The following is a 44,792-nucleotide window of genomic DNA, read 5'->3' on the forward strand; positions in this document are numbered from 1 at the left end:
GGGGTGGTCGGTGGGGGCCGGGCTACTCGACGAGGGCGTCGTCGTCGGAGCGGTGCATGGTGATCGCGCCCATCGCCTCGAGTTCGCGGATGGCGCGCACGACCGACGCCCGCGCCTCCTCGATCTGCGACTTGCGGACCGGACCCATCGACTGCAGCTCGTCGTCCAGCAACTCGCGGTTGCGCTCGGAGACGTTGCCGCGGATGACCTCGGTCACCGCGGTCGGTGCGCCCTTCATCGCCGTGGCGAGGATGGCCGCGTCGATGCCGCGCAGCACCTGCTGGATGTCGCGCGACTCGAGCTTGACGATGTCCTCGAAGGTCAGCATGCGCGAGCGGACCTCCTCGGCCAGCTCGGGGTCACGTTCGTCGAGACCTTCGAGCAGCGCCTTCTCGGTCGCCACGTCGCTGCGGTTGAGGATCTCGATCAGCGGCTGGATGCCCCCGACGACCTCGACCTGCTCGCGCGGGGCGACGACGGCGCCGGCCCGCACCTTGAGGGTGGCCGCGACGATGCCGACGGACTCGGGGGTGGCCGTGCCCATCGTCGCGATGGCCTGGGCGACGTCGGCGCGCAGCTCGACGTCCAGGCCGGACATCACGGCGGAGGCCTGCTGCGGCCGCAGGTGGGCGAGCACCAGGGCGATGGTCTGCGGCAGCTCGCCGTCGAGCAGCGTCACCACCTGACCGGCCTCGGCCTCGTCGAGGAACTCGAACGACTTGCCGGCCATGTTCGACGCCATGCGCTCCATGACGCCGGCGGCACGTTCCGAGCCGAACGACGCCTCGAGCAGACCGACGGCGACGTCGTGCCCGCCGCGGCGCTGGTAACGGCCGCTGACGCTGAGGTCGTGGAACTCGGCCACGGTGGCCTCGGCGAGCGACGGGTCGACGCGACGCAGCCGCACGATCTCGGCCGCGATCTCCTCGGCCTCGACCTCGCTGAACTCCTTCATGACCGCGGCCGCCCGGGCCTGGTCCATCTGCATCAGGATGACCGCGACCTTCTGCGGGCCGGTCAGCGGCTTGCCGACGCCGGGGGCCGCCGGGGCGCCGAAGGTGGTGGGGACGAGGCTCATGCGGGCTGCCGGTCGTCCATCAGGCCGCGCAGCAACTCGGCGGTCTTGCCCGGGTCGCGCTCGGCCATCGCGTCGATCTCGGCGCGGCGGCGCTCGGCCGAGACGAACTCGGGCGACGGCGTCGGGGCGTCGACGTCGAGCAACTCGGTCTTCGCCTCGCCCATGCCGGGCAGCGTCAGCCGCGAGGTGGCGACGGCGTCGTCGAGCGACAGCGGCATCGTGGCGTCCCAGGTCTGGGCACCGTTCTGCGGGGCGAGCTCGCCGAGGTCGACGTCCTCGCGGTCCTGGCGGCGGCTGCGGCGGGCGAAGACGATCAGTCCCACGATCGCGGCGATCGCGATGGCCGCGACGATGCCGACCGTTCGGATGGTGCCCCACATCGCCTCGCTCGCGCTCGCCGCGTCGGCGGCCTTGAGCGCCTCGGCGGCGGCGTCAGCAGCCGAGGTGTCGAAGTCGACCTGGGCGACCTGGACGGTGTCGCCGCGGGCGGCGTCGATGCCGGCGGCGGCACCGACGAGGTCCCGCACGCTCTGCATGTTGACCCCGTTGGCCGCGGCCGAGTTCAGCGCGACCGACACGGTCTGCCGGCTGACCTCGCCGGCCGGCACGTTGAGGCTCTCGGTCACCTTGTCGACGGCGTTGTTCTTGGTCGTCGACTCGTTCGTGTATCCCCCGTCGGTGCCGGTGCCCGCGGTGGTCGTGCCGTCGGCGGCGGTGCCGTTCGGCACCGCGATGTTGTCCGGGCCGAGCACGCCGGTCGCGCCGGTGCCGTTCGCCCCGTCCGCCCCCGAGCCGTACTGCTCGGTGGTGCCCGACTCGTTGAGGGCGATCGGCCCCGAGGTCGGCTGCGAGAACGACTCGGTCACCTTGGTGCCCGAGCTCTGGTCGAGGTCGGCTGCCACCACGACGGACGAGTTGCCGGGGCCCACCATCTTGTCGAGCATCGCCTGCACCGACGCCTGGACCTTGGACTCGTAGTCGCTCGCGTCGCCGTCCGCGCCTCCGACCGCTCCGCTGCCGACGGCCGACAGCACCGTGCCCGAGGCGTCGGTGACGGCGACGTCGGTCGCCTTCATGCCGTCGACGGAGGCGCTGGTCAGGTTGACGATGGCCTGCACCTGCTTCGAGTCCAGCGTCGCGCCGGCCTGGGTCTCGACGAACACCGAGGCGGTCGGGTCGCGCTGCTCGGCGACGAACACCGACTCCTCGGGGATCGCGAGCTGCACGCTGGCGTTCTTGACGCCGTCCATCGCCTTGATCGTGTTGGCGAGTTCGCCCTCGATGGCGCGCTTGTAGGTGACGTTCTGCTGGAACTCGGACGAGGTGACGCCCATCGTGTCGAGCAGCGAGTAGCCGCCGCCCGAGCTCGCGGCGGGCAGTCCGGCGGCCGCGGCCTTGAGGCGCTCGTCGTAGACGACGTCCTCGGGCACGAGGATCGTGCCGCCGCCGGCGGTCAGCTGGTACGGCACGCCGTCGGTCTGCAGCAGTTCGACGATGGCGCTCGCGTCGGTCGGGTCGATGCCGCTGAACAGCGGCGTGTAGGTGGGCTTGCCCAGCCAGCTGACGAGCGCGACGACGCCGAGCACCAGGGCGGCGAGCAGGATGACGGCGATCGTGCGCTGCGCGACCGTGAAGCTCTGGAGGGCGGCGCCGAGCTTGGCGAGCTGGCCCTTGACGGCGGTGGGCATCAGGCCTGCATCCTCATGATCTCGTTGAAGGCGTCGACGCCCTTGTTGCGGACGGCGCTGACCAGCTCGAGCGTGACCTGGGCACGCGTCGCGGCGATGGTCGCGTCGTGGATGTCGGTCAGGTCACCCGTGACGGCCTTGACCGCGAGGGTCTTCGACTCGGACTGCAGCTGCTGCAGGCCCTCGACGGCACCGGTCATGGTCGCGCCGAAGGTCGCGCCCGAGACCGGGGAGGCGCCGGTCGCGCCGGTCGCGCCCGTCACGTCGGACGCGCCGTCGGCCTTCATGAGCGCGCTCACGTCGGCGTAGCCGCTCTGCTGCACGGCCCCGAGGGCCTGGATTCCTGCGATGGGCATCAGCCACGTCCGATCTGGAGTGCGGCCTCGTAGGCCGTCTTGGCACGGTCGACCACGGCGGCGTTGGCCTGGTAGCCACGCTGCGCCATGATCAGGTCGCCCATCTGGGCGCCGAGGTCGATGTCGGGCATGCGCACGTATCCCTCGGCGTCGGCGAGCGGGTGGTCTGGGAGGTAGGTGACGCGGCCGGCCTCGCTGCCGTAGCGGTCGGCCTTGACGAAGACCCCCGAGGTGCCGGCACCCTCCTGCACCTCGACGTAGCGGGCCTGGAAGGCGGTGTCGTCCATCGACTTCACGGTGTTGACGTTGGCGATGTTGTCCGAGACGGCGTCGAGCCACTTGCGGTGCACGGTCAGGCCGGTGCTCGCGATGCCGATCGCGTCGAAGGCGGTCATCAGTTCGTCCGGAACGCGGCGCGCACGGCCGTCAGCTCGGAGTTCATGGCCTGCGTGGCGAACTGGTACCGCAGCACGGTGTCGACGTTCGACAGGGTCTCGGTGTCGAGGTTGACGTTGTTGCCGTCGAGGCGCGTGGGCTCGAGGCTGCGCGACGTGGACGCCTGGACCGCTCCGCTGCCGGCCGCGACCGACCTGCCCAGTGCCTCCTCGAACTGCACCCGCTTGGCGGTGTAGTTCGGGGTGTTGACGTTGGCGATGTTCGCGGCGATCGTCTTCTGTCGCAGCGAGAGACCGTCGAGGGCGCTCTGCAGCGCCGCTTGCGTCACGGATTCGAGTGGCATGCCTGTCCCGGTGGGGTCGGTGGAGTGCGGTGGCCGATCCGTGGCCGGGTGTGCGAGCGATCCGTGCTCACGGCGCTCTATCGGCGGGGCGCGGGGCGGCGTAAGCGGTGCGCGGGCAGCTGCCCCGTAGTGGGGGCGCACGCCCGCTGCTGCTAGCGTCGCGCCCAGGACCGGGGGACGGAGGCGCGCGCATGGACGAGGACGGCCGACGACTGCTGGGCGTCGGGGACGAGCACGCTCCCGACCCGGACGAGAAGATCGTCGTGGACGACGACGAGGCGGCTGCGGAGGATGCTCTGGGCCGCCGGTCGGTCGGCGCCTTGGTCGGGCTCGTGTTCCTCGCGCTCGTGGTCGCGGCGGTCGCGGTCGGGGTCGTGCTGCCCCTGCTCCTGTGGCCGGTCGGCTTGTGGATCGGCCTCCAGCGGCAGCCCGCCGAGATCGCGTCGCTCTGGTGGTTCGTGAGCCTCCGTGGGTGATCGCCGAGTGCTCTGCCTCGTGGTGCTGGGCCTCGCCCTCCTCACGGCGTGCAGCACGGGAACGACGGGCCCTCACGATGCGGACGACGGATGGACCCTCGAGGAGACCGGCGCGGTCGCCACGGAATTGATCGGCGGCCTCCAAGCCCAGATCGACCCGACGCGCGTGGCGAGCGGCGAGACCCAGGAGGACAGCGCGGCGGCGATCGGCGGCTCGGCGGGCGGCGCCGACGGCAGCATCCAGGAGTGGCGGGTGCTTCGGTACGTGAACCTCGTGCCGGACGCACCCCAGCTCGAGATCGCCGAGTCGGTGATCGACACCCGCGTCGCGGACGGCTGGACGTGGGTCTCGATCGGGAGACATCGAACGCGGGAGGCCGCTGGGTCACGTTGACCTCGGACGAGGACCGCTACGACGGCTTCGAGCTGACCGTGCAGGCCGGGGACGACGGCGCGTCGCCCGGGCAGAACTACGTCCTCCTCGGCGTCGTCGGACCGACGGTCGACGAGCCGCCCACGGTGAGGTCGCCCACCTCCATCGAAGACACCGGCCGACGTGCCGAAGACCTCGTCGACCGGGTGGTCGCGCTCGTCGAGACCGCACCCGCGGACTGAGCCGAGCCGCGCCTCCTCGGCTGCACGCCTGACAAGGGGGCGCATCGCGCCGCCGACTGGACGTCGCACCGCCGAAGTGGGCGGTGCGGCCTTCAGTCGGCGGTGCGATGCGGCGGCAGGGCGACGGGCAGGAGGCGCGGGTCGCGTCAGGGGCGCGAGTAGCGGTGCTCGGGGCGGCCGGTGGTGCCGTAGCTGAGCTTCATCGTGACGAGGCCGTCGGCGGCGAGCGCCGCGAGGTAGCGCTGGGCCGTCGCGCGAGAGACCCCGACCCGGGCGGCGACGTCCGCCGCCGAGAGCTCGAGCGGTGCGACGTCGGCCCCGCCGGCGGCACCGGCACCGGCACCGGCACCGGCCTCCGCGCCGAACTGCTCGAGCACCGCCTGCTCGGTCGCCGACCGCGACGGCGAGGCCGCCTTCGCCGCGTCGCCGGAATGGAGGATGCGCAGGGCCCGTTCGAGCGCCTCCTGGTCCACGGCCGTCCGCTCGTCGAGCACGTTGCGGTACCGCTGGTAGGCACGCAGCCGGTCGACGAGCGCGCCCGACGCGAAGGGCTTGATCAGGTAGCCCAGCGCCCCGCGCCGCAAGGCCTGCCGCACGGTCGTGGCATCCGACGCGGCGCTGAGCACGAACGCGTCGACGTCGACCTCGCGCAGCAGGTCGAGGCCGCTGCCGTCGGGCAGGTGCACGTCGAGCAGCAGCAGGTCGACGGACCGTTCGGCGAGGACGCGGCGCACCTCGGCGACCGTGCCGACGGCCGGCAGCGCCCGCAGGCCGGGCAGCTGCTCGACCTGGCGACGGTGCAGGTCGGCGACGTAGAGGGCGTCGTCGACCACGAGCACGGTGAAAACGGTCGTCACGGGGTGGTCCTCTCGGGGCTGCGGGGACTGCCGGTGCGCGGGTCGGCCCGGTCGTGCGGCGCGTCGGTGGACGAGGGGGCGCGGGCCGCCCCGGACGCGTCCGTCGCCACCGCCTCGCTCGAGACCGCACCCACGAGCTTCGCGCAGAACACCGCACCGTGCCCGGCACCGCCCGGCGAGCCGAGCCAGACGTCGCCGCCCCGGCGCCGGGCGATGTCGCGCGACAGCGGCAGCCCGAAGCCCAGACCGTGCACGCGTGCAGGGTCGGCCTCGACGTCGGCACCGTGCGGCCCGCGGTCGAACAGCTGCCCCGCGTCGGCGACGCCGTCCCCCGAGTCCATCACCGACAGGTGCAGGTCGGTGCCGTCGTCCAGCACCTCGACCTCGATCCAGGCGGGGGTGACGCGGCCGGCCACGGCGGCCCGCACCGCGTTGTCGACCAGGTTGCCGAGCACGGTCGTGACGTCGCCGGGCTCGACGACCGACCCCGTGACGAGCGTCTCGGGTCCGAGCTTCAGCAGCACGCCCCGTTCGGCCGCCTCGACGCCCTTCGCCCCGAGGAACGCCTGCAGGTACGGCTCGGTCAACCGGTCGGCGTGGGCGACGGGGTAGCGCAGCGGCCCGTGGTCGAGCACGTCGGCGAGGTAGGCGCGGGCCTGCTCGGAACGACCGAGCTCGAGCATCCCCGACAGGGCGTGCAACCGGTTGGCGAACTCGTGTCGCTGTGCGCGGAGGGCCGTGGTCATCGCGCCGACGGCGTCGAGCCGACGCGTCAGGGCCTCGACGGCCGTGCGGTCGCGCACCACCGCGACCCGGCCGAGGTCGACCCCGTCGCGCGACACCGGGCGCACGTCGACGAGCAGCACGTGGTGGTCGACCACGAGCGTCGTGCCGGTCGTGGGGCCGACCGGCGTTCCTGCCGGGATCGCCTCGACGTCGTCGAGCCGACCGCTCGAGCCGAGCAGCGCGACGAGCCCCTCCGGAAGGTCGAGCCCGTCGAGCGGCTCCCCCACCACGGCGCCCGCGTCGAGCCCCAGCAGTCGGGCGGCCTGGTCGTTGCACACCGTCACCACGCCCTCGCGCGACACCGCGAGCACGCCCTCGCCGACCCCGCCGAGCACGGCCTGCTGGTTCTGCACGAGGGTCGACAGTTCTTCCGGCTGCAGCCCGAGGGTCGCCCGGTCGAGCCGCCGACGGATCAGGACCGACGCGACGACGCCGAGCGCGAGGGCCAGCACGGCCACCCCGACGACGGGCAGGGCGTCCTGGACGAGCGTGTCGTAGACCCGGGCCGGCGCGTAGCCGACGCTGACCCCGCCCGCGACGCCCGCCGCGGGGCCGGCCCCCGCCGACGCCGCGCCGGCCGGGACGCCCGGCGCGTAGATCGGCACCTTCGCGCGGGCCGAGTCGCCGAGCGTGCCGCGCTCCCAGGCGACGACCTCCTCCCCGCGCAGGGCGGCGTCCGGGCTGGTGCTGACGCGCTCGCCGATGCGGGAGGGGTCCGGGGGCGCCAGCCGCACCCCGCGGTCGTCGGTCACGACGACGAAGAGCGCCCCGGTGCGCTGCTGGGCCGCGACCGCGGTGCGCTGCAGGGCTCCCCCGGCCAGCGCCTCCTGGTCGATCTCGGTGCCGTCGACGCTCAGCAGCGCGACCTGCTCGCGGACGTCGGCGTCGCTCGCGACGCTCTGCGCCACGGCGAGCGCCGTCGACTCGGCCTCGCGCGCCAGGCGCTGGACGGCGATCGTCGCGAAGACGGCGCTGGTCAGCAGCACGATGGCGGTGACGCCGGCGAGCTGCAGCAGCAGCCCCTCGGTGGCGAAACGCCGCTTCCGGAGGCGCGACGTCACCGCCAGCCCCGGCTCGCCTCGCGCCCCCGCCCGACGGCTCGCCTGCGTGCGGCGCCCCCGTGGTGAGCTGTGGGCGGTCACGTCGGCCGGGGTCCCGGGCGGGCCGGCCGCGCCCCGCGCCCCCGCGGGTCCCGGCCCGCCCGCCGGCCGCGCGCCGAGCGGCACGCTCCACCGCCCTCGCACCGCATTTCGTGCCCCGCCCCCCGACTAGTCGGGGTGCGGCGCACGACCTGCGGGGCCGTGGGCGGATCGGCCGGACGCTGCCTAGGCTCGGGCCATGACGACCGAGCCGCAGCCGCAGCCGCACCGGACCCGGGGCGGCCGGGTGAGACGTGTGGTCCCGCTGCGCACGGTGTTCCCGTGGTGGTTCCTGGCCGGGACGCTCGTCACGCTGGGCGTGGCGATCGTGCTCGAGACCGGCAGCGGCGGGGCGATCATGTGGGGGCCCGTCATCGGCCTCGAGATCCGGGACCGGTGGCAGCTCGCTGCCCGACGACAGGACGACGGCCTCCCGGTCGAGCGGCGTGACCTCGTCGGTCAGACCTGGTCGGAGCCGGTCATGGCCGTCGTCTTCACCATCGTCGCGGTCGGGCTCGGTCTGACACTCGCCCGGATCGTCTCGGGAGGCGCCCCGTGGATGCTTGTGGTCGGCCTGACGCTGCTGGCGCTCGGTGCGGCCGCCTTCGGGGCCTGTGCCCTCATGGTGCGGAGGCTGGCCCGCCGGGCCGCAGGGCCGCCCGCCGGGTGACGTCCCGCCACCACTGCACCGCCTCTCGTGCACCGCACCGCGTTTGGTCGCGGTGTCGTGCACGGAACGCGGTGTCGTGCACGGAACGCGGTGTCGTGCCGGGGCCAGGTGCGGGTCGGGTCGGGTCGGGTCGGGTCGGCAGGCGACGGACCAGGAGGCGCGGCCCCCTTGAGCAGAACGCGCAGAACGGTGCCAACGCGCGATAGTCGGCCAATGCGCACAAGCGCGACGCGGGTCGGGAGGCGCGGCTAGCGTGCCCGGACACACGAACCGGACGAAGGAGTCCTGATGCTCGTCATCCTCGGTTATCTGATGATCGCCACCTTCATGGTGCTGATCATGACCAAGCGGCTCTCGCCGATGCTCGCCCTGATCATGGTGCCGACCATCTTCGGCCTGTTCGCGGGGGCCGGCCTCGGCATCGGCGACATGGTGATCGAGGCGATCGGCGACCTGGCCCCGACCGCGGCGTTGCTGATGTTCGCGATCATGTACTTCGGGCTGATGATCGACGTCGGGCTGTTCGACCCGCTCGTGCGCTTCATCCTCCGCGTCACCGGCAACGACCCCGCGAAGATCGTGCTCGGTACGGCACTGCTGGCCGGGGCCGTCTCGCTCGACGGCGACGGGTCGACCACGTTCATCGTGACGACCGCCGCCATGCTGCCGATCTACCTCAAGCTCGGCATGAGCCCGGTCGTGCTGACCTGCGTCGCGGGCCTCGCCAACGGCACGCTCAACATCGTCCCCTGGGGTGGGCCGACCGTGCGCGCCGCCGCCGCACTCAACGTCGCGCCGTCCGACATCTTCGTGCCGCTCGTGCCGTCGCTCATCACGGGCCTCGTCATCGTGTTCGTGTTCGCCTGGCTGATGGGCCTGCGCGAGCGCCGCCGCCTCGGCACGGTCGAACTCGGCGGATCGGTGCTGGCCGCCGCGGCCGAGAAGATGTCCCCCCTGTCACGCGAGCTGGCCACGGCCGCCCGCGGTGGCGGACCGGGCAAGGCGGGCGTCGGCGTGTCGATGTTCACCAGCCCCACGGTCGCCCTGGGCCTGCGCGGCGGTCGCGCCGACGGCAGCCGGGCGGACGCCCCCGGCGAGCGCGCGGTCGACAACCCCGGCGGCACCGGCGGCAGCGAGAACGGCACGCCGATGAGCGGCACCCTGGCCGACACCATGCTCGACCCCACCCGCGAGACCCTGCGCCCCAAGCTGATCTGGTTCAACTTCGCGCTGACCGTCGTGGTGATGGTGCTGCTCGTGCTCGACCTCTTCCCCCTGGCCTACGTGTTCATGGTCGGCGTCGCGGTCGCCCTGCTGATCAACTTCCCGAAGGTGAAGCAGCAGTCGGCCGAGATCGTCGCCCACGCGCCGAGCATCGTCGGCGTCGTCTCGATGGTCTTCGCCGCCGGCGTGCTGATCGGCGTCCTCAACGGCACGGGCATGGTCGACGCCATGGCGCAGTGGCTCGTGCAGGTGATCCCGAACGAGATGGGCCCGTACCTGGCCGTCATCACGGGGTTGCTCAGCCTGCCGCTCACCTTCTTCATGAGCAACGACGCGTTCTACTTCGGCATCCTGCCCGTGCTCGCCCAGAGCGCCGCGGCGTTCGGCATCGAGCCGGTCGAGATGGCCCGGGCCTCGGTGATCGGCCAGCCCGTGCACCTGCAGAGCCCGCTCGTACCGGCGATCCTGCTGCTGGTCAGCCTCGCGAACGTCAACCTCGGCGACCACCACAAGAAGGTCCTCTGGCGGGCGGCCGTCGTCTCGGTCGTGATGCTCGTCGTCGCCGTCGTCGTCGGGGTCATCCCCTTCGGCTGAGGCTCCGGCCGGGCCGGGCCGTGCTCTGCCTCAGCCGGTGGCGTCGAGGTAGACCGGGCGCGAGGGCTCGTGCGAGGCCTCGACGGTGCGGACGGCGCCGAGGTGCTGCAGCACGGCGGCCCGGGCGGCCTCGAGGCGGCCGATGACGCCGCGCTGGCGCTCGGCCAACGAGGAGGCGCGGGTCGCCAGGTCCTGCGGCAACGGGCCCAGCCCCGTGGGGGGCGTCCAGCGTCGAGGCGGGGTCGCCGCCGTCGAGGTCGCCGTGTCGGCGTCCCCTGCGGGAAGCGAGGCGTCCGCCTCGGCGACCAGCGCCTCCAGCTCGTCCAGGGCCGCGCGCCAGGCGGCGTGCGTCCGCTCGGTCCTAGGCGACACCGAAGCCTCCGGCCAGGCCCGGGACGGTCGAGGCGGCACCGGCCTGCAGCGAGGCCGCGGCCTCGTGCCAGGCCTGGCGCAGCGGCTCGAGCAGCCCGGTGACCTCGCGGGTCTGCGCGACGTCCCGGTGCACGTTGGCGTTGACCAGGGCGGTCGACGTGTAGGTGTACAGGGCGAGCAGGCCCTCGCCGCCGTCCCAGACGTCGATCTTGAGCGACGACGACAGCTCGGCGATGATCGCCTGGGCGTGCAGCAACTGCTCGGAGGCGGTGCCCCAGTCGGCGGCGACCTGCGCGGCCTCGGCGCGTGACAGGTCGAGCATGAGGCGGTCGTAGAGCATCGTGACCAGCTGCACGGGCGTCGCGGACAACACGGCGTCGCTCGTGTACTGGGCGCGCTGCTTCTGCACGACGGCCGAGGGGCCGGCCGAGGCCGCGGCGAAGGCGGCGAACGAGGTGGCGTCCATCAGCTGCTGCTCGACGAGAGGCTGGCGAGCTGGCCGGTGATGTAGCTCTGCTGGGCGGTCAGCGCACTGAGCGAGACCTCGAGGGCCGAGTAGGTCTTCTGCAGGTTCGCCCGGCGGGACGCCAGGCGGTCGTCCCACTCGCTGACACGGTCGGTGAGGTCTCTGACGACCGACTGCTGACCGGTGATGACCTTCGTCAGCGAGCCGTCGAACTTGTCCGAGACGGCCGTGGACGTCGAAGCCACCCGCGCGGCGATCGCACTCATCGTCGCCTGCACCTTGTCGGGGTCGGCGGCGAGGGCGGCTGCGAACTTCGTGACGTCGACCGCGAACTGGCCGGTCTTCGCGTCGATCGAGATGCCGATGGTGCTCGGCGACTGACCGTCGACAGGACTGAGCACGGCATCGGTCAGGCGCTGCGTGATGCCGCGAGTGGTCGAGTTGCCGCCGAAGACGCCGGCGGTGACGGTCGTCGTCCCCGTCGCGCTGGTCGAGGTCGTGGCCGCGCTCTTGGTGCTGATCAGGCCCAGGGCGGCGTTGACACCGGCGATCAGGTCGGTCGCGACCTTGGTGGCGGCCGTCGCGTCGCGGGCGATCGAGAGGTGGACGGGTGCGGTGGTCACGGCGGAGACCGTGACCGAGACACCCGGCAGCACGTCGGTGAACGTGTTGCTGCTGCTGGTGACGACCTGCTCGGCCGCCGTTCCCGCCCACAGCGTGATCGAGGCGTCACGAGCCTGCGAGATCACGGCGGCACCGGGCTGGGCGATCAGGTCGGGCGCGGTGCCGGCGTCGACGTCGGCGGCCGTGCCGCGGTAGACGTCGAACCCGCCCTCGGCGCCGCTCTTCTCGCTCGAGAGCTGGAGGCGGTACTGCACGGCGCCCGAGGCGTCCTTGCCCGAGGCGACCTTGACGGCCGTGACGCCGGCGGTGGAGGCGTTGATCGCGGTCACGACGTCGTCGAGGGACGAGGAGGCGGCGGTCACCTCGGTCGTGACCCCGGCGGCCGAGACGAAGGTCAGGGTGGGGGGCGAGTCGGGCCAGGCGGTCATGGCCGCGGTCACGGCGGTCTTCGACGAGGCTGTCGCCCCGACCACGAGGTCGACCGATCCGGAGACGGCCCCGGCCGCGGTGGTCGCCGTCACCGCCGTCGAGCTGCTGGTCGGGGTGAACAGCGAGAGCGACCCGGGCTTGGCGGCCGAGGTCGCGAGCGTCGCCAGGTCGGCGATCTTGGTGTTCAGACCCTGCAGGGCCGTGACGAGCGTCTGGCCGACGGTGGCCTTGTTCTTCAGGATCGTCTGCGGCACGGCCTCGGACTGCATCAACGTGTTGATGAGCGTCGTGGTGTCGAGCCCGCTGACGAGACCGTCGATGCCGAGCGAGGCCATCTGGTGCTCCTGTCGAGGGTGTGGATGCGGCGGTGATGTCGGGACGGGTCGGGTGGGGGCAGATCGAGTGCGTGGGGGCGACGCGACCAGGGCGGTCGTGGCGAGACCGGGTGGAGCGAGGGCGCAGGATCAGCTGCGACCTCGGCACCACCCGGTCTCGGACCGCGGTGAAGCGACGGGTCAGGCCCGAGCTGGGAGCACGGGACCCTCCTCGGCTAGGACTAGCGGAGGAGCGACAGCACGCCCTGGCTGCTCTGGTTCGCCTGGGCCAGCATCGCGGTGCCGGCCTGGCTGAGCACGTTGGAGCGCGTGTACTTGACCATCTCTTCGGCCATGTCGACGTCGCGGATGCGCGACTGGGCCGCCGTGAGGTTCTCCTTCGCGACGTTGGTCGACGCGATGGAGTGCTCGAAGCGGTTCTGCACGGCACCCAGCTCGGAACGGGCCGACGACACGTCCTTGATCTGGGTGTCGATGGCGGCGATCGACGTGAGGGCGTTGGCCGACGAGTCGAACGTGAGCGCCTTGACGGCGGTGGCGACGGCCGTGATGTCGGTCAGCTGCACCGAGATCTGGTCGTTGGCCGCGGTCGAGCCGGCACCGACCTGGAACGTCAGGCTACCGGTGCTGTTCAGCAGGTCGATGCCGTTGAAGTTGGTCGAGTTGCCGATGCGGGTCAGTTCGTCGCCGAGGGCCGTGACCTCGGTCTGGATCGCCGTGCGGGCATCCGCGTTGTTCGAGTCGTTGCCCGACTGGACGGCGAGGTCGCGGACACGCTGGAGGATCGAGTGGACCTCGGTGAGGCCACCTTCAGCGGTCTGGACGACCGAGATGCCGTCCTGGGCGTTGCGTGCGGCGACGGTCAGTCCGCCGACCTGCGAACGCAGGCCCTCGGAGATCGCGAGGCCGGCCGCGTCGTCAGCGGCACGGTTGATGCGGAGACCCGACGAGAGCTTCTCGAGGCTCTTCGACAGGTCGTTCTGCGTGGCGTTCAGGTTGCGGTACGTGTTGTTGGCCGCGAGGTTGGTGTTGATCTGCATACCCATGGTGTTCTCCTCCGTGACTGGGTGGTGTTCGTCGGCCCATCCGTGGGCTGACACCGGTGACTGTCGACCGGTCGACCGCGACTGTTAGGTGAATCGCAGAAGTTTCTGACGCGGTCTCAGACCGCGGTGCTGACGCTGGTGGCGTCGGGCTCGCGCATGGCGCGGGCGACGCCGACGGCGGCGTTCGTCGCGACGCGCGACAGGTACGCGCTGCGTCGGGCCGGCGCCGTCTTCGAGACCGGCGTGAACTCGGCGTCCGGGTCGTCCGCGTAGTGCGACTCGAGGGCGTCGCGCAGCAGGCGGACCGCCTCGGTGCGCTGCTGCGACACCGCCGAGTGGGTGATGCCGAGCTCGTCGGCGATCTCGGTGACCGTGCGGTCGCCGAAGTAGACGCCCTCGACGATGAGGCGCATGCGCTCGGGCAGGGCCTCGACCGCGGCGGCGACGTAGCGGCTGCGCTCCGAGACCAGCAGGTTCTCCTCGGGCAGCGGCAGGTCGGCGGCGAGGTGGTCGGCGACGGTGTCGTCGAGGGCCGAGACCGTGCGGGCCGCGTCGGTCAGCGCACCGGCGGCCGTCTGGCGGTCGACGCCGAGGGCACCGGCGATCTCGTCCACGCTCGGGGCGCGTCCCAGGGTCGCGGTGAGCGCCTCCTGGACGGCGAGGGTCTCCTTGATGCGCTTGCGCGTGCCACGGCTGGCCCAGTCGCCCGAGCGCATGTCGTCGGCGAAGGCGCCGACGATGCGGGTGCGGGCGTAGGCGCCGAACGGGATGCCGAGGGTGGGGTCGAAGGCGTCGGCGGCCTGGACGAGGGCGACGGCACCGACCGAGGCGAGGTCGTCACGCGACAGGTGGGTGGCGCGGGCGCACACCTCCGAGACGAGGTACCCGACCAACGGCAGGTTCTCCACCACCATGGCGTTGCGTTCGGTGCGGTTCATCGCGACTCCCAGTGCGAAGGGGACCTCTGTGGTCCGGTGACGGTGACTCCGGGCGCGACGAACGGCCCTCTGATCAGGGCACGTCGACAGGGTTCGCCGAGGAGGCGCGGGTCGCCCGGACAGGTAGGGGCGGGACCGCGGATGGTGCGCTGCGACCGACCCGTCGGGGGCCCGTCGCTGCTCTGCAACGCTACCGAGCAGGAGGGGGGCGGCGGCAGGTCGGGACTGCCCCCAGTGCGGGGGAACGGCCGTCATCCCTTCGGGGGACACACCCCGTGCCCCCACCCCCGGACTGGGTCCGAACGCCCCTGGCTTCGACCACTCCTTTGAGGCTAGGAGCACGGTTCGGGGCCGGTGACTAACGTGCCCCGCGCCTCCGCCGATAGTCCCCGGTGCAGAGGACGTCAGGCACTCCTCGCCGACGACCGACGAACCCGACGCACCGGCGCAACCGACCGAGGAGGCCCCCATGGGCGCGAACGAACTCTCCGCGCTGCTCTGGCGAGAGCGAGAGCTGCTCGAGCTGCTGACCTTCAAGCTCGAGGAAGAGCAGCTGCTGCTCACCGCGGGACGCAGCCGCTGGATCGACCACGCCACGCGTGAGGTCGAGCAGGTGCTCGGACGCCTGCGGTCGGCGGGCCTCGAGCGCAGCGTCGAGGTGTCGGCCGTCGCCCGCGAGTGGGGCACAGACGAGGAGGCCCCGCTGCGCGAGATCATCGCCGCGGCCCCGGCCGGCCCCTGGGGCGAGATCTTCACCGCCCACCTGCGCGCCATGACCGAGCTGACCGGCCGCATCGCGCAGCTGCGCGACGAGAACGAACGCTTCCTCCGGGCCGCCGCCCGCGCCACGCAGGAGACGTTGGCCACCGCGTCGACCGGCCCCGCGACCGCGACGTACGACGCGACCGGCCAGACCGGTCACGCGAACTCGGCCAGCGCCTCCGGCGGTCACCTCTTCGACGGGCGGCTCTGACGTGGCGAGCACCTTCGGCAGCCTGAACACGGCCTACCGCGGGCTGACCGCGGCCCGGACCGGGCTCGACGTGGTCGGCCAGAACATCGCCAACGTCAACACCGAGGGCTACACGCGCCAACGGGTCACCCAGTCCTCGATCGAGTCCGCGACCCGCGTGGGCCTGTTCTCTAGCGGCGTCCAGCCCGGACAGGGCGTGTCGGTCGACGGCATCGCCCGCATCGGCGACCGGTTCGCCGACGCGCAGGTGCGCGGCGCCGCCGGGGCCGCCGGCTACCAGGGCGTCCGCGCCTCGGTCCCCGCCGCCCTCGAGTCCTCCCTGAACGAGCCGAGCACCACCGGCATCGCCTCGCAGCTGACGAAGTTCTGGTCGGGCTGGCAGGACCTCTCGAACAATCCGTCGTCCGCCGCGCCCGCGGCCGTGCTGCTCGGACAGGCGAACACGATCGCCCAGACCCTCTCGACCGGCTACAAGGCCGTGGACGACCAGTGGACCTCGCAGCGTCAGCAGCTCGACGGCCTCGCCTCGCAGCTCAACTCGGCCGCGACCCAGGTCGCCGACCTGAACGTGCGCATCCGCACCGCGACCCAGCAGGGCGTCAGCACCAACGAGCTGGTGGACGCGCGCTCGGCCCTCACCGAGAAGATCGCGACGCTCGCCGGAGGCACGGTGCGCGACAACGCGGACGGCACGGTCGACGTCCTGGTCGGCGGCAACGCCCTGGTGTCGGGCGACTCGGCCCGGCAGGTGAAGGTGACCGGCGACTACACCCTGGCCACCGCCTCCTCGGGGGTCTCCCTCGAGTGGACCCACCGCGCCGGCGACCCCATCTCGCTCGACGGCGGCAGCATCGCCGGCTCGTTGTCGGTGCTCGCCCCGGCCACGGCCGGCGGAACCGGCGGCGTGCTGGCCGAGGCCGCGGCCAGCTACGACGCCCTCGCGACGCAGCTCGCCGACCAGGTCAACGCGGTGCACGCGACCGGGACGACGGCCGACGGCACCACGGGCCACGACTTCTTCGGCTTCACCGCCGGGGTGTCCGCCGCCCGCGGTCTCACCGTGCTGCCGACCGGCGCGTCGACCATCGCTTCGGGCAACGGCACGGGCGGGGCCCTCGACGGCTCGGTCGCCCGGGCCGTCGGCCAGATCGGCCTGTCGGTCGGTTCGCCCGACCGCACCTGGGGCTCGATCGTCAGCACGATCGGGGCGACGGCCCGCACCGAGGCCGACCGCTCGACCCTCACCGACCTCGCGGCGACGTCCGCCAAGGGCCGCCAGCTCTCGACCGCCGGGGTCAGCCTCGACGAGGAGAACGTCAACCTGCTCACCTATCAGCACGCCTACCAAGGCGCGGCCCGGGTCATGACCGCGATCGACGAGATGCTCGACACGTTGATCAACGGCATGGGACGGGTCGGGAGGTAACCGATGATCACCCGCACCACGAACCAGATGGCGATGCTCACCGCGCAGCGCAACCTGCAGACCAGCTCGTACCGGGTCGACCAGGCCCAGCAGCGCGCGTCGACCCTCGACCGCATCGCGAAGCCGTCGGACGATCCGGCCGGCACGGCGGACGCGCTGCGGGTCAAGGCCGAGCAAGCGGCGAACGTGCAGTTCTCCCGCAACGTCGGCGACGGCGACGGGTGGCTCTCGCTGGCCGACTCGGCGCTGTCGTCCACCGACGACGTGCTCAAGAAGGTGCGCGACCTCACGGTGCAGGGCGCCAACACCGGCGCGCTGTCACAACCCGCGCTCGACGCCATCGCGACCGAGATCGACGGTCTCAAGGCCGACCTGCTCGCCGTGGCGAACACCTCGTACAACGGCCGCAGCGTCTTCGCCGGCACGTCGGACGCGGGCGTCGCCTTCCGCCCCGACTTCAGCTACACCGGCACCCCGGGCTCGTCGGTCACCCGCCAGATCGGCGTCGAGACCACCGTGCGCGTCGACGCCGACGGGGCCACCGCCTTCGGCACCGGTGCCGACTCGGTCTTCAGCATGCTCGACCGCATCAGCAGCGACCTGCGGGCCGGCGTGAACGTCGGGACGCGGCTCACCGAGGTCGACGCCCGGTTGACGGCCGTCCGCGGCGTACAGTCCGACATCGGGGCACGACAGTCCCAGATCCAGAGAGCCGAGGACACCCTCTTGGACACGAAGACCACGCTCGAGGCGCAGCGCGCCGGCATCATGGACCTCGATCTCGGCCAGGCCGTGCTCGACCTGCAGATGCAGAACACCTCCTACCAGGCAGCCCTCGCGGTCACCGCCAAGGTGCTGCAGCCCACGCTGATGGACTTCCTCCGATGAGCGCGAACGCCGCCCGCGAGGTCGCGGGCTCCGTCGTGACGTTCGTCGCGCCTCCGTTCGGTCTCGAACCGCTGACCGACTTCTCGCTCGAGCGCATCGACGGCGCGCCCGGGCTCTTCGCCCTGCGGGCGAGCGGGTCCGAGGTGCGGCTGTTCGTGCTCGACGCGTCCGTGCACCTGCCCGACTACTCGCCCGTCGTGTCGGACGACCAGTCCGCCACCCTCGACCTGCAGGACGCCGCCGAGGCCCTGCTGCTCGTCGTCGCGACGCCCGCGTCGACCGGCATGACGGTGAACCTGCTCGCGCCGATCGTGGTCAACGTGCGCACCGGAGCGGGTGCCCAGTTGATCCTCGAGGGCCAGGACTGGCCGCTGCGCGCCGAGCTGAACCCGCGCGCGTAGGCCCGGATCGCGGCTGGGCACCGTCCCGGCTCGCGGCCGGGCAGCGGCTCGCCGCGGCGGGCACCGCCACCCCGCGCGGGTGGGCCCGGCTGCGAAGGCGGTCACGGTGTGGTGACGACCGGTGCGGGCGTCGCGGGCATCGGCTTGCCTGGGACGCAGGAGGCGCGATCATGATCACGACACCCCGCACCACACGGCACCGGCTCGCCGTCGGCACGATGGCGGCGGTCACCGCCGTCCTGCTCGTGGGCTGCACCGCCGGGGCCGACACCTCGGGTTCGGGCGGCCGGGCCGCCACCCGCCCGGCGTCCGAGACCCCGACCGACCCGACCGCCGCCGCCGGCCCGGGTCCGGTCGCCCCGACCAGCGACGCGCCCGCCGTCCCCGTCGCGGCCGACGCCGAACCGACCGACGTCGCCACCGACCTGGCCGCCCCCTGGTCGGTCGTGCGACTCGACACCGGGTCGTCGTTCGTCAGCCTGCGTGACACCGGCACCGTGCTCGAGTTGCTCGCCGACGGCAGCACCCGCGAGGCCGGCACGATCGGCGGGGGCGTGCACGCGGGCGAGGGCGGACTGCTCGGCCTGGCCGTGCCCGCCGGGGCGCCGCCGTCCCCCGCCGCCTACGCCACGCCCGCCGGCGACAACCGCGTGGGGCGCGCGCCCGTCACGGGGGAGGCCGGCTCCTACGGCCTGGGCGAGCAGGAGGCCGTCATCACCGGCATCCCGAAGGCGAGCAACCACGACGGCGGCCGCATCGCGTTCGGCCCGGACGGGCTGCTCTACGTGACGACGGGCGACGCGAACCAGCGGCCGAACGCCCAGGACCCCGGGTCGCTCGGCGGCAAGGTGCTGCGCGCGACCCCGGTCGGCGGCGTGCCCGACGACAACCCGACGCCCGGGTCGCTCGTCTACTCGCTCGGCCACCGCAACCCGCAGGGCATCGCCTGGGACGCCACCGGTGCCGCCTGGGCGGCCGAGTTCGGGCAGAACACCTACGACGAGCTCAACGCCCTCGAGCCCGGGGCGAACTACGGCTGGCCCGAGGTCGAGGGACGCGGCGAGGTCGCCGGCTTCTCGAACCCGGTGCTGCAATGGTCCACCGACGACGCCAGCCCGAGCGGCCTCACGGCGGTCGGCACGACGCTGTACCTGGCCGGGCTCGGCGGCGAGAAGCTGTTCGAGATCCAGGTGGCGCCCGGCTCCGAGGCCGTGCCGACCGAGCTCTTCTCCGGAGACCGGTCGCTCGGCCGCATCCGCGACGTCCTCCCCGGTCCCGGCGGCACCCTCTGGATCGTGACGAACAACACCGACGGACGCGGCACGCCGAGCGCCGGCGACGACCGCATCGTCAGCGTCCCGCTCACCGCCGTCCCCTGACCCGGCGGGCGACCCGCGCCTCCTCCGCCCTCGCCCTGCCCTGCCCTCCTCTTGCCGTTGCCGCCTCCGCTGTTTCTCCTGTGCAAATCGCGACAGCCGGAGGGCGACACGCCGGTCGACCGGCACGATCGCGTGGCGGGATGCGCCCACGTGTCGGGATGTGCACACGACGGGAGGAGGCGCGGGGCGGGTTCGGCACGCACCCGCGGAGGCGCGGGTCGGGGTCGGCTCGCACCCCGCGGAGGCGCGGGGCGGGGTCGGCCGCACCCCGAGGAGGCGCGGGTCGACTTCTCCCCACGGCCCCGTGACACTCGCTCACACGCTGCGCGCCGCGCGGCCCGTTCGGGGGCCGGGCGGTTACCCTCGTACTCGATGAGCCAGCACGACCGACCCGCCACGACAGCACCCGGCAGCGCCCGCCCCCAGACCGTGCCGCCCGGGTTCGCCGCCCCCGCCGTGCCCGGCACCGGCGGGGCCCGCGGGTTCGCCCCCCCCCACCCCCGCCCGGCCGGCCCCCCCGCCCCCGAGGCCCCCCCCGCCCCCCCCGGCCCGAGCCGCAGCACCGCAGCCCTCGGTGAGCGCGCCGACCTGTTGCGCCTGCTCGGCCGCCTCGACGAGGCCCTCGCCATCGCCGAGGAGGCCTTCCGCCTGGCGCACTTCACCGGCGACCGGGCTGACTCGACGGCCGCCCGCATCCGACGGGCGCACATCTTCCGCGAGCAGGGCAAGCTCGACCGCGCCCTGAACGACCTGCCCCCCAGCCGCATCACGGCCGCCACCGAAGAGTGGCGCGAGCTCGAGGCCGCCGCCGCCGAACTCGAGGGCTACACGCTGTACGACCTCGGCCGCAACGAAGAGGCTCGCGAGACGCTGGCCAAGGCACTCGAGGCGTACGAGGCGTCGGGCGCTCCGCGCGACCGTACGAACGGGCTGCGCGTCGCGATCGAGGGCGTCATGCGCGCCTACCTGAGCGACACGGGCCCGCAGCCACGGATCGAGGCCCCGGCCGTGGGTGACACGAACCCGGTGCCGGTCCAGCCCTTGACGTCGGCGCCGCCGGTCTCGCCCGCGGCCCCGGCCCGGACCCAGGTGCCCCGCTTCGACGGCATCGCCGCGCTCTACGGCGGGGCCCCCCCCCCCCCCCCCCCCCCCCCCCCCCCCCCCCCGCCCGCGTCTGCTCCCGCTCCTGCTTCCGCCCCCGAGGTGCCGCAGAGCACCGAGGCCACGGCCGCCGACGCCGACGCCGACGGAGGCGCGGTGCCGGTCCGTCAACCCATCGACGCCGCGCGCACCGCCGCGATCAGCTTCGACCCCGAGTCGATGCCCGACGAGGCCGCCGCGTCGCCGGTGGCCGCGGCCGCCGCCGCCCGGGCCGAGAAGGTCGCCGCGACCGCTCCTGCCGCACCGCGCGACGGTGGCCTCTGGGGCAAGATCAGCCACCTCGCCGAGCGTGCCGCGGGTCGCCGCGGCCGCGACTCCGACGAGTTCGACGCCGAGCGACGTGGTGACGACGAGGGACGCGCGACCGAGCGGCCCCGCACGGGCGGCACCGGCGTGACCGGGGTCGTCGACGGCCTCCCGCGCGACGACGAGCCCACCACCTGGCCGTTCCCGCGGCGCTGACCCGCGCCTCCTGACCTCGACGTGGCCGACCTCGACCGGGTGCGGCGCTGGGCCGCCGCGCTCATCGACCTGCACCTCGACCCCGCCGTGTGGACCTTCGGCTTCGACAACGCCAAGACCCGCGCGGGCCTGTGCAACTACACGACCAAGCGCATCACGGTCTCGCGGCACCTCGCCGGCCGCTACGACGACGACGAGATCCACCAGGTGCTGCTGCACGAGGTCGCCCACGCCCTCGCAGGCTCCCGCGCCGGTCACGGTCCCCGGTGGAAGGCCGTCGCGACCGACCTGGGCTACGTCGGCTCACGCCTGCACGACGGAGCCATCGCCAGCGAACTCGCCCCGTGGGTCGGGGTCTGCCCCGCGGGGCACGAGCACTACCGCTACCGGCAGCCGGCGCGACCGCTCGCCTGTGGGCGGTGCTCGCGTCGGTACGACCCGGCCCACCTGATCACCTGGACCAAGCGCGAGGTCTGACGCCGCGCCTCCCGGGCCCGGTCCGGGAGACAGGAGGGCCTGCAGGAGGCGCGTAACCGGTTAGGGTGGTCAGGTGCAGACCGGACAGTGGCTCAGATCCGACACCGACACCCGGTGGTTCTTCGACTCGGGGGCGCTCAGCCTCGACTTCGCCTACCTCGGCGGGTTCCGTGCCGGGTCGCGCTTCGGCCCGGAGTCGGGCCTCGACCTGCCCGCCGACGGGTCGACCCCGTGGGACGGCCTGCTGCTGCCCGCCGACCTCGACGACTGGATCGGCGAACGCTTCGACGGCATCGCGGGTTCCGCCGCGGACCGTGAGCTCGCCGACGCCCGGGGCCTGCGCGACGCGATCGCCCGGCTCGCGGTGGCCGCGGCCGACGGCACCTCGACCGACCCCGACGACGTCGACACGCTCAACCTGTTCGCGGCGCTGCCCGACGTGCCGCCGTCGCTCGAGGGCGGCCGACGCCAGGCCGGGGCAGGGCGTCTACGGCTCGGGCAGGCGATGGCGTCGGTGGCGCGCGACGCGGTGACCCTCTTCACGACCGTCGGCTTCGGAGGCGGACCGGACTCGCGCCTCCGTCGGTGCACGAACGGGGCGTGCGGGCTCGTCTTCTTCGACGAGTCGCGCGCCGGCAGCCGTCGCTGGTGCTCGATGCAACGGTGCGGCAACCGCGCCAAGGTGCGGGCGCACCGTGCCCGGGCCGCCCGCGCCTGACGCCGCCACGAAGTGGACAACCCGCCACCTGATCGCGTGGCGGGTTGTTCACTTCGTGGCGGCGTGAGCGGTGCGGCCCCGCATGGGCGGCCCGAGCACGGAGGCGACGGTCGACGAGCAGTCAGTCGGCGTCCGGTCAGTCGACGACCGAGACGTCCTTCCAGAAGGCGACGTAGCCCGAGTAGTCCTTGCCGACGCGGTCGAACGAGGTCGGGATCGGCGTCGGGTAGCTCCAGGCGCGGTCCTGCAGCAGGTCGTCGCCCGACTTGACGCTGAAGTACTGGGTGTCGCCCTTCCACGGGCAGTGGTACTGGGTGGGGCTCTCGGTCAGCAGGTCGGCGTTGACGCTGGCGGGCGGGAAGTACCAGTTGCCCTCGATCGAGATCAGCTCGTCTTTCGGGGCCTCGGCGACGACGGTTCCGTCGGTGAGCACTGCCTTCATGGTTCCTCCTGCGGGTCGGGGCGACGTTCGGGTCGCTCTGGCCGCAACGCTACGCCGAGGGGATGAATTCCTCGCGGGAGCCCGCCCGGACGACGGCGACGACCGCCGCCGCCGCCGCCGAGGACGAGGAGGCGCGGGCCGCGTCGACCACGTCGCCCCGGTCGGTCGCGACCAGCTCGGCCGCCGAGGCCGAGGCCGTCAGCAGGTGCGACGAAGCCCGGGCGAGCGCCCCGGCGGCGGCGCAGGCGACGGCCGCCTCGGGTGACGAGAAGTCGATGCCGACCCCGGCGAGCGCGTCGACCACGGCTCCGGCAGCGAGCTGGTCCTCGACGGCGGGCCGGAACCCGTCGGCCTCGACCGCCCCCGCGGCGACGATCGCGACGAGGGCGCGGTCGCCCTGTCGGGTCTGACGCTCGGCCACGTGCCGGGCCACCTCGGCCGCGGCCCCGGCGCCGGTGACGACGAGGACGTCGGCCCCGCTCGCCACCTCGGGCAGCGCGGCGACGACGCGCACGGTATCGTCCCGCGTCAGGGTGCCGTGCCCGTCGAGGACGTCGACCACGACGACGACGTGCGCCCCGGGTGCGATGCGGGCGGCTCCGGCCACGCCGTGGTCGAGCCTCACCTGGTACTTCTGCTGGCCGTGCGAACTCATCGGACCAGCGTAGGCAGCCGCAGTCGGACGTCGTCCGTGCGTGACGCGGCGTGACATGCGATCAGGCGGCGGGAGTTGGATCGGGGCATGCACGTGCAGCTCAGACTCCGCCTCGCCTGCCCCGTCGACGTCGCGACCGACGCCCTGCGTGACCCCCAGGTGATGGTCGCCGTGACGAAGCCGCTGGTCGTCTACCGGTCCGAGTCGCCGTCGGGCTTCCCCGACCGCTGGACCGAGGAGGCGCATCCGGTGTCGGCGAGCATCCTCGGCGTCCTGCCGCTCGGCAGCACGCACGTCGACCTCGACTGGCACGAACGGGACGGTGCGTGGATCCAGCGCGACACCGGTCGTGGCACGAGCGGCCAGTTCGCCCGCATGCGCATCAACCACCGCATGGCCGTCGCGCCGGACGGGTCGGGGCACACGCTGCTGCGCGACCGGCTCGAGTTCCACGCCGGGCCGTTGGGCCTGCTGCTCTGGCCCGGACTCTGGGCGACCTGGCAGTGGCGCGCGCTGCGCATGAAGGCTCTGGCCCCGACCTGGCGCGGGGCGCCGACCCACCCGAAGCACGTCTGATCTCGGCACCGGCATCGAGCCGGCCCCGCAGCCGCGTCAGCCCCAGAACCCTGCATGCACGGCCGAGGCCTCGGCGAACAGGGCCGGCCCCGACACGGACACCGCGCCTCCCCCACGGGCGAAGACCTCGCGGCAGGGCAGGTCGAGCGTCGACTCGCCCTCTTGCTCGGTGACCATGCCGAGCAGCTGTCGTTCGGCGAGCGCGTAGACGACCCGACCGATGCCGGCCCAGTGGATCGCTCCGGCACACATCGCGCACGGTTCGGTGCTCGTGTAGAGGGTCGCGGCCTTGAGCGTCGGCTTGTCGAACCGCTGCGCGACGAGACGGACGAGGTTCGTCTCGGCGTGGCCCGTCGGATCGCCCTCGGTGACGACCGTGTTCTCGGCCTCGACGACGTCCCCGTCGGCCGTGAGCAGCAGGGAGCCGAAGGGATGGTTGCCGTGGTCGCGAGCCTGCTGCGCGACCGCGATCGCCCGGTGCAGCTGCGCGAGGTCGGCCGGGGTGACGGTGGGGTCGGTGGTCGTGGTGTCGGTCGTCATGGGGCGAGCGTAGCCAGGGGGCACCGTCCGCCGCGGCCGGGACGGCGAGCTGTGGACGGGCGACCCGCCTGTGAGGGAGCCACGGGCGGCGGGGCGACCGCCTGCGTACGGTGGCAGGGGTGACCGACCCGACCCGCGCCTCCTCGTCCACCGGCGAGAACACCCCCGACGCCAGCGCCAGCGCCGACGCCTCTGCCGAGACCACCGCCCCGAAGCCCGCGACGACCCCCGCCCAGGGCGCGCTCGACATCGCGTCGTGGCGGCGGACGATCCACGGGCTCTACCGTGACGTGCGCGAGGCGACCGACCTGGCGGCGGCCCACGACCTGTGGCGACGCACCCGCGACGAGCTGTTCTCGACGCACCCCTCGACCCCCCTGCTGCCCGAGGACCGCCCCGACTTCACCGGCCTGCCGACGAAGCCGTACGACCCGGCCTGGCGCTTCGAGGTGGCGGTCGAGCCGGCCGAACCGCGCCGCATGGTGGTCGAGACCGGCACCGACGGCGACGTGCTCTTCGACCTCGTCGGCGTGGTCGACGTGCCCGGCGTCGGCAGCCTCGACGTGTGGAAGCTGGCGCAGTACGCGGGCGGCCTGTTCATCCCGATCAAGGACGCCCTGGCGGGCAAGTCCGGCGGCACCTACGGCGGCGGTCGCTACCTGATCGACTCGGTCAAGGGAGCCGACCTCGGCGCCGGCGGCGAGCCCGGCACGATCGTGCTCGACTTCAACTTCGCCTACAACCCGAGCTGTGCCTACGACCCCGCCTGGGCCTGCCCGCTCGCGCAGCCGGGCAACACGGTCGCGGTCGAGATCCCCGTCGGCGAGCGGTACGGGCGCGCGCACTGAGGCACGCCTGCACACCCGTGCAGACCACACCCGTCGCGTTTTCCGGCCCCAGCCGCTAGGCTGGTGTCACTTGCGAGCCGGTTCGATCGGCTCCCTGCGTCGTAGCACGCCCCTCACCGCCTCTCCGTCCTGGCACACACCCAGGCAGAACAGCAGGCGCGCGAAGCTCACTCTGCGGCGAAACGATCGTGCACACCTGCACCGTCGCCACACCTCGAGCCCGGCTACGACAGCCGTTCTCCCGGCACTGCCCCGCCCTCGTGCGAGCACGTCCCCGACGTGCCCTCGCACCAGCAGGTGGCCAGGCAGCCTCGGCCCGGCTCGACACCGATGCCCCGAAAGGTGCACCACATGTCAACGAACACCCTCGACACCGAGAACACCGACGCCACGACCGTCGACGAGGCGGCCGACACCGTCACCTTCAGCTCGCTGGGCGTGCCCGCCCCGATCGTGAAGTCCCTCGCCGCGGAAGGCAAGACCACCGCGTTCCCGATCCAGGTCGACACCCTGCCCGACACCCTCGGCGGACGCGACGTCCTCGGCCGCGGCAAGACCGGCTCGGGCAAGACCCTCGCCTTCTCGATCCCCATGGCCGCGCGCCTCGGCGGCAAGCTGGCCGGCGGCAACCGTCGTGCCGGTCGCCCCCTCGGCCTGGTCCTCGCCCCCACCCGCGAGCTCGCCACCCAGATCGACGCCGTGCTCGCCCCGCTCGCCGAGGCCTACGGCATGCGCACCACCACCATCTTCGGCGGCGTCTCGCAGAACCGCCAGGTTCAGGCCCTCAAGGCCGGCGTCGACATCATCATCGCCTGCCCCGGCCGCCTTGAAGACCTCATGAAGCAGGGCTTCGTCAAGCTCGACGCCATCGAGATCACCGTCCTCGACGAGGCCGACCACATGGCCGACCTGGGCTTCCTGCCCGGTGTCACGCGCATCCTCAAGGCCACCCCGAACGACGGCCAGCGCCTCCTCTTCAGCGCCACCCTCGACAACGGCGTGGACAAGCTGGTCAAGCAGTTCCTCCACAACGAGGTGCTGCACTCGGTCGACGAGGCCAACTCGCCCGTCGCCAAGATGACCCACCACGTCTTCGAGACGCCCGACGTCGACAGCAAGAACGCGCTGATCCAGAAGCTCGCCGGCGGCCAGGGCCGTCGCATCCTCTTCATGCGCACCAAGCACCACGCCAAGAAGCTCGCCAAGAAGCTGACCGAGTCGGGCATCCCCGCCGTCGACCTGCACGGCAACCTGTCGCAGCCGCAGCGTGCCCGCAGCCTCGCCGCCTTCCAGGACGGCTCGGCCCGCGTCCTCGTCGCCACCGACGTCGCCGCCCGAGGCGTGCACGTCGACGACATCGAGCTCGTCATCCACGTCGCCCCGCCGACCGAGCACAAGGCGTACCTGCACCGCTCGGGCCGCACCGCCCGCGCCGGAGCCGAGGGCGACGTCGTCACCCTCGTCATCCCCAGCCAGAAGCGCGACGTCGCCCAGCTGATGAAGAAGGCCGACATCCGCCCGACCATCACCGCCGTGACGCCGAACTCGCCCGAGGTCGACGCCCTCGTCGGCCAGGTCGCCGCCTACGTCAAGCCCTCGCCCAAGGCTGCCGTCCAGCAGCAGCAGGGTGGCGGCGGACGCTCGCAGGGCGCCAACGCCCAGCGCAAGCGCGCCGCCCGCCAGGACTCGCAGGGCAACCCCATCGCCCGCCAGGACCGTTCGGGTCGCCCCAGCCAGGGAGGCGCGGGTCGCGGTTCCGACGCCGGTCGCGCCGGTGCCGGTGCGGGTCGCTCGGGTGGCTCGCGTGACGGCGGCCGCCAGGGTGGTCGCGACGGAGGTGCGCGCCGCGACGCCGCCCCCCGCGGTGGCGCCTCGACCTTCTACTCGACCGAGTCGGGCCGCGGTTCGTCCACGCCCGTCCGTGACGACGCCCGTGGCGCGCGTGACGGTGCTCGTGACGGTGCTCGTGACGAGACCCGTGGCAGCCGTCAGACCGGTCGCCGCGCCCAGAGCAGCGGCACCCAGAGCGACGGCGGCCAGAGCCGCACCAATGCCGTCCGCAACGACCAGGCCGAGTTCGCCGCGTCGCTCGGCGGCTCGCGCGAGGGCGGCCAGCGTGACGGCGGCCAGCGCAGCGGCGGACGCCGCGCCTCGTCCGAGGGCGGCCGTCCCGGCTCGCTCAAGGTCGGCGGCCTGGTCGGCGGCAAGGCCCGCACCGGCGGCGGCCAGCGCGGCGGTCGCTGACCGTCAGACCCCAGGAAACCGCTGAGACCCCCGTGCGCGCACGGGGGTCTCAGCGGTTTCCTGGGGTGTCGGCGATCCATGGACCGTGCGTGCAGCCGGCGAGGCCCGCACGGGCGAGCTTGTCGAGCATGGGTCGCTGCGTCAGGGCGTCGTCCCAGGTCCACCGGGCGAAGCCGCGGACACCGGGCACGGCACGGATGCGGTCTTCGCGCAGCTTCTCGTCGACCACGACCTGCTCGGGCGTGCGACCCCGACGTTCGGCTCGGCCGAGGTACTTCACGAGGCCGTCGAACTCTCCGACGACTCCGCAACACGGCCACCAGAAGTCCACCCGCCCGACGAAGCCTTCCGCGTCGTGGAACGCTATCTGCAGGACCGGTCGGGCGAGCCCGGCCTCGAACATGCCCGCCCGGCTGAGCGACTCGCCGACCGACTCCGAGAGTGGATCAGCGAGGGCGAGAGCGAGGGCGGCCACCCGGGTACCTCTGTAGGAGCCACGAGCCTCGAGGTGGGCTCCCGCGGCAGTCCGGTCGAAGGCTTGCGACCGGAGTCCGTGGTCGATGACGACGAGTCCGCCTCGGAGGTCGCGGGTACGCGCGACGTCGAGAGCGGCTCGGAGAGGGACGACCGTGGGCATGCCCCACCTGCTGGTCAGGTCGGCGGCATCGAGGTCGGCGGCGTGACGTACCAGCGTGGACGATGTGAGGGTGCTGGCGCGCCTCCGGTCGACGACGTGGACGCGTTCGGGCCAACGCCCCAGGAGGGGGAACCCGTCCAGGGCGAGCGCCGACTCGTGCGAGACGACGACGTCGGAGGTCAGCCGCCCGACCACTCCCCGGACCTGCAACACGTGCCGCTGTCGTGGGTCGGCCTCGGTCCAGGTCGACGCGGGCACGTAGGCACCGGGCGCGACGCGCACGAGCTCCCCGGCGCGGGCACGACGTCGGAGCGCGTGGTCGTCACGGCCGCCGCGGAGCCAGACGGTTCGTCGGATCAGGTCGTCGTCGGGAGTGGGCACGGACTCGAGCCTGGCGGACCGGCGCGACCCGCGCCTCCTGCCGCCGTCGGCCTGTGGAGAACGTCGCGAGACCCCAGGAAGTCGCCCAGACCCCGTCTCGCGCGCGAGGGTCTGAGCGACTTCCTGGGGTGTCGGGACGGCGGCGGCTAGTGCAGGGCGCCGACGGAGGCGAGGGCGCTGCGCAGCAGGGTGCCGCGGCCGCCCTCCATCTCGGCGGCGACCTCGTCGGAGGCGGCCTGGTGAGGCGTCAGCCAGGTGAGCTCGAGGGCGTCCTGTCGCGGGTCGCAGGTGCCGGTCACGGGCACCACGTAGGCGAGCGAGACGGCGTGCTGCCGGGGGTCGGTGTAGACCGACGAGCCGGGCAGAGGGAAGTACTCGGCGACCTGGAACGGCACCGGCGACGGCGGCAGCTGCGGGAAGGCCATCGGCCCGAGGTCTTTCTCGAGGTGACGGAACAGGGCGGTGCGCAGGCTCTCGCCGTACATCACCCGGCCCGAGACGAGCATGCGCGAGATCGACCCCTCGTCGGAGGCGCGGAGCAGCACCCCGACCTCGGTCACGACCCCCATGCCGTCGGTGCGCACGGGCACGGCCTCGACGTAGAGGATCGGCAGGTGCTGCCGCGCCTGGAAGAGCTCGTCCTCCGAGAGCCAGCCGGGATTGGGGTCGGGGTCGGGTGTCCGCACGGAGCTCATGGCCCATTCTTACCGGCTCGACGGGCCGCTCGCGTGACGTGACGCTACGGGCGAACAGCACCGGCCCCGATGTCGGCCCCCGTCGCTAGGCTCGGCCCATGGTGCAGATCGACCCGTCCCTCGTCCAGTGGTCCGCCGTCGAGGCCGAGCGTGACGGGCGGCCGCTGCTCGTCCTGCTGCACGGCGTGGGCTCGCACGAGGGCGACCTGATCGGCCTCGTTCCCTACCTGCCGCAGCACTTCGTGGCGGCGTCGCTGCGGGCTCCGCTGCCTCACGGTGACGGCTTCTCGTGGTACCCGCTCTCGACGCCCGGTGCGCCCGACCCGGGTGCCGTCGACGACGCGGCCGAGGCCGTGCTCGCCTGGCTCGACTCTCTGACGAGCGACCACCCGAGCGTCAGCCTGCTCGGCTTCTCACAGGGCGGTTCGCTCTCGCTGCAACTGGTCCGGCATGCGCCCGAGCGGTTCGAGTTCGCCGCCGTGCTCGCCGGCTTCCTGGTCCCCGCCGCAGGTGACGACGCCACGCTCGAGCGCGCAGCCGCACGGGACGACGCCGTGGCGGCCGTCCGCCCGTCGGTCTTCTCCGGTCGCGGCGACGTCGACCAGATCATCCCCGCCGACGCCGTCGAGCGCACCTCGGCCTGGCTCGAGGCGCACGCCGACGCCGAGCAGACCGTGTACCCGGGCCTGGCCCACGGCATCTCGCAAGAAGAGCTCGACGACCTCAACGCGTTCATCGGTCGCGTGACCGCCGCCCCCGTCGTCGACGCCGACGCACCCGTGCCGGTCGCCGGCGCCGACTCCACCGACTGATCCGGGGCCCGCCCCGGCCCTCACCCCTGACGAACGAAGGAGGCGCGCGATGGCGACGCTCTCGGTGTCCGGTTCCGCCACCCACCGCCACCGTGCCGAGCGGGGTGTCGTCCACCTCACCGTGGGCTTCGACGGTGACGACCGCGAGAAGGTCGTCCGCGACACCGCCGCCGTGCCCTCCCGCCTCACCGAGCAGGCGACGGCCTGGCGCCGCCAGGGGGCCGCCACCTGGGGGAGCGCCCGGAGCGTCACGGTCGCGATCGGGACCGAGGCGACGGCCGACCGGGGGGACGGGGGCGACGCGACCCGCGCCTCCTCGGGGGTGCGGTTCCGTACCCGGGCCGCCGTCGACGTGCGGTTCAGCGACTTCGACGCGTTGGCGTCGTGGGTGGGCGACGTCGCCCTCGAACCCGGTGTGACGGTCGACTGGATCGAGTGGTCGCTCAGCCACGCCCGCCGACCCGAGGTCGAGAAGGCCGTCCGGGTCGCCGCGATCGCCGACGCCGTCACCCGGGCCGGCGACTACGCCGAGGCGCTCGGGCTGGGGCAACCCACGCTGCAGTCGGTGTTCGAGCCGGGGCTGCGGCCGGGTGCCCCCGGTGGCGGCAGCCCGTTCGGCCTGGCCCGTGCCGTCACGACGTTCTCGTCGGGCGGCCCCGTCACCTTCGACCTGCACCCCGACGACATCGAGGTCTCCGCCGAGGTCAGCGCCGACTTCGTCGCCTGACCCGTCAGCTCCCCCACGCCGCGGCTCTGCCACCCGGCCTCCCCTGCCCCTGGCCCGGTGTTGTCCGTCCCTGTGTGCAAATCGCGACAACCGGCCTGGGACACGTTGGGCGACGGCGGAACTGAGCGGCGCGTCGTCGCGACGATGTCGGGTTGTGCACACCCAGGGGCGTGCCGCCGGTCGGGTTCGGCACGCCAGGGGGGGGTGCCGCCAGTCGGGTTCGGCACGCCAGGGGCTCGCCGCTGGTCGGGTTCGGCACACGCCGACCCGAGCGGCTGGTCCGATTCCGGTTCCGGCACCCCGGGGCGCCGCGCCGCCCGTCGACCCGGCGGCGCACCTCAGAGCAGCCGGTGCCACACCCCTTCGACGCCGACCGACACGAACCCGACGGCCTCGTTGACGGCGAGCATGGGCCGGTTCTCCTCGGCGTTGAAGGTCAGCACCGCCGGGCGGCCCGGCTTCTCCACGGCCAGACGGTCGAGGTTGGCGACCTTCACCAGCCAGCCCAGCCGGTGCCCCGGTGCTCCCGCCGCACGAGGGTCATCTGCTGCATCGCGGGTCGCGACGCGTCATCGGGCACCGCGAGGTCGGAGCACGCGACGAGTCGGCCCGACGGCACGTGCTCGGCCGCCGCGGTCAGCGAGGCACGCCCGCTCGTGGCCCGTCGCTGCTCGGCCTCGACGAGGCGTTCGACGGTCCAGACGTCCTCGGGCTCGGGCACGTCGCCCATGGGCGCGTCGGTGCTCAGGGCGGTCGCCATGGCTGCGACGTCGGACTGCCAGCGCCGGGGCGTGGGGCCCGACCAGGGGTGGACGCGGTACGCGCCCCCCGCCGCGGCGGGCGCCTCGGGGCGGATCCCGGCCAGCGCCCCCCCGTCCCCCGGCGGCGGCAGGGGGCGGGGGCCCGCGACCGGCCGCGCGCGGCGCCGCGCGCGCGCGCGAACCGGACCTCCGAGGGGGCGCGGGGGACCCCCCCGTGACCGGTCGAGGCCTCGAGGCGGTCGGCCGGGGTGGTGACGGGGGCCGAGTCCGCTGCGGGTCCCGAGCCTGCGGTAGCGCCCTGGCCCGAGGCCACGCCCTGGCCGGACGCGACGCCCTGGCCCGACGCGATGCCCTGGCCGGAGGCCACGAACGCGATGGCGTCGGTCCGGCCGGCGGCGCGGGCGACGGCCTCGACGTGGTCGAGCAGGGCCGTGCCGAGGCCCCGGCGGCGGTGCTCGGGGGCGACGGCGACCCGGAGCCAGCAGGTCGTGACGGCCGGGTCGGCGAGCGTCTCGTACGTGGCCTGGCCGACGATGCGCCCCTGGGCCCGCGCCACGAACAGCCGCCGCGGCGTGAACGGGTCGTGCCACTGCGGCAACTGCTCGGCCGGGGCGAAGTCGAGGTCGTCGAAACCGAGCACCTCGGTCTGGACGGCGTTCTCGAGGGCGATCGCTTCGACGTAGGTGGCGACGCGGGCGGCGTGGTCGGCGGCGGGGCCTGCGTCGTGGTCGGTGGCGGGGCGGGGCTCGAGCGTGCGGGGAACGACGAGTTCGTCGATCACGATGTCGGTCACGGGGCTCCGGGGTCGAGGCAGGGACGTGGTCCGCCGCCCGGCAGGGCAGCCGACCAGACTAGCGCCGGTCTCGGCCTCCACGCCAGGGGGGCGACGACCCGACGTGCGAGGCGTAGAACGGGTCGATGAGCGACCCCTTCGACCTCGACCGGTACGTCCGCGCGCAGGACTCCGGCGGGACCCACGACCAGGCCCTCGCCGAGCTACGACGGGGGCGGAAGTCGTCGCACTGGATGTGGTTCGTCTTCCCGCAGATCGCCGGCCTCGGCCGCAGCGGCATGGATCGCACCTACGCGATCCGCTCGCTCGACGAGGCGCGGGCCTACCTCGCGCACCCCCTGCTCGGCCCGCGGCTGCGCGAGGCGGCGGGCCTGGCCGGAGCAGCGGACACGGCGGACGGCGACGACCGGCTGGGCGGGGTCGGCGCCCTCAAGCTGCGCCCGCCGATGCCCCTCTTCCGCCGGGCCGACCCGCCCGAGCCCGTGTTCCGGGCCGTACTCGACCGCGGGTTCGACGGCGGCGAGGGCGACCTGACCGTCGCCCGCCTCTGAGCCCGCCGGCGACCCGCGGTCGCCTGACGGCTCGTCCCCGGACGAGGAGGCGCGGGTCGCCGCCCACAGGCACCGCGCCTCCCCTGCCGGTGTCGGCACCCACGGCTACGCTCGTCGGCATGCCCCCGCTCTACCCCGAGATCGAACCGTACGACTCCGGCCTGCTCGACGTCGGTGACGGCCAGCACGTCTGGTGGGAAGAATGCGGCAACCCCGACGGCAAGCCGGCGGTCTTTCTGCACGGCGGGCCCGGCAGCGGGCCGTCGCCCGCGCGCCGCCGGCTCTTCGACCCGCGGCGGTACCGCATCGTGTTGCTCGACCAGCGCGGGGCCGGCCGCAGCACGCCCCACGTGGGCACCTTCGGCACCGACCTCTCGACGAACACGACGCCGCACCTCGTGGCCGACCTCGAGACGTTGCGCGAGCACCTGGGCATCGACCGCTGGCAGGTGTTCGGTGGCTCGTGGGGGTCGACCCTGGCGCTCGCCTACGCCGAGACCCGCCCCGACCGGGTCACCGAGCTCGTGCTGCGCGGCATCTTCACGCTGCGACAGAGCGAGCTCGACTGGTTCTACGAGGGCGGGGCGTCGAACGTGCTGCCCGACCGATGGCGGGGCTACCTCGCCCCGGTGCCGGTCGACGAACGCCGCCCGGGCGGACTGATCGAGGCCTACTCGCGCCTGCTCGCCGACCCCGACCCGGCCGTGCACGGGCCGGCCGCCGTCGCGTGGTCGTCGTGGGAGGCCTCGGCGATCACCCTGCTGCCCCGCCCCGACCTGGTCGAGCGGTACTCCGACCCGTCGTTCTCCCTGGCCTTCGCCCGCATCGAGAACCACTACTTCGTCCACCGCGGCTTCCTCGACGAGGGTCAGCTCATCCGTGACGCCCACCTCGTCGCGCACATCCCGACGGTCATCGTGCAGGGTCGCTACGACCTGTGCACGCCGGCGACCACGGCGTTCGACCTGCACGCCGCCCTGCCCGACGCCGAGTTCGTCCTGGTCGACGACGCCGGGCACGCCTTCGACGAGCCGGGCATCCTCGACGCGCTGATCGCGGCGACCGACCGGTTCGCCGACGCGCCGACCTCATCCGACGACGAGGTGACCCGATGACCGTCGTCCTCGCCGGCTGCGGCGCCCTCGGCACCGAGGCCGCCCTGCGGTTCGTCGCCCTCGGGCACCGCGCCCCCGGCCCCCGTCGCCCCGCCGACAAGCTGCCCGCGTCGATCGAGGGCGTCTCGATCGACCTGAGCACCACCCGCCCCACGCTCCCCGCCGACACCGAGGTCGTCGTCGTCGCCCTCTCGGCCGGGTCGCGCGACGTCGACACCTACCGGGCGTCGTACGTCGACGGCCTGCGCACCGTCCTCGACGCACTCGACGAGGCCGGGGCGGTGGACGCCCGGGTGCTGTTCGTCTCGTCGACCGCCGTGGACGACGTCGACGACGGCAGCGTCGTCGACGAGGCGACGCCGGCGACCGGGGCCTCTGCCACGGCCGAGGTGATCCTCGAGGCCGAAGCCCGGCTGCACGGGCGTCGCCCCGACGGCATCGTGCTGCGCCTGGGCGGCATCTACGGCCCGGGACGAGAGCGGCTGATCACCCAGGTGCGCGCCGGCGAGGCCCGACTGGCCGAGCCGGCGGGCAGCTCGCCGCACACGAACCGCATCCACCGGGACGACGCGGCGGCCGCGATCGTGCACCTCACCACCATCTCAGGGCCGACCGACGTCCTGTACGTGGGGGTCGACGACGAGCCGTCGAGGCTCGACGACGTGCTGACGTTCGTGGCCGACGAACTGAGGGAGCCCGTGCCGCCGAGCGCGCCTCCTCGGGGCCGTCAGGCCGGTGGCGACAAGCGGCTGTCGAACGCGCGACTGCGCGGCACCGGGTTCGCCTTCGCGTACCCGACGTACCGCGAGGGGTATCGCGCGGTGATCGCGGGCGAGGGCGTCCGGCACCCCTGAGCCGGGCCAGCCCGGGCACGACCTGCACGGGCATCGTCTGCCGGGAGCGCCCGGTTCACGAGAACGCCGCCGGGCGAACCGAGCACCGCGACATCCAACGGTGTCCGGTCCACTCGACGGCGTTCTCGAGGGTGCAGCGGCGATCTAGTGGATCGGCGTGCCACCCGTCACGGCGATGGTCTCACCGCTGATGTAGCTCGACTCCTGGCTGGCCAGGAACACGAACGACGGGGCCAGCTCGACGGCCTGTCCGGGGCGACCGTAGGCGGCCTCCGAGCCGAAGCTCTCGATCTTCTCGTTCGGCACGAACGCGGGCTGCAGCGGCGTCCAGACGGGGCCGGGTGCGACGCCGTTGACGCGGATGCCGCGCTCGGCGAGCTGCTGGGCCATGGCACGCGTCCAGTTCGCGATGCCGGCCTTCGACACGGCGTACTCGGCGAGGTCGGGCGACGGCTGGAAGCCCTGGATCGACGAGGTCGTGATGATCGACGCCCCCGGCTGCAGGTGCTTCGAGGCGGCCTTGGTCAGCCAGAACAGCGGGTAGATGTTGGCCCTGAGGACGTGGTCGAGCGTCTCGGTCTCGAAGTCGTCGATGCTGCTGACGGTCGGCATGACGCCGGCGATGATCGCCAGGATGTCGAGGCCGCCCAGCTCGGCGACGGTCTTCTCGACGACGTCGACGTTGGTCTGCTCGACCTGCAGGTCACCGGGCAGCAGGACGGCGGTGCGACCGGCGTCGCGGACGAGCGCGGCGACCTCCTCGGCCTGCGACTGCTCCTCGGCGAGGTAGCTCAGCGCGACGTCTGCTCCCTCGCGGGCGAAGGCGATGGCGGTGGCGCGGCCGATGCCGCTGTCGGCACCGGTGACGAGGGCCTTGCGACCGGCGAGGCGACCGCTGCCGACGTAGCTGGTCTCGCCGTGGTCGGGCTCGGGCTTCATGGCGTGGACGTCGCCGGGAGCGCTCTGCTGCTGGTGCTCGAAGGGCGGCTGCGGGTACTGGGTGACGGGGTTCTGCGGGGTGTACATGTTGTCTGCCATGTCCCCCGGTGTACGCGGCGGCCGGCGCGCGCCGGCCCAGCTTGTACCCCTGCCCGGAGCGACGTCGCGGGTCGCGGCACGACGAGCCGAGCCGAGGAGGCGCGGCGCTGCCCCCGGGGAAAGATACGGTGGTCGCGTGCCCCTGCTGCCACTGCCTTCCGAGACTCCCCGTCAGGTCCTGCCCGCCTGGGTGCTGCGCGCCGACCGCCGGGCCGCGAAACGCATCAACTCGGTCCGGGGAGTGCCGGTCGTCGACCGCAACCTCAGCCGTCTCAGCCACTTCGCCGACCACGGCCTGTTGTGGGCCGCCGTCGCCGCGGGCCTCGCCCTCGTCGGTCAGCGTCGCGCCGCCGTGCGGGGCACGCTGTCGCTCGGCTTCGCCAGCGCCATGGCGAACATCGTCGGCAAGCGCATCTTCGGCGGCAACCGTCCGTTGATCGACGACGTCCCGATCGAACGACGCCTGCGGAGCCAGCCGTTGTCCGCGTCCTTCCCGTCCGGACACGCGGCCTGCGCCGCCGGTTTCGTCACGGGCGTCGCGATCGAGTCGCCGGGTGCCGCGGCAGCCCTGTTGCCGCTGGCCGGCGCCGTCTCGTGGTCGCGCCTCCACGTGGGGGCGCACTGGACGTCCGACGTGGTCGGCGGGCTGATCATCGGGTCGGGCGTCGCGCTGGTCGGGCGACTCGTGTCACCGCGCGAGCGCTGACCCGCCGGGACTCCCGGCCGGGCCCGGCTCGGCGACACCGAGCGGGACCGGCCGGGTCGACCCGCTGGACTACCAGCGGGGGTGGACGGCCTCGCGGAAGTACTGGTCGTAGATGCGGACGACCTCGCTGTCGAGCCCGGCGGCGAGTTCACCGACGCTGCCGGCCGCCGCGTTCGCCGTGGCCTGAGCGACGTTGCGCGCGCCGGGGATGACCGTGCTCACGCCCGGCTGCTCGACGATCCAGGCGAGGGCGGCCTGCGGCACGGTGACGCCGTCGGGGACGGCCGCGGCGAACTCCGGCGCGGCGGCGACGCCCTGCTCGAAGTCGACGCCGCTGAAGGTCTCGCCCTGGTCGAACGCCTCGCCGTGCCGGTTGTAGGTGCGGTGGTCGTTCTCGGCGAACGTCGTCTCGGTCGTGTACTTGCCCGAGAGCAGCCCGCTCGCGAGGGGGACGCGGGCGATGATGCCGACGCCGGCGCGTCGCGCGGCGGGCAGCACCTCGTCGAGGGGCTTGAGACGGAACGCGTTGAAGATGATCTGCACGGTCGCCAGGTTCGGGCGCGCGATGGCGGTCAGGGCCTGAGCCGTCTCTTCGACGCTGACGCCGTAGGCGCGGATCGCCCCGATCTCGACCAGCTCGTCGAGGGCGTCGTAGACCGCATCGCTCTCGAACACGGCCGTCGGCGGGCAGTGCAGTTGCACGAGGTCGAGCGTGTCCACGCCGAGGTTGCGGCGCGAGCGGTCGGTCCAGGCGACGAAGTTCTCGCGGACGTAGTTCGACGGCACCTGGTCGAGCCGACGGCCCATCTTGGTCGCGACGGTCAACGGCACGTCGGGGTTCGACGCGCGGAAGCGGCCGATGATCTGCTCGCTGCGGCCGTCGCCGTAGACGTCGGCGGTGTCGAAGAACGTCACCCCCGACTCGACGGAGGCGCCGAGCACGTCGAGCGCGTCGCTCTCGCTGACGTCGCCCCAGTCGGCACCGAGCTGCCAGGTGCCGAGTCCGATGACCGAGACGGGGCGGTCGGCGAGGAAGGATGAACGGGTTCCGAGGGTGCGGCTCTGCATGTCGTCGAGCCTAGGCGCGCGCCGTGCGCGGCGGCCCACCCGGCCCCGGGAGGCGCGGCTCGGCCCGTCAGCGCCTCGAACGGGACGCGTTCACGCTGCGGACGAGCGCGTACGCCACGACCACCGAGACGAACCCCGCGAAGAGGAACGCGACACCGAAGCCGGCCTGTCCCTGCAGCAGCCGGACGAGCCCGATGATGGCGAGTGCCGCGGCCAGCATGCCGAAGACGCGGGCGACGATCGACTTCAGCCGACGTGCGGCCCCGGCCCGACGACCGCCTCGTCGTCGCGACGACACGGTCACCCGAGGCGGCGGGCCGAGGCGACCGCCGCCTCCTTCGCCTCTCGCAGTTCGCGCGCCGCGCGCTCGCGGGCGGCCTCGGGCATCGGGAGCCGGTCGCTGAGCGTGAGGTTCGTGGCGATCGTCTCGACGCGCATGCCGAGCGTCGACCCGAGGACGATGTCGAGGACCGGGGTGGCGTGGTCCCAGCCGGCCGTGGGCGTGCCCTCGTCGTAGATGCCGCCGCGGCTGGTCACGACGACCGCGGGTCGTCCGAGCATCGGCTGCTGGTCGTCGCCGTCGAAGGGCGCGGTGACACCGGGCAGGTGGATGTTGTCGACCCCGGCCTTGAGCGTCGAGGGCAGCGAGTAGTTGTAGGGCGGGGCACCGGTCAGCGCGACGCCGGCGGCGACGAGTTCGGCGATCAGGGCCTGCTGCAGGGCCTCGTGGGCGGGGTCGGGGGCGTCGCCCGGCTGCCGGAGGCGCGGCGGCCAGTGCAGCGCACTGTCACTCAGGTGCGGCAGCGGGTCGACGTGCAGGTCTCGGCGGGTGACCGTGTGGTCGGCGCCGAGGTCGCGCCAGGCGTCGGCGAACGCCGCGGTGATCGCGCGCGAACGGCTCGTCGTGAGGTCGGCGGACGAGTCGAGGTGGAGCAGGTTCGGCATGCGCCCACCGTAGCCGGGGCGGCCGACACGGCCGGCGAGGGGGCACGACGTGCCGCTCACCTCCGGACGTGAGCGGCAGGTCGTGACATCTCGGCGGAATGTCGGTGGTGCAGAGCAGGATGGCAGCGATGACCGACGTGCTCGACCGCTTCTCCCCCGCGACCCGCGAGTGGTTCCGGGGGGCGTTCGCCGCGCCGACCCGCGCGCAGGAGGGCGCCTGGACGGCCATCAGCCAGGGCGATCACGCCCTCGTCATCGCGCCGACCGGCTCGGGCAAGACGCTCGCCTCGTTCCTCTGGTCGATCGACTCACTGGCCTCGTCTCCCCCGCCCGACGAGAAGCTGCACCGCACCCGCGTGCTCTACATCTCGCCGCTCAAGGCGCTCGGCGTCGACGTCGAGCGCAACCTCCGTTCGCCGCTCGTGGGCATCACCCAGACGGCCCGACGACTGGGCACCGAGGCTCCCGACATCACGGTGGGCGTGCGCTCGGGCGACACGAGCTCGAGCGACCGAGGCCGGCTGGCCCGCACCCCGACCGACATCCTCATCACGACGCCCGAGTCGCTCTACCTCATGCTCACCTCGCAGGCGCGCGAGACCCTCAAGGGCGTGCAGACCGTCATCATCGACGAGGTCCACGCCGTCGCCTCGACCAAGCGAGGCGCCCACCTAGCCCTCTCGCTCGAGCGTCTCGACGCCCTGCTCGAGAAGCCCGCCCAGCGCATCGGCCTCAGCGCCACCGTGCGCCCGCCCGAAGAGGTCGCCCGCTTCCTGGCCGGCCCGGCACCGGTCACGATCGTCAACCCGCGCGCCGACAAGAAGTTCGACCTGCGCGTCGTCGTCCCCGTCGACGACATGACCGAGCTCGGCACCGCCGCCCCGCTCGAAGGGTCGGCCGCCGGTGCCGCACCCCAGGGGTCGATCTGGCCGCACGTCGAAGAGGGCATCGTCGACCTCATCGCCGCACACCGCTCGACCATCGTCTTCTCGAACTCACGCCGCCTGGCCGAACGCCTCACGGCCCGCCTCAACGACATCTGGATCGAACGCCAGGGCGGCGACCTCGAGACCGCCGTGCGTGCCACCGAGGAGGCGCGGGGCCAGTTGGTCACGGCCGGGACCGTCGGCGTCGACACCGTCGACACCGTCGACCCCTTCGCCCCGGCACCCGCCGCACAGCGCAACCCGGCCGTCGGAGGCGGGGCGCCGGCCCAGCTCATGGGCGGGTCGGGTCAGACCGCGGGCAGCGATCCCCTGCTCGCCCGAGCCCACCACGGGTCGGTCTCGAAAGACCAACGCGCCCTCATCGAGGACGACCTCAAGAGCGGCCGACTGCGCTGCGTCGTCGCCACGAGCTCGCTCGAGCTCGGCATCGACATGGGCGCGGTCGACCTCGTCATCCAGGTCGAGTCGCCGCCCTCCGTCGCCAGCGGCCTGCAGCGGGTCGGCCGTGCCGGGCACCAGGTCGGCGAGACCTCCCGTGGCGTGCTGTTCCCCAAGCACCGGGCCGACCTGATCCACTCCGCCGTCGCCGCCGAACGCATGGTCTCCGGGCTCATCGAAGAGCTGCGCGTGCCGACCAACCCCCTCGACGTGCTGGCCCAACAGACCGTCGCGGCCGTCGCCCTCGACGAGCTCGACGCCGACGCCTGGTTCGACACCGTGCGTCGCAGCGCCCCCTTCGCCACCCTGCCCCGCTCCGCCTTCGACGCCACCCTCGACCTGCTCAGCGGCAAGTACCCGTCCGACGAGTTCGCCGAGCTGCGGCCCCGCATCGTCTGGGACCGCGTGCACGGCACGCTCACCGGCCGCCCCGGCGCCCAGCGCCTCGCGGTGACGAGCGGCGGCACCATCCCCGACCGGGGCCTGTTCGGCGTCTTCATGGTCGGCGAGAAGGCCGCCCGCGTCGGCGAGCTCGACGAAGAGATGGTCTACGAGTCCCGGGTCGGCGACGTCTTCGCCCTCGGGGCGACCAGCTGGCGCATCGAGGACATCACCCACGACCGTGTGCTCGTCTCGCCCGCCTACGGCCAGCCCGGTCGCGTCCCCTTCTGGAAGGGCGACGGCATCGGGCGGCCGGCCGAGCTCGGCAAGGCCATCGGCGGCTACGTCCGCGAGTTGTCGAACTCGAGCGAGGCCGACGCCACCACCCGCGTCGCCGCCGGCGGCCTCGACGAACGGGCCGCCCGCAACCTCATCGCGTTCCTCGCCGAGCAGAAGGCCGCCACGTCGTACGTACCGACCGACACCACCCTCGTGGTCGAGCGCTTCCGCGACGAGCTCGGCGACTGGCGCCTCATCCTGCACTCGCCGTACGGCATGCAGGTGCACGCGCCGTGGGCGCTGGCGGTCTCGGCCCGCATCCGCGACCAGCTCGGCGTCGACGGCGGGGCGATGGCCGCCGACGACGGCATCGTCGTGCGCATCCCCGACACCGACGCCGAGCCTCCCGGCGCCGAGCTGTTCTCGTTCGAGCTGGACGACCTCGACGAGATCGTCACCGAAGAGGTCGGCGGCTCCGCCCTGTTCTCGTCGCGCTTCCGCGAGTGCGCCGCCCGGGCCCTGCTGCTGCCCAGGTACAACCCCGGCAAGCGGTCGCCGCTCTGGCAGCAACGCCAGCGCTCGTCGCAGCTGCTCGACGTCGCCCGCAAGTACCCGCAGTTCCCGATCGTGCTCGAGGCCGTGCGCGAGGTGCTGCAAGACGTGTACGACCTGCCGGCCCTGATGAGCCTCACCCGCGACCTCGCGAGCCGCACCGTGCGCATCGTCGAGACCGAGACCGAGGTGCCCTCGCCCTTCGCCCGGTCGCTGCTCTTCGGCTACGTCGCCGCGTTCATGTACGAGGGCGACTCGCCCCTCGCCGAGCGGCGTGCGGCCGCCCTGTCGCTCGACTCGAGCCTGCTGCAAGAACTGCTCGGCCGGGCCGAACTGCGCGAGCTGCTCGACGCCGACGTCATCGACCAGCACGAGCTCGAACTGCAGCGCCTCGCACCCGACCGCCGGGCCCGCGACATCGAGGGCGTCGTCGACCTGCTGCGCCTGCTCGGCCCGCTGACCACCGACGAGATCATCGACCGCAGCTGGCTCGCGGCGACCCTCGTCACCGGCGACGTCGCCGCCCGCGACGACGCCCACCGCGCGCTCGAGACCGCCCTGACCGACCTCGCCTGGTCGAACCGCGTCCTCCGCTTCACCCACGCCGGCACGGTCCGCTGGGCCGGCATCGAAGACTCCTCGCGCCTCCGCGACGCCCTCGGCGTCGCCCTGCCCATCGGTGTGCCGACCGCGTTCGTCGAACCGGTCGACGACCCGCTGGGCGACCTGATCGGTCGGTTCGCCCGCACCCACGGCCCCTTCACCCCCGCCATGGTCGCCGACCGTCTCGGCCTCGGCACCGCCGTCGTGATGGACACCCTGCGCAAGCTCGCCACCCAGCGTCGCGTCGTCGAGGGCGAGTTCCGGCCGCGGCAGCAGGGCAGCGAGTGGTGCGACTCCGAGGTGCTGCGTCGACTGCGCGGCAAGTCGCTTGCGGCGCTGCGTCACGAGGTCGCACCCGTCGCCCCCGAGACGCTCGGACGCTTCCTGCCCGCCTGGCAGCACGTCGCCACCGGGCTCAAGGGTTCGGGGCTGCGCGGCCTCGACGGCGTGGTGCAGGTCGTCGACCAGCTCAGCGGGGTCTCGCTGCCCGCCTCGGCGTGGGAGTCCCTGATCCTGCCGGCCCGCGTGACCGACTACAACCCGTCGATGCTCGACGAGCTCACCGCCACCGGCGACGTCATCTGGTCGGGCACCGGCACCCTGCCCGGCAACGACGGCTGGGTCAGCCTGCACCTCGCCGACGGCGCCCAGGTCACCCTGCCCGAACCGTCCGGGGCCGAGACCGACGACCTGCAACGCGAGGTGCTCGCCGCCCTGGCCGGCGGTGGGGCCTACTTCTTCCGGCAACTCTCCGACGCCGTCGGCAGCACCGACGACGACTCGCTGGTGACCGCCATCTGGCAGCTCGTCTGGGCGGGGCAGATCACCAACGACACCTTCGCTCCCCTGCGCACCCAGGTCGGCGGTGGCCGCACCCCGAAGCCCCGCACGCCGACACGGTCCCGCTCGTCGTACCGCAGCCGCGGCCGGGTCGCCATGCCCCGCCAGGCGGGTCCGCCCACCGTCGGCGGCCGCTGGTCGCTGCTGCCTCTGGCCGAACCCGACGGCACCGTGCGTGCCGCCGCGACGGCCGAGATCCTGCTCGAGCGGCACGGCGTCGTCACCCGGGGCGCCGTCGTCAACGAGGGCGTCCGTGGCGGCTTCTCGACGGCCTATAAGGTGCTGAGCGGCTTCGAAGAGACCGGCCGGGCCCGGCGCGGTTACTTCGTCGAAGGCCTGGGGGCGGCCCAGTTCGCGACCGGGCCGACCGTCGACCGCCTGCGGTCGTTCGTCCGTGACGAGGGCGACCGCCGTGACGACGACACCCTCGTCGCCGCGGGTCGTCAGCGCGACGTGCCCGTGGTGACCCTGGCCGCCACCGACCCGGCGAACCCCTACGGCGCCGCCCTGCCGTGGCCCGGGCAGACGCTCGACGGGGTCTCCGCCGACGAGGCCGCGGCCGTCGCGAGCGCGGCGGCACGAGCCGCCACCGCGGCGGCGGCGACCACGGCGACGGGAGCCGGGACGCGGGCCGAAGCGGGCTCCGCGGGTGCCGCGACCCGCGCCTCCTCGGGGGGCGGCGGCCGCGCGACGAACGACACCTCAGGAGGCGCGGGCGGCGGGAAGAAGTCGGGTCACCGCCCGGGGCGCAAGGCCGGATCGCTCGTGGTGCTCGTCGACGGGCGACTCGTCGTCTACGTCGAACGCGGCGGCAAGACGGTGCTGACCTTCGGCGAGCCCGACGAGCGCGAGCTCGCCCTGGCCGCGGGCTCACTGGCCGCCACCGTGCGCAACCGCATCGGCAAGCTCGCGGTCGAACGGGTCGACGGCGAGTTCGTGCTGGGCACCGCGCTCGGCGACGCCCTGCGCGACGCCGGGTTCGCACCGACGCCCAGCGGCATCCGGCTGAGGTCCTGACCGATGCCCGAAGGAGACACCGTCTACCGCGCCGCCAAGAACCTCGACGCGGTGCTGCACGGCCAGACGCTCACCGCCAGCGACTTCCGGGTGCCGGCGTTCGCCACCGTCGACCTCAGCGGTGAGGTGATCGACGACGTCATCGCGCGCGGCAAGCACCTGCTGCACCACATCGGCGACCTGACACTGCACACGCACCTCAAGATGGAGGGCTCGTGGCACGTCTACCGGCACGGCACGAAGTGGAAGCGCCCGGCCTACCAGGCGCGCGTCGTGCTCGAGACCGCCGACTGGGTCGCCGTCGGGTTCGACCTCGGCATCGTCGAGCTCGTGGCCCGCGACGACGACGACAGCGTGGTCTCGTACCTCGGCCCCGACCTGCTCGGCCCCGACTGGGACGCCGCGCGTGCCCTCGCCAACCTCGAGGCCGACCCGGCCCGCGAGGTCGGGCTCGCGTTGCTCGACCAGCGGGTGCTCGCCGGGGTGGGCAACGTGTACCGCAACGAGCTCTGCTTCCTCCGGGGCGTCCTGCCGACGCGTCCCGTCGGCGAGGTCGAGAACCGGCCCAAGATGATCGACCTCGCGCACCGGCTGATCCAGGCCAACAAAGACCGCGTGGACCGCACCACGACCGGCAACCTCCGCGGCACGACGGACTGGGTCTACGGCCGGGCGGGCAAGCCGTGCCTGCGCTGTGGCACGAAGATCCTGCGGGGCGAACTCGGCGAGAGCGAACTCGAGCTGCGCGACACCTACTGGTGCCCGCACTGCCAGAGCTGAGTCCCGCGTGTGACGTCCCGTGACGCGGCGCAGCGTCGGTCCGAGGCGACGTGCCTACGATCGGCGGCACCCGACGGCCGTACCCGGCGAGCCCGTCAGCGCGAGAGGACGACCATGTCGAACACCAGCACCCCCAGCCCTGTCTCTTATACCCCTCTGACGCTGCCGACGCATAGCCTTGGTCGCGGCTGTCGCGTGCGCCGCGCGTGCCCCGCAATCAGCCTGCCGCTCAGAACGGTTCCCCAGATTC

At 73.4% G+C, this 44,792-nt stretch carries 48 protein-coding genes; 24 read left to right on the forward strand and 24 right to left on the reverse strand.

Going from position 1 to position 44,792, the window contains the following annotated elements:
* Positions 1-22: 22 nt before the first annotated feature.
* The 5 genes from fliG to AEQ27_RS03035 are packed head-to-tail and all read right to left on the reverse strand — an operon-like array spanning position 23 to position 3,861.
* Positions 23-1,078 carry a flagellar motor switch protein FliG gene (gene fliG / locus AEQ27_RS03015; RefSeq protein ID WP_054145345.1) on the reverse strand — a complete coding sequence of 352 codons (1,056 nt, stop codon included), beginning with the start codon at positions 1,076-1,078 and terminating at the stop codon, positions 23-25.
* On the reverse strand, positions 1,075-2,766 hold the full coding sequence (gene fliF / locus AEQ27_RS03020; protein ID WP_054145346.1) for a flagellar basal-body MS-ring/collar protein FliF: 1,692 nt from the start codon (positions 2,764-2,766) through the stop codon (positions 1,075-1,077). The genes fliG and fliF overlap by 4 nt, the downstream gene beginning before the upstream one ends.
* Complete coding sequence (gene fliE, locus AEQ27_RS03025) at positions 2,766-3,122, reverse strand: flagellar hook-basal body complex protein FliE (protein WP_054145347.1); 357 nt, start codon at positions 3,120-3,122, stop codon at positions 2,766-2,768. The genes fliF and fliE overlap by 1 nt, the downstream gene beginning before the upstream one ends.
* Positions 3,122-3,517, reverse strand: a complete 396-nt coding sequence (locus AEQ27_RS03030) for a flagellar basal body rod protein FlgC (RefSeq protein WP_043596823.1) — start codon at positions 3,515-3,517, stop codon at positions 3,122-3,124. The genes fliE and AEQ27_RS03030 overlap by 1 nt, the downstream gene beginning before the upstream one ends.
* Positions 3,517-3,861 carry a flagellar basal body protein gene (locus AEQ27_RS03035; RefSeq protein ID WP_054145348.1) on the reverse strand — a complete coding sequence of 115 codons (345 nt, stop codon included), beginning with the start codon at positions 3,859-3,861 and terminating at the stop codon, positions 3,517-3,519. The genes AEQ27_RS03030 and AEQ27_RS03035 overlap by 1 nt, the downstream gene beginning before the upstream one ends.
* A 191-nt stretch (positions 3,862-4,052) precedes the next feature.
* On the opposite strand from AEQ27_RS03035, the gene AEQ27_RS03040 reads away from it, so the two are divergent.
* The 3 genes from AEQ27_RS03040 to AEQ27_RS03050 are packed head-to-tail and all read left to right on the forward strand — an operon-like array spanning position 4,053 to position 4,952.
* The gene (locus tag AEQ27_RS03040; protein ID WP_054145349.1) at positions 4,053-4,337 is read left to right on the forward strand and encodes a hypothetical protein; all 285 of its coding nucleotides are present in this window, start codon (positions 4,053-4,055) and stop codon (positions 4,335-4,337) included.
* Entirely contained in the window at positions 4,330-4,731 is a 402-nt protein-coding gene (locus AEQ27_RS03045) for a hypothetical protein (protein WP_152970112.1), read from the forward strand. Before AEQ27_RS03040 ends, AEQ27_RS03045 begins: the two co-directional genes overlap by 8 nt.
* On the forward strand, positions 4,728-4,952 hold the full coding sequence (locus AEQ27_RS03050) for a hypothetical protein (RefSeq protein WP_054145351.1): 225 nt from the start codon (positions 4,728-4,730) through the stop codon (positions 4,950-4,952). Before AEQ27_RS03045 ends, AEQ27_RS03050 begins: the two co-directional genes overlap by 4 nt.
* A gap of 146 nt (positions 4,953-5,098) precedes the next feature.
* On the opposite strand, the gene AEQ27_RS03055 is transcribed toward AEQ27_RS03050, so the two are convergent.
* Together AEQ27_RS03055 and AEQ27_RS03060 are read right to left on the reverse strand one after the other, a co-directional pair.
* The gene (locus AEQ27_RS03055; RefSeq protein WP_054145352.1) at positions 5,099-5,809 is read right to left on the reverse strand and encodes a response regulator; all 711 of its coding nucleotides are present in this window, start codon (positions 5,807-5,809) and stop codon (positions 5,099-5,101) included.
* Complete coding sequence (locus AEQ27_RS03060; protein ID WP_082383196.1) at positions 5,806-7,656, reverse strand: sensor histidine kinase; 1,851 nt, start codon at positions 7,654-7,656, stop codon at positions 5,806-5,808. The genes AEQ27_RS03055 and AEQ27_RS03060 overlap by 4 nt, the downstream gene beginning before the upstream one ends.
* Positions 7,657-7,933: 277 nt before the next feature.
* Between AEQ27_RS03060 and AEQ27_RS03065 the strand changes: the two genes are divergently transcribed.
* Together AEQ27_RS03065 and AEQ27_RS03070 are read left to right on the forward strand one after the other, a co-directional pair.
* On the forward strand, positions 7,934-8,404 hold the full coding sequence (locus tag AEQ27_RS03065) for a hypothetical protein (RefSeq protein ID WP_054145353.1): 471 nt from the start codon (positions 7,934-7,936) through the stop codon (positions 8,402-8,404).
* A gap of 288 nt (positions 8,405-8,692) precedes the next feature.
* Positions 8,693-10,222, forward strand: a complete 1,530-nt coding sequence (locus AEQ27_RS03070) for a CitMHS family transporter (protein ID WP_054145354.1) — start codon at positions 8,693-8,695, stop codon at positions 10,220-10,222.
* Between the two features lie 30 nt (positions 10,223-10,252).
* On the opposite strand, the gene AEQ27_RS03075 is transcribed toward AEQ27_RS03070, so the two are convergent.
* From AEQ27_RS03075 to AEQ27_RS03095, 5 genes are all read right to left on the reverse strand, one after another.
* On the reverse strand, positions 10,253-10,594 hold the full coding sequence (locus AEQ27_RS03075; RefSeq protein WP_054145355.1) for a hypothetical protein: 342 nt from the start codon (positions 10,592-10,594) through the stop codon (positions 10,253-10,255).
* A complete protein-coding gene (fliS, locus tag AEQ27_RS03080; protein ID WP_082383197.1) occupies positions 10,584-11,060 on the reverse strand; it encodes a flagellar export chaperone FliS in 477 nt (158 codons plus the stop codon). Before fliS ends, AEQ27_RS03075 begins: the two co-directional genes overlap by 11 nt.
* On the reverse strand, positions 11,060-12,448 hold the full coding sequence (gene fliD, locus AEQ27_RS03085) for a flagellar filament capping protein FliD (RefSeq protein ID WP_054145356.1): 1,389 nt from the start codon (positions 12,446-12,448) through the stop codon (positions 11,060-11,062). The genes fliS and fliD overlap by 1 nt, the downstream gene beginning before the upstream one ends.
* A gap of 221 nt (positions 12,449-12,669) precedes the next feature.
* A complete protein-coding gene (locus AEQ27_RS03090) occupies positions 12,670-13,494 on the reverse strand; it encodes a flagellin (RefSeq protein ID WP_054145357.1) in 825 nt (274 codons plus the stop codon).
* A gap of 116 nt (positions 13,495-13,610) precedes the next feature.
* The gene (locus AEQ27_RS03095; protein ID WP_152970113.1) at positions 13,611-14,432 is read right to left on the reverse strand and encodes a sigma-70 family RNA polymerase sigma factor; all 822 of its coding nucleotides are present in this window, start codon (positions 14,430-14,432) and stop codon (positions 13,611-13,613) included.
* Positions 14,433-14,901: 469 nt separating this feature from the next.
* On the opposite strand from AEQ27_RS03095, the gene AEQ27_RS03100 reads away from it, so the two are divergent.
* From AEQ27_RS03100 to AEQ27_RS03135, 8 genes are all read left to right on the forward strand, one after another.
* On the forward strand, positions 14,902-15,405 hold the full coding sequence (locus AEQ27_RS03100) for a flagellar protein FlgN (RefSeq protein ID WP_043594815.1): 504 nt from the start codon (positions 14,902-14,904) through the stop codon (positions 15,403-15,405).
* A 1-nt stretch (position 15,406) separates the two neighbouring features.
* Positions 15,407-16,831 carry a flagellar hook-associated protein FlgK gene (gene flgK / locus AEQ27_RS03105; RefSeq protein WP_054145358.1) on the forward strand — a complete coding sequence of 475 codons (1,425 nt, stop codon included), beginning with the start codon at positions 15,407-15,409 and terminating at the stop codon, positions 16,829-16,831.
* A gap of 3 nt (positions 16,832-16,834) precedes the next feature.
* Positions 16,835-17,719, forward strand: coding sequence for a flagellar hook-associated protein FlgL (flgL, locus tag AEQ27_RS03110; RefSeq protein WP_054145359.1), 885 nt, complete (start codon positions 16,835-16,837; stop codon positions 17,717-17,719).
* Entirely contained in the window at positions 17,716-18,120 is a 405-nt protein-coding gene (locus tag AEQ27_RS03115) for a flagellar assembly protein FliW (RefSeq protein ID WP_043594811.1), read from the forward strand. The genes flgL and AEQ27_RS03115 overlap by 4 nt, the downstream gene beginning before the upstream one ends.
* A gap of 170 nt (positions 18,121-18,290) precedes the next feature.
* Positions 18,291-19,499: a sorbosone dehydrogenase family protein gene (locus tag AEQ27_RS03120; protein ID WP_054145360.1), complete on the forward strand. Its 1,209-nt coding sequence runs from the start codon at positions 18,291-18,293 to the stop codon at positions 19,497-19,499.
* 372 nt (positions 19,500-19,871) lie between these two features.
* Complete coding sequence (locus tag AEQ27_RS17645) at positions 19,872-21,122, forward strand: hypothetical protein (protein WP_054145361.1); 1,251 nt, start codon at positions 19,872-19,874, stop codon at positions 21,120-21,122.
* A gap of 21 nt (positions 21,123-21,143) precedes the next feature.
* On the forward strand, positions 21,144-21,599 hold the full coding sequence (locus AEQ27_RS03130) for a SprT-like domain-containing protein (protein WP_054145362.1): 456 nt from the start codon (positions 21,144-21,146) through the stop codon (positions 21,597-21,599).
* Positions 21,600-21,672: 73 nt separating this feature from the next.
* Positions 21,673-22,317 (forward strand): CGNR zinc finger domain-containing protein, encoded by a 645-nt coding sequence (locus tag AEQ27_RS03135; RefSeq protein WP_054145363.1) that lies wholly within the window; start codon positions 21,673-21,675, stop codon positions 22,315-22,317.
* Positions 22,318-22,453: 136 nt separating this feature from the next.
* Here the strand turns inward: AEQ27_RS03135 and AEQ27_RS03140 are convergent, their stop codons facing one another.
* Both AEQ27_RS03140 and AEQ27_RS03145 read right to left on the reverse strand, forming a co-directional pair.
* Complete coding sequence (locus AEQ27_RS03140) at positions 22,454-22,759, reverse strand: DUF427 domain-containing protein (RefSeq protein WP_054145364.1); 306 nt, start codon at positions 22,757-22,759, stop codon at positions 22,454-22,456.
* A 49-nt stretch (positions 22,760-22,808) separates the two neighbouring features.
* Positions 22,809-23,414, reverse strand: coding sequence for a hypothetical protein (locus AEQ27_RS03145; RefSeq protein ID WP_054145365.1), 606 nt, complete (start codon positions 23,412-23,414; stop codon positions 22,809-22,811).
* Positions 23,415-23,501: 87 nt separating this feature from the next.
* Between AEQ27_RS03145 and AEQ27_RS03150 the strand changes: the two genes are divergently transcribed.
* A complete protein-coding gene (locus AEQ27_RS03150; protein ID WP_054145366.1) occupies positions 23,502-23,990 on the forward strand; it encodes a hypothetical protein in 489 nt (162 codons plus the stop codon).
* 36 nt (positions 23,991-24,026) lie between these two features.
* Here AEQ27_RS03150 and AEQ27_RS03155 read toward each other — a convergent pair whose 3' ends face one another.
* Entirely contained in the window at positions 24,027-24,530 is a 504-nt protein-coding gene (locus tag AEQ27_RS03155) for a nucleoside deaminase (protein ID WP_054145367.1), read from the reverse strand.
* Positions 24,531-24,778: 248 nt separating this feature from the next.
* Between AEQ27_RS03155 and AEQ27_RS03160 the strand changes: the two genes are divergently transcribed.
* Both AEQ27_RS03160 and AEQ27_RS03165 read left to right on the forward strand, forming a co-directional pair.
* On the forward strand, positions 24,779-25,378 hold the full coding sequence (locus tag AEQ27_RS03160) for a DUF1684 domain-containing protein (RefSeq protein ID WP_054145380.1): 600 nt from the start codon (positions 24,779-24,781) through the stop codon (positions 25,376-25,378).
* A 351-nt stretch (positions 25,379-25,729) separates the two neighbouring features.
* Entirely contained in the window at positions 25,730-27,622 is a 1,893-nt protein-coding gene (locus AEQ27_RS03165; protein ID WP_200908314.1) for a DEAD/DEAH box helicase, read from the forward strand.
* 49 nt (positions 27,623-27,671) lie between these two features.
* On the opposite strand, the gene AEQ27_RS03170 is transcribed toward AEQ27_RS03165, so the two are convergent.
* Both AEQ27_RS03170 and AEQ27_RS03175 read right to left on the reverse strand, forming a co-directional pair.
* Complete coding sequence (locus AEQ27_RS03170) at positions 27,672-28,640, reverse strand: hypothetical protein (protein ID WP_054145368.1); 969 nt, start codon at positions 28,638-28,640, stop codon at positions 27,672-27,674.
* 146 nt (positions 28,641-28,786) lie between these two features.
* Positions 28,787-29,335 carry an NUDIX hydrolase family protein gene (locus AEQ27_RS03175; protein ID WP_043595902.1) on the reverse strand — a complete coding sequence of 183 codons (549 nt, stop codon included), beginning with the start codon at positions 29,333-29,335 and terminating at the stop codon, positions 28,787-28,789.
* Positions 29,336-29,433: 98 nt separating this feature from the next.
* Here AEQ27_RS03175 and AEQ27_RS03180 point away from each other — a divergent pair, with 98 nt between their 5' ends.
* Entirely contained in the window at positions 29,434-30,147 is a 714-nt protein-coding gene (locus AEQ27_RS03180; RefSeq protein WP_082383201.1) for an alpha/beta hydrolase, read from the forward strand.
* A 49-nt stretch (positions 30,148-30,196) separates the two neighbouring features.
* Positions 30,197-30,874 (forward strand): SIMPL domain-containing protein, encoded by a 678-nt coding sequence (locus tag AEQ27_RS03185; RefSeq protein ID WP_054145369.1) that lies wholly within the window; start codon positions 30,197-30,199, stop codon positions 30,872-30,874.
* A gap of 338 nt (positions 30,875-31,212) precedes the next feature.
* On the opposite strand, the gene AEQ27_RS17650 is transcribed toward AEQ27_RS03185, so the two are convergent.
* From AEQ27_RS17650 to AEQ27_RS03195, 3 genes are read right to left on the reverse strand one after another with little or no spacing between them, the layout of a single operon-like run.
* Positions 31,213-31,371: a hypothetical protein gene (locus AEQ27_RS17650; protein ID WP_161805462.1), complete on the reverse strand. Its 159-nt coding sequence runs from the start codon at positions 31,369-31,371 to the stop codon at positions 31,213-31,215.
* Positions 31,368-31,634: a hypothetical protein gene (locus AEQ27_RS17655; protein ID WP_054145370.1), complete on the reverse strand. Its 267-nt coding sequence runs from the start codon at positions 31,632-31,634 to the stop codon at positions 31,368-31,370. The genes AEQ27_RS17650 and AEQ27_RS17655 overlap by 4 nt, the downstream gene beginning before the upstream one ends.
* Positions 31,619-32,428 (reverse strand): GNAT family N-acetyltransferase, encoded by an 810-nt coding sequence (locus AEQ27_RS03195; RefSeq protein ID WP_054145371.1) that lies wholly within the window; start codon positions 32,426-32,428, stop codon positions 31,619-31,621. Before AEQ27_RS03195 ends, AEQ27_RS17655 begins: the two co-directional genes overlap by 16 nt.
* Positions 32,429-32,553: 125 nt before the next feature.
* Here AEQ27_RS03195 and AEQ27_RS03200 point away from each other — a divergent pair, with 125 nt between their 5' ends.
* The 3 genes from AEQ27_RS03200 to AEQ27_RS03210 all read left to right on the forward strand — a co-directional run bounded on the left by AEQ27_RS03200 (position 32,554) and on the right by AEQ27_RS03210 (position 34,948).
* Positions 32,554-32,979, forward strand: coding sequence for a DUF1810 domain-containing protein (locus AEQ27_RS03200; RefSeq protein WP_054145372.1), 426 nt, complete (start codon positions 32,554-32,556; stop codon positions 32,977-32,979).
* Positions 32,980-33,098: 119 nt separating this feature from the next.
* On the forward strand, positions 33,099-34,094 hold the full coding sequence (pip, locus tag AEQ27_RS03205) for a prolyl aminopeptidase (RefSeq protein WP_054145373.1): 996 nt from the start codon (positions 33,099-33,101) through the stop codon (positions 34,092-34,094).
* Positions 34,091-34,948, forward strand: coding sequence for an epimerase (locus AEQ27_RS03210; RefSeq protein ID WP_054145374.1), 858 nt, complete (start codon positions 34,091-34,093; stop codon positions 34,946-34,948). Before pip ends, AEQ27_RS03210 begins: the two co-directional genes overlap by 4 nt.
* A gap of 144 nt (positions 34,949-35,092) precedes the next feature.
* Here the strand turns inward: AEQ27_RS03210 and AEQ27_RS03215 are convergent, their stop codons facing one another.
* A complete protein-coding gene (locus tag AEQ27_RS03215; protein ID WP_054145375.1) occupies positions 35,093-35,986 on the reverse strand; it encodes an SDR family oxidoreductase in 894 nt (297 codons plus the stop codon).
* Between the two features lie 136 nt (positions 35,987-36,122).
* On the opposite strand from AEQ27_RS03215, the gene AEQ27_RS03220 reads away from it, so the two are divergent.
* On the forward strand, positions 36,123-36,692 hold the full coding sequence (locus tag AEQ27_RS03220) for a phosphatase PAP2 family protein (RefSeq protein WP_043595928.1): 570 nt from the start codon (positions 36,123-36,125) through the stop codon (positions 36,690-36,692).
* A gap of 69 nt (positions 36,693-36,761) precedes the next feature.
* Here AEQ27_RS03220 and AEQ27_RS03225 read toward each other — a convergent pair whose 3' ends face one another.
* The 3 genes from AEQ27_RS03225 to AEQ27_RS03235 all read right to left on the reverse strand — a co-directional run bounded on the left by AEQ27_RS03225 (position 36,762) and on the right by AEQ27_RS03235 (position 38,705).
* Complete coding sequence (locus tag AEQ27_RS03225) at positions 36,762-37,760, reverse strand: aldo/keto reductase (protein ID WP_054145376.1); 999 nt, start codon at positions 37,758-37,760, stop codon at positions 36,762-36,764.
* 67 nt (positions 37,761-37,827) lie between these two features.
* Positions 37,828-38,058 (reverse strand): hypothetical protein, encoded by a 231-nt coding sequence (locus AEQ27_RS03230; protein WP_152970114.1) that lies wholly within the window; start codon positions 38,056-38,058, stop codon positions 37,828-37,830.
* Between the two features lie 2 nt (positions 38,059-38,060).
* Positions 38,061-38,705, reverse strand: a complete 645-nt coding sequence (locus AEQ27_RS03235; RefSeq protein WP_054145381.1) for an FMN-dependent NADH-azoreductase — start codon at positions 38,703-38,705, stop codon at positions 38,061-38,063.
* 128 nt (positions 38,706-38,833) lie between these two features.
* On the opposite strand from AEQ27_RS03235, the gene AEQ27_RS03240 reads away from it, so the two are divergent.
* Together AEQ27_RS03240 and AEQ27_RS03245 are read left to right on the forward strand one after the other, a co-directional pair.
* Positions 38,834-43,762 carry a DEAD/DEAH box helicase gene (locus AEQ27_RS03240; RefSeq protein WP_054145382.1) on the forward strand — a complete coding sequence of 1,643 codons (4,929 nt, stop codon included), beginning with the start codon at positions 38,834-38,836 and terminating at the stop codon, positions 43,760-43,762.
* Positions 43,763-43,765: 3 nt separating this feature from the next.
* On the forward strand, positions 43,766-44,542 hold the full coding sequence (locus tag AEQ27_RS03245; RefSeq protein WP_054145378.1) for a DNA-formamidopyrimidine glycosylase family protein: 777 nt from the start codon (positions 43,766-43,768) through the stop codon (positions 44,540-44,542).
* Positions 44,543-44,792 lie beyond the last annotated feature (250 nt).

The organism is Frigoribacterium sp. RIT-PI-h (assembly GCF_001297205.1).
Classification (GTDB): domain Bacteria; phylum Actinomycetota; class Actinomycetes; order Actinomycetales; family Microbacteriaceae; genus Frigoribacterium.

Excerpts from the sequence above, each read along its gene's own strand:
- AEQ27_RS03150 (WP_054145366.1), top strand. The coding sequence starts at position 23,502 with ATGCACGTGCAGCTCAGACTCCGCCTCGCCTGCCCCGTCGACGTCGCG.
- AEQ27_RS03065 (WP_054145353.1), top strand. The coding sequence starts at position 7,934 with ATGACGACCGAGCCGCAGCCGCAGCCGCACCGGACCCGGGGCGGCCGG.
- AEQ27_RS03180 (WP_082383201.1), top strand. The coding sequence starts at position 29,434 with ATGGTGCAGATCGACCCGTCCCTCGTCCAGTGGTCCGCCGTCGAGGCC.
- AEQ27_RS03090 (WP_054145357.1), bottom strand. The coding sequence starts at position 13,494 with ATGGGTATGCAGATCAACACCAACCTCGCGGCCAACAACACGTACCGC.
- AEQ27_RS03145 (WP_054145365.1), bottom strand. The coding sequence starts at position 23,414 with ATGAGTTCGCACGGCCAGCAGAAGTACCAGGTGAGGCTCGACCACGGC.
- fliD (WP_054145356.1), bottom strand. The coding sequence starts at position 12,448 with ATGGCCTCGCTCGGCATCGACGGTCTCGTCAGCGGGCTCGACACCACG.
- AEQ27_RS03200 (WP_054145372.1), top strand. The coding sequence starts at position 32,554 with ATGAGCGACCCCTTCGACCTCGACCGGTACGTCCGCGCGCAGGACTCC.
- AEQ27_RS03215 (WP_054145375.1), bottom strand. The coding sequence starts at position 35,986 with ATGGCAGACAACATGTACACCCCGCAGAACCCCGTCACCCAGTACCCG.
- AEQ27_RS17655 (WP_054145370.1), bottom strand. The coding sequence starts at position 31,634 with ATGGCGACCGCCCTGAGCACCGACGCGCCCATGGGCGACGTGCCCGAG.
- AEQ27_RS03185 (WP_054145369.1), top strand. The coding sequence starts at position 30,197 with ATGGCGACGCTCTCGGTGTCCGGTTCCGCCACCCACCGCCACCGTGCC.
- AEQ27_RS03040 (WP_054145349.1), top strand. The coding sequence starts at position 4,053 with ATGGACGAGGACGGCCGACGACTGCTGGGCGTCGGGGACGAGCACGCT.
- AEQ27_RS03035 (WP_054145348.1), bottom strand. The coding sequence starts at position 3,861 with ATGCCACTCGAATCCGTGACGCAAGCGGCGCTGCAGAGCGCCCTCGAC.
- fliG (WP_054145345.1), bottom strand. The coding sequence starts at position 1,078 with ATGAGCCTCGTCCCCACCACCTTCGGCGCCCCGGCGGCCCCCGGCGTC.
- AEQ27_RS03235 (WP_054145381.1), bottom strand. The coding sequence starts at position 38,705 with ATGCCGAACCTGCTCCACCTCGACTCGTCCGCCGACCTCACGACGAGC.
- AEQ27_RS03120 (WP_054145360.1), top strand. The coding sequence starts at position 18,291 with ATGATCACGACACCCCGCACCACACGGCACCGGCTCGCCGTCGGCACG.
- flgL (WP_054145359.1), top strand. The coding sequence starts at position 16,835 with ATGATCACCCGCACCACGAACCAGATGGCGATGCTCACCGCGCAGCGC.
- AEQ27_RS03155 (WP_054145367.1), bottom strand. The coding sequence starts at position 24,530 with ATGACGACCGACACCACGACCACCGACCCCACCGTCACCCCGGCCGAC.
- AEQ27_RS03245 (WP_054145378.1), top strand. The coding sequence starts at position 43,766 with ATGCCCGAAGGAGACACCGTCTACCGCGCCGCCAAGAACCTCGACGCG.
- fliE (WP_054145347.1), bottom strand. The coding sequence starts at position 3,122 with ATGCCCATCGCAGGAATCCAGGCCCTCGGGGCCGTGCAGCAGAGCGGC.
- AEQ27_RS03115 (WP_043594811.1), top strand. The coding sequence starts at position 17,716 with ATGAGCGCGAACGCCGCCCGCGAGGTCGCGGGCTCCGTCGTGACGTTC.
- AEQ27_RS03175 (WP_043595902.1), bottom strand. The coding sequence starts at position 29,335 with ATGAGCTCCGTGCGGACACCCGACCCCGACCCCAATCCCGGCTGGCTC.
- AEQ27_RS03210 (WP_054145374.1), top strand. The coding sequence starts at position 34,091 with ATGACCGTCGTCCTCGCCGGCTGCGGCGCCCTCGGCACCGAGGCCGCC.
- AEQ27_RS03165 (WP_200908314.1), top strand. The coding sequence starts at position 25,730 with ATGTCAACGAACACCCTCGACACCGAGAACACCGACGCCACGACCGTC.
- AEQ27_RS03100 (WP_043594815.1), top strand. The coding sequence starts at position 14,902 with ATGGGCGCGAACGAACTCTCCGCGCTGCTCTGGCGAGAGCGAGAGCTG.
- AEQ27_RS03225 (WP_054145376.1), bottom strand. The coding sequence starts at position 37,760 with ATGCAGAGCCGCACCCTCGGAACCCGTTCATCCTTCCTCGCCGACCGC.
- AEQ27_RS17645 (WP_054145361.1), top strand. The coding sequence starts at position 19,872 with ATGAGCCAGCACGACCGACCCGCCACGACAGCACCCGGCAGCGCCCGC.
- AEQ27_RS03030 (WP_043596823.1), bottom strand. The coding sequence starts at position 3,517 with ATGACCGCCTTCGACGCGATCGGCATCGCGAGCACCGGCCTGACCGTG.
- fliF (WP_054145346.1), bottom strand. The coding sequence starts at position 2,766 with ATGCCCACCGCCGTCAAGGGCCAGCTCGCCAAGCTCGGCGCCGCCCTC.
- AEQ27_RS03240 (WP_054145382.1), top strand. The coding sequence starts at position 38,834 with ATGACCGACGTGCTCGACCGCTTCTCCCCCGCGACCCGCGAGTGGTTC.
- pip (WP_054145373.1), top strand. The coding sequence starts at position 33,099 with ATGCCCCCGCTCTACCCCGAGATCGAACCGTACGACTCCGGCCTGCTC.
- AEQ27_RS03095 (WP_152970113.1), bottom strand. The coding sequence starts at position 14,432 with ATGAACCGCACCGAACGCAACGCCATGGTGGTGGAGAACCTGCCGTTG.
- AEQ27_RS03070 (WP_054145354.1), top strand. The coding sequence starts at position 8,693 with ATGCTCGTCATCCTCGGTTATCTGATGATCGCCACCTTCATGGTGCTG.
- AEQ27_RS03140 (WP_054145364.1), bottom strand. The coding sequence starts at position 22,759 with ATGAAGGCAGTGCTCACCGACGGAACCGTCGTCGCCGAGGCCCCGAAA.
- fliS (WP_082383197.1), bottom strand. The coding sequence starts at position 11,060 with ATGGACGCCACCTCGTTCGCCGCCTTCGCCGCGGCCTCGGCCGGCCCC.